Here is a 55,903-nt window from a genome sequence, read left to right as displayed (position 1 = left end):
CTGACGGCGTGCACCCAGGCGCGGGCGGTGTCGATGAGGGCCGTACGCAGGTCCTCGGCCTCGGCGAGTTCTTCGAGCGCGGCCGATGTGGCGTGACCGAGGGGCTCGTCCAGGGCGCTCGTGATGACCGCGGTGAACAGCGCTTCCTTTTTCCCGAAGTGGTTGTAGACGGTCACCTTGGACACGCCTGCCTCCGCGGCGATGGCGTCCATGCCGACACCGAAGCCGTCCCGCAGGAAGAGCTCGCGCGCCGCCCGGACGATGGCCTGCCGCTTCAGTTCGGCGCGAGGCCCGCTGGGGGGCTGCCTGACGCTGTCCACGCTCATGAGTCGATCCTAGCAATTCTCTGAACTGAACAGTTGAGTTCACATGTACTGAGCCGTACAGTTCAGTTAGCGGGCAGAGTGCGCGGGTGCGTCCGCCCCGTCCCGTACCGCTTCCACGCGCCCTCTTCCACCCCTCGCGACAAGGACACGCCATGACTCATTCCACGAGCACCGCACACCACGGACAGGACCATCACGGGCCACCGGTCGACCCTCGCCGCTGGGCGGCGCTGGCCCTCATCTGCGTCGCCCAGTTCATGCTGATCCTCGACGTCACCGTCGTGAACGTCGCGCTGCCCGACATGGCCGCCGACCTCCACCTCGACCGGGCGACGCTGACCTGGGCGGTCACCGCCTACACCCTGTGCTTCGGCGGCCTGATGCTGCTCGGCGGGCGGCTCGCCGACGCCCTCGGCGCCCGCCGCACCCTCCTCGCCGGGCTCGCCCTCTTCACCGCCGCCTCCCTCGTCACCGGGCTCTCCGGAAGCGCGGCCATGCTGCTCGGCGGGCGCATCGCCCAGGGCGTCGGAGCCGCCCTGCTCTCCCCCGCGGCACTCTCCATCGTCACCACCACCTTCCACGGCACCGAGCGCAACAAGGCACTCGGAGTGTGGGCCGCCATCGGCGGCTCGGGCGCGGCCGCCGGAGTCCTGATCGGCGGCGCGCTGACCGACGGGCCCGGCTGGCAGTGGGTCTTCTACATCAACGTGCCGGTCGGCCTCGCCGTCCTCGCGGCCCTGCCCGCGCTCGTCCCCGCCCGTGCCCCGCGGCCGGCCCGGCTCGACATACCCGGAGCACTGCTGGTCACCGCGGGCACCGGCCTGCTCATCTACGGCCTGGTCGAGGCGGGTGACGCCGGCTGGGGCGACGCGGCCACGCTGCTGCCGCTCGCCGCCGCGGTGGTGCTGTACGCGGGGTTCGCCGTGGTCGAACGGACGGGCCGCGCCCCTCTGATGGACCTGCGGATGTTCACCCGGCGGCCGGTGCTCGCGGGCGCCTTCCTGATGCTGATCGCCACCGCGCTGCTGATCGCGTACTTCTTCCTCGGCTCGGTCTACCTCCAGCACATCCGGGGCTTCAGCCCGCTGAAGACCGGTCTGCTGTTCCTGCCCGTGGCGGTGGCGACCGGCCTCGGCGCCCACCTCGCTTCCCGGCTCGTCGGCCGGATCGGCAGCCGCGCCGTCGCCGTGGGCGGCATGGCGATCGCCGCCGCCGGATCCGCGCCGCTGACCCAGCTGTCCGCCGACGGCAGCGTGTACGCGGGTCTGCTGCCCGGCTTCGTCGTGGCCTCCTTCGGCCTCGGCACGGTCTTCGTCACCGCCACCACCACCGCGCTGGGCCTGGTGGAACACCATGAGGCGGGTCTGGCCTCCGGAGTCGTCAACACCTTCCACGAGGTGGGCGGTTCGATCGGCGTGGCGGTCGTCTCCACCGTCGCCGCCTCGGGCATCGAATCCGGCTCCGCCGGCGGCTTCACCGATGCCTTCACCGTCTGCTCCGTCGCGGCGGCCGTGAGTGCCGCGGTGGCCCTGGGACTCGTGCCACGCGGCAAGCCGCAGATGACCGGGGGCCCACACGTGCACTGACCGCGACCGAGGCCTCCCTGTCACGCCACGAGGTGCGCCGAGACCGTGAGGCCCGGCGCGTTTGCGGCACCCCATCGTGGCTAGTCGCCAAGAGTCGGAGCGGGAAGAGGTGTGGCCGCCCGGCCCGCCGCCTCCGGCAATGAAGGGAGGAAACGGTCATGACCTCAGTCAAGGACATGCTCGCCACCTACCCGGCCGACCTCGGCGACGTCGACCGCGAGAAGCTCACCCGCTGCATCGAGGAATGCATCGCCTGCGCCCAGGCTTGTACGGCCTGCGCGGACGCCTGCCTGTCCGAGGGCATGGTGCGCGACCTGGCCAAGTGCATCCGCACCAGCATGGACTGCGCCGACATCTGCAACACCACCGCGTCGGTCCTGTCCCGCCACACCGGCTACGACGCCAACATCACCCGCGCGATCCTCCAGGCGTGCGCCACCGCCTGCAAGGCATGCGCCGACGAATGCGGCCAGCACTCCGGCATGGACCACTGCCGCCTCTGCGCCGAAGCCTGCCGATCCTGCGAGCAGGCATGCAACGAACTCATGCGGGCCCTCGGCTGACCCGCAGTGCGTGGCCGCCGCACTCTGGTGCGGCGGCCCTCATATGTCATCCACCGCCCCCGCACCATCCGCTGGGCTCCCAGTAACCCGCCCGCAACCCCCAACTCGAAGCCGGGTAGCGTCCTTTCACGTCAAACGGAAGCTCATAGGCAGCCGACTCGTGACCTTCGTGGCGGAGAGTGGGGCGGAGCGTCGACCGAGGGGAGACAGCCAGATGACGAAGCCGGCGACAGGCGACTTCGATGCCACCTCCGGTGGAGTTGGCGACAGAATCGGCCGGTACCGGCTGCTCAGAACCCTCGGAACCGGCGGCATGGGCCGGGTCTGTCTGGCGCGTTCGGAGGGCGGGCGCACGGTCGCGGTCAAGCTCATCAAGCCGGAGCTGGCCGCCGAACCCCAGTTCCGTGAGCGCTTCCGGCTGGAAGTGGAGGCGGCGCGCAGGGTGAGCGACCGCTGGACGGCGCCGGTCCTCGACGCGGACACCGAGGCCGAGACGCCGTGGGTGGCCACCGGCTACATCGCGGGGCCCTCGCTCGAACACATCGTCTCGCCCCGCGGACACGGCCCGCTGCCCGCCCTGTCCCTACGCACCCTCGCCCATGGGCTCGCCTGCGCCCTGCAGGACATTCACGGCGCCGGACTGGTCCACCGGGACCTCAAGCCCTCCAACATCCTGATCACCATCGACGGCCCTCGGGTCATCGACTTCGGCATCGCGCGGGCAATGGACGCGGTGCCCGGGTCGACCCTGACCAGCTCCGGCATGCTGGTCGGCTCACCCGGCTTCATGTCGCCCGAGCAGATCAGGGACGAGCCGGTGGGCCCGGCCGCCGATGTCTTCTGCATGGGAGCGGTGCTGGCGTTTGCGGCGACCGGGCAGACGCCGTTCGGCGTGGGCGGTTCCGGCGGCGTCCACGCCGTGATGTTCCGCATCGCGCATGAGGAGCCGGATCTGACCGGGATCGAGGAGCCGATGCGGGGACTGATCGCCGACTGCCTCGCGAAGGATCCTGCGGCCAGGCCGACTCCGGAGGACGTGATCGCACGGATGCAGCCGGTGGCGACCGGCACCTCGTCGCCGCCGTGGCTGCCCGCCCAGATCATCGCCGAACTGGGACGCAGTGCCGTCCAGTTACTCGATACGGATACGCCGCCGTATGCGAGCGCTCCGCCGGCACCGGCATCGGGCGCCTCCGCACCGGCCGCCTCCGCACCGTCACCCGCACCCGCACCCGCCGCTTCCGCACCGTCGCCCGCGGCCGTCCCCGTGACCTGGGAGGAACCCCACGTAACGGAGCACTCGGAGCGGTCGGAGTGGGGGACGCAGGTCGTGCCGAAGCCGGGCCTCAGGCCGACTGAGTCGGCTCCGTCGCCGCGACCTCGTCGCGCGGGCAGGGGCCGACGGGCCGCGATAGCGCTGGGGGCCGCCGCTGTGGTGGCAGGAGCCGCGTTCGCCGCGTCGGCCGCCGGTCTGCCACTGCCCTATGGGGGCACGGGCTCCGACTCCGACTCCGGTTCCGGCTCCGGTTCCGGCTCCACCTCCGGCGACGAAGTCGGCCCGACATCCGATGTGCCCAAGGGGTTCGTGGGCATCTGGGCGGGCGAGGTCGAGCGGGACGGGAAGCCCACCGGTCAGTACCGCCGGTTCGCCGTCTCGCCGGGGCAGTTGGGCGAGGTCGTCGCCACCAGCATCAGCCTCGGCCAGAACTACGAGTGCAAGAGCGACGGCACACTCGCCGCCAAGCCGTCCGGCGGCGGCGAGGGCGGGGGCGGGGGTACGTCACTGCGGCTGGACACCAAGGTCGTCAGCAGCGTCCCCAAGGGCACATGCTCGGCCCTCGGTGAACATGTCCTCTCCCGGACCGCCGGTGACTCCCTCCGCTGGGAAGCGGCGGGGCGTACCGCCGAACTGCACAGGATCGAGGAACCGGAGAGGCTCCCCGAAGAGCTGCTCGGCACCTGGCAGCGTCCCCTGGCCAACGGTGGCACCCAGCGAATGACCATCGAGCAGAAAGCGGTGGGCAGCCCGGCCGCCACGATGGTCTCGGACGGCGGCGGCGAGCACTGTGAGGCCGACATGAACCTGGTCTCCATGGGGGAGGCGGACAGTCCGGCACGGCTCGCCCCGCCCGCGGTCGACTGGGCCAAGTCCTCCGGCCTCTGCCGCAACGGCGGCTCCTCCACGGTGCGTACCGAGGGCGACGCACTCGTGCGTGAGCTGGCCAACGGCCAGCGGCTCACCTATACGCGGCTCTGAGGAGCCGCCCGGCCGAGGGAGCCGAGCGCAAGCGAGGGAGCGAGAGAGAGCGAGCCACCTGCGGCGGCCGCAGGTGGCTCGGTGCGGCCGAGGCCGGACGAGGATCAGTCCTCGTCACCGCCGCGGCCCTCGTCACCGTTCTCGCCCTCATGGTCCGCGATGCTGCTGAGCACCTTGAAGTCCTTGTTCAGGTGCACATCGGTCTGCTTGCCGTTGCCGAGGGTGACCTCGACCTCGTAGTAGCCCTCCTCGTCGCCGACCTCGGTGCCAGTGACCTTGCCGCCGTTGGTGTGGGCGAGCGCGGCGGTGCTCGCCTTCTTGAGCGCCGGGCCCGTGATGGGCTGTTCGCTGTCGTCGTCCCCGCCGCCCGTCGCCACGGCGATGCCGGTGCCGGTGCCCGCGCCGACGAGAGCCGCCGAGATCGCGGCCGCGACGATCCACTTGCCCCTGTGCTTCATGTCGACTCCTCTCCGCCACGGGCCACCGGTCGACCGTGCGGCCCACCTGCGCATTCAGCATGCGCCACACCCGCTGAACAGACGCTGAACAGACCTGACGACGGATTCAGCCTGGCTCCGAGGAGCACTCCGGCCGGGAGGTGGAAAGAGTCACGCTTCGGCTAACCGCCGGCTGAGACCCGCGCCAGCCGATCCTCAACACGCTTCGCCGCCGCGTGCATTTCAGGAGCCGCGCGCTGAATGAACCGCCCGACGATCGTGTCCGGGCCGTACCGCCGCACGATCTCGTCCAGCCGGTCCGCCGGCGTGGTCCGCGTCCCGTCGGGTGTCGTCGTCACGTCGCAGTACAGCAGGGCATCGACCAAGTCCGGACGCTCCGGCTCGAACTCCCCCTCCAGCTCCGGCCTCAGCCCGCGCTCCTCGGCTTCCAGCAGGGCGCAGGAGTGGTGAGCCACGAGCCGTACGACCCGTTCGTCCGCCCTCTCCCGGTCTCGCAGGAACCGCGCGCCGTCCAGCGGGTGAAAGCCGGTGAGGGCGATGGCCGGTGCGTACCCGATGTCATGCAGTACTGCCGCGGCTTCCAGCAACTCGGCATCGTCACCCATGATCGGGCCCAAGGAGCGAGCGCGCTGGGCGACCCCCTGCGAGTGCGCCCACCGGCGCGGGAATGGATCGGACAGCAACGATTCGGAGAGCGAGTACGCCCACGCAGTCAGTCCCATGGCGGCCAAGACTACGGCCGTCCCGTTCCAGCGGCGGCGCGCCGACCTCGGATTCCGGCAGGGTCAGCTGTGCTGAACGAAGGCGCTCTGGGAATGAAAGCAGAGTCGCACCGTACAGAGGGGACAAGGGCATGGACGGGGACAAGGGCATGGACATCGAGGTATTCCGCCGGGACACCCCGGGCACCGCGAACCGGATTCACCTCAACAACGCGGGGGCCGGCCTGCTGTCACGGCGGACCCTTGAGACCATGACCGCCCATCTGGAGCTGGAGGCCGCCATCGGCGGCTACGAGGCCGCGGACCAGGAGCGGGAACGGATCGACGCCACCTACGCGAACGTCGCCCAGCTCGTGGGCGGCCATCCCGACGAGGTCGCGCTGTTCGACAATTCCACGCACGCCTGGAACGCCGCGTTCTCCTCCATGACCTTCGAGCCGGGCGATCGCATCCTCACCGGCCGGGCCGAGTACGGCAGCAACGTCCTCGCCTATCTGCAGACGGCCCAGCGCACCGGCGCCGAGGTCGTCGTCGTCCCCAACGACGCGTCGGGACAGCTCGACACCGCCGCCCTGGCGCAGCTCATCGACGACCGAACCAAGCTGGTCGGCGTCAGTCACGTCCCCACCGGCGGCGGGCTGGTCAACCCGGCGGCCGAGATCGGCCGCATCACCCGAGCCGCGGGGGTGCCCTTCCTCCTCGACGCCACCCAGTCCGTCGGCCAGTTCCCGGTCTCCGTGGCCGAACTCGGGTGCGACATGCTCACCGCCACGGGCCGCAAGTTCCTGCGCGGGCCCCGCGGAACGGGCTTCCTTTGGGTGCGCCCCGAGGCACTGGAGTACCTGGAGCCGCGATCCATCGAGATCGCCACGGCCACCTGGGACGGAAAGCGAGGCTTCACCTGGCAGGACGGCGCCCGGCGCTTCGGGACCTGGGAGGCCGGCTACTCCAACGTGCTCGGCCTGAGCGCCGCCGTCCAGCAGGCCCTGGAGATCGGCATGGACTGGATCGGCCGACGTGCCATCGACCTCGGCGCCTACCTGCGCGACCGCCTGGACGCCGTGCCCGGCGTCACCACGTACGACCTCGGCCGGCAGCGGTGCGCGATCGTGACCGCCAAGGTCGACGCCATGCCCACCGCGGAAGTCGCCGCCGCGCTCGCCGAGCACCGCATCAACGTCACCACCACCGACCCGACACATGCCCAGTTCGACACCGAGGACCGGGGAGTCCACCCGCTGGTGCGACTCTCGCCCCACTACTACAACACCGAGGCCGAACTCGATCGCGCCGTCGAGGTCTTCGCCAAACTCGCCGCAGCACGCTAGGCCCTGTCGGCCCAGCCCACACGTCCCACTCGCACTCGCACTCGCACCCGCACCCGCACCCGCACCCGCACCCGCGTGACGAAGCCCCTACGCGACGAACGGCATCGGAGACACCCCGGGCGGCATGTTGTAGGGCGTGACCACCTGGATCGCCGAGGGCAGGGAAGGTCCTTCGTCGGGCAGGGCCTTGTGGGCGCGCATGACGGCCTGGCAGGCGCGGCGCATGTCCTGCCGCAGGTCGTGATGGAGAACAGCGGAGAGGCGGTGTTCGCGCAGGAGCCGGGTGTTGTCGTGGTCCAGGTCATGGGCGATGAACACCGCGCACTCGCGTCCGAGCGTGTCGAAGGCGTCGAGGGTCGCGGCATTGCCGCCGCCGATGGAGTAGACCGCGTTGATGTCCTCGTCGCGCTCGAGCGCCTCCAGTACGAGTTCACGCTGGGTGGCGTCCAGTCCGTCGCTGTCGGTGACCTCCACCAGGGACCGTTCGGGATTGGCGACCCGCATCGCGCTGCGAAAGCCCATCTCGCGTTCCTCCTCACCCCGGAAGGAGCCGCGACTGATGGTGGCCAGCACATGGCCGGGCCGACCGCCGAGCCACCGCTCGACGAGATAGGCGGCGGTGGCCCCGGCCGCGCGGTTGTCGATGCCGACGTACGTCATGCGGGCGCTGCTGGGCAGGTCGGTCACCAGGGTGACGACGGGGATGCCGACGGCGACCAGCCGGCCGACGGCGGCGCCGACCTCCGGGAGATCCGGGGCTTTGAGGATCACTCCCTGCGAACCCCGCTTGGCGATCTTGTCCATGGTCGCGATCAGTTCCGAGGCGGGGCCGGTCTCCCGGAAGTGGAAGCGCGAGCGGACCACGGCGGGATGCAGGGACGGGAGTTCGGCTTCCAGCGCGTCGCGTACGGCGGTCGAGAACCGCTCCGGCGTCTGCATCACGATGTCGATCATGAAGGTACGTCCGCCGATACGGACCTGGGTCCGCTGGCGGTCCAAGTCCTTGATCGCCTGACGCACCTCCATCACCGTGCTCTCCCGTACGCCGCCCCGGTCATTGAGGACCCGGTCGACGGTCGCCTCACTGAGTCCGGCCTGGCGAGCGATCTCCCTGATCGGATAGGGGTGTCGCATGACTGTTCCCGAAGATAGAGGAAGCTGATGATGGACTTTTGATGGGTATCTGCGGATTGAATGATGGGGGCGGGTTCATAAGACTGGCAGAAAGGAAAGCACTGCGAAAGGACCCTCTGGATGTCCCCCAAGGACGCGGGATCACGGACTTGGCTGAGTGAGCGCGACTGCGATCTCGATGAGTTCCGCTCGCTGGTCGGGCAGAGTACCGACCTCAGGGACCATCCCTCGGCCGATGGGGTGGAGCAGAACGTCCCGCTGTACGACAGTGACCGGCTCCGTGATCTGACCGCTTCCTCCGAGGGCCGCCGTGCCGTGCGGACCGAGCTGGTGAAGGCCATGCTCGACGGGCCCGGAGTCGTGGTCCTCAAGCGGGCGTTCCCGGATCCCGTCGTCGTGGACCGCGCCACCGAGGCCTTCACCGCGCTCATCGAGGACGAGCGTGCGACGGGCGCGGCGCGCGGCGACCACTTCGCCGAGCCCGGCGCCAACGACCGGGTGTGGAACGCCCTGGACAAGGTGGCCGTGCGCGCTCCGGAGGTGTTCGCCGACTACTACGCCAACGACATGCTGGCGCTGGTCTCCGAGGCCTGGCTGGGCCCCGCGTACCAGGTCACCTCGCAGATCAACGTGGTCAACCCGGGCGGCGCCGCGCAGCGCGTCCACCGCGACTACCACCTGGGCTTCCTCTCCCAGGAGCGGGCCGCCGCGTACCCGGCGCACGTCCACCGCCTCTCCCCCGTACTGACCCTGCAGGGCGCGGTGGCGCACTGCGACATGCCGGTCGAGTCCGGTCCGACGCTGTACCTGCCCCACTCGCAGAAGTACGAGCCGGGCTATCTGGCCTGGCGGCTCCCGGAGTTCAGGGCGTACTTCGAGGAGCACCACGTCCAACTCCCGCTGGAGAAGGGCGACGCGGTGTTCTTCAACCCCGCGCTCTTCCACGCCGCCGGCCACAACCGCACGGCGGACATCAAGCGCATGGCGAACCTGCTGCAGATCTCGTCCGCCTTCGGCCGCGCCATGGAAACGGTGGACCGGGAGGCGATGGTGATCGCGCTCTTCCCGGTGCTGCTGCGCCGCCGGGCCGAGGGAGCCTCGGACGACTGGTTGCGCCGCGTGGTCGCCGCCACGGCCGAGGGGTACCCCTTCCCCACCAATCTGGACCTCGACCCGCCGGTCGACGGTCTCGCTCCGCCGTCCCAGGCGGACACCGTCTGGCAGGCCATGACCGAGGGCTGGACCCCGGAACGGCTGCACCAGGAACTGCAGGCAGCCGCCAAGCGGCGCCACGGCTGAAGGGCACACAACACTGATGGGACTGCTGGAGGACAAGGTCGTCCTCGTCAATGGCGGCAGCCAGGGCGTGGGCGCGGGCATCGTGCGAGCGGCGATACGCGAAGGCGCGACCGTCGCCTTCACGGGACGCCGAGCCGAGATCGGCGAGGAACTCGCCAAGGACACGGGCGCGCACTTCGTCCGCGCGGACCTGGCGGACCCCGCCCAGGCACGCGGCAGCGTCGAGCAGGTGGTGGCCGCGCACGGCCGCGTCGACTGCCTGGTGAACGCGGCCGGACTGACCTCGCGCGGCTCGCTGCTGAACACCACGCCGGAGCTGTTCGACGCGCATATGGCGATCAATGTGCGGGCGCCGTTCTTCGCGATGCAGGGAGCGGTGGCCGACATGACGGCCCGTAAGGCACCGGGGACCATCGTCAACATCATCTCCAACTGTGCGCACGGCGGCCCGCCGCACCTGGCGCCGTACTCCACGGCGAAAGCGGGCCTCGCGGGTCTGACGCGCAACGCGGCCCACGCGCACCGCTGGGACCGCGTCCGGATCAACGGCCTGAACATCGGCTGGACCGACACCGAGGGCGAGGACGCGACCCAACGCGCCTTCCACGGCGCGGGTGACGACTGGCGGGAGAAGGCCGCCGAGGCGCAACCGATGGGCAAGCTCGGCCAGCCCGACGAGATCGCCGATTTCGTCGTCTTCCTGCTCTCCGACCGCAGCGGCGTGGTCACCGGATCCGTGATCGACTGGGACCAGATCGTCTTCGGCGGTACCGACTGAACCGCCCCCTTGGGCTGAAGGAGCAAGATTCATGCGTATAGGCATCATGGGGCTGGGCCGGATCGGCGCGTTCCACGCGGCAACCCTGGCCGGTCTCGACGCGGTGGACTCCCTGGTGGTCACCGACCCGGTGGCCGCGGCCGCCGCCTCCGCCGCCGAACGGTTCGGAGCGACCACGGTGGGCTCTCCCGCGGACGTGTTCGCCGCCGGTGTCGACGGCGTCGTGATCGCCGCCGCGACCGACGCGCACCCCGAGCTGATCCTCGCCGCCGTCAAGGCCGGCATCCCCGTCTTCTGCGAGAAGCCCGTGGCCCGCGGCGTCGAGGAGAGCCTGGAGGTGCTGCGCGCGGTGGAGGGCAGCGGCATCGAGGTGCACATCGGCTACAACCGGCGCTTCGACGCGGGCTGCGTCGCCGCCCGGCAGGCCGTGCTGAGTGGCGAGCTCGGCCCGCTGCACACCGTACGGTCCACCACCCTGGACCCCGCCCCTCCCCCGGCCGCCTATGTGGCCGTCTCCGGCGGCATCTTCCGCGACTGCAGCGTGCACGACTTCGACATCGTGCGCTGGGTCACCGGCCGCGAGGTCACCGAGGTGTACGCGACCGGCGGCAACCGGGGTGCGGACTACATCGCGGAGGCGGGCGACGTCGACACGGCGTCCGCGCTGCTCACCTTCGACGACGGCACCATCGCCGTCATCTCCAACTCCCGGCACAACGCCCGCGGTTACGACGTACGCCTTGAGCTGCACGGCATGAAGGACAGCATCGCCGTGGGCCTGGAGGACAGGCTGCCGCTGCGCTCCGTCGAGCCGGGGGCCACCTTCCCCGCGGGCACGCCGCACGACTTCTTCATGGACCGCTTCGCCGACGCCTACCGCGCCGAACTCACCGCGTTCACCGAGGTCGTGGCGGGTGGCCGCCCCTCCCCCTGCACGGTGGCGGATGCCATCGAGGCGAGCTGGATCGCCGAGGCGTGCACGCTGTCGCTGCACGAGCACCGGCCCGTACGTCTGGAAGAGGTACGCAAGGCATGACGGGCGAGCCGCTGCGGATCGGTGTGCTGGGCGCGGCCCGGATCGCCGAGCTCTCGATCGTCGGCCCGGCCCGTGCCGGTGGCCATCGCCTCGTTGCGGTGGCCGCCCGGGACCGCGACCGGGCCACTGCCTTCGCGCAGCGGCACGGCGTCGAGCGGGTCGTGGGCTCGTACGCCGATCTTGTCGCCGATCCGGAGGTCGAAGTCGTCTACAACCCGCTGGCGAACGGCCTGCACGGGCCGTGGAACCTGGCGGCGCTCGCCGCGGGCAAGCATGTGCTGACGGAGAAGCCGTCCGCGAGCAACGCGGAGGAGGCGGCCGAGATCCACGAGGCCGTCAGCAAGGCGGGCACCGTCTTCATGGAGGGCTTCCACTATCTGTTCCATCCGGTGACCCGGCGTCTGCACGAACTGCTGGACACCGGGGAGTTGGGTGAACTCCGGCACGTGGAGACCGTGATGGCCATGCCCGCGCCGGCGGACAGCGACCCCCGGTGGTCGTTCCCGCTGGCGGGCGGCGCCCTGATGGACCTGGGGTGCTACAGCCTGCACGCCCAGCGGATGCTCGCTCCCTGGGCGGGCGGCGCGCCCCGTCTGGTCGCCGCACGGGGTGGGGAACGGAGGGAGGAACCCGGGGTCGACGAATGGCTGGACGCCGACCTGGAGTTCCCGAGCGGTGCGACCGGTACCGCCCGCTGCCACATGGCCCACCCCGACCGGCAGTTCAGCTGCCGGATCGTGGGCAGCCGGGGCGAGGCCACGGCCGTGAACTTCGTCCAGCCGCACCGGGACGACCGGGTCGTGGTCCGTACGGCCTCCGGGGAACGCACCGAGGAACTCGGCCGCCGCTCCTCGTACACCTACCAACTCGACGCCTTCGCGGCGCATCTGCGCCAGGGCACACCCCTCGCCCTCGACGCCGGGGACGCGCTGACCACCATGCGCCTCATCGACGACTGCTACCGGGCGGCCGGGTTCCCGGTCCGGCCGCGAACGGTCCTTCCGACCGCGATGTAAAAGGCACATGTGAAAGGCAACGGGAGAGGGCGGTACCTGTCCGGTACCGCCCTCTCCCGTGTGGTGGACGACCCACCCGGTACAACGGTTACGCGACGCCGCGCAGCACCGCGCGCAGATGCTCGACGCTGGCCCATACGTCCTCGATCGGGCCCTTTTCCTTGGGTTCCTCGGTGAGGATGGTGTCCTGTTCCAGGACGTACCAGCCGTCGTACCCACGTGCGCCGAGGTGGGTGATGATGGCTTCGATGTCGACGTCGCCCGCGCCGAGCGGGCGGTACATGCCCTCGCGTACAGCCTCGGTGTAGGTGAGCCGGCCGGACTGCACCTTGGCGGCGAGGGAGGCGTCCACGTCCTTCATGTGGGTGTGGGCGATGCGTTCGGGTGCCTGGCGGGTGAGCTCGGCGGGGTCGGTGCCGCCGATGAGCAGGTGTCCGGTGTCGAGGCAGAGGGAGATCGCCGAGTGCTCCAGGACCCGCTGGACCTCCTCACCGTTCTCGATCATCGTGCCGACGTGCGGGTGCAGGACGGCGCGTACGCCGCGTTCGGCGGCCAGCGAGGTCAGCCGGTCGAGGTTGGACAGCAGCAGCTTCCAGCCGTCGGCGTCGAGTTCCGGGCGGGAGTCGTAGCCGTCCTGGCCGGTGACGGCCGACAGGACGAGGACGTCCGCCTGGGAGGCGGCGTAGCTCTCCAGGAGCTGTTCCACCTCCGGCAGCGGGTCGTGGCCGGGTACGTGCAGCAGGAGCGGGGTGAAGCCGCCGACGGCCTGGAGGTCGTGGTGTGCCAGGACCTGGGCCATGGCTTCGGGTGCGCCGGGCAGGAAGCCCTCGGGGCCGATCTCGGTGGCGGCCAGGCCGACCTCCCGCATCTCCTTCAGTACGCGTTCGGGCGTCAACTGGTGGCCCCAGCCGGGGACTTCGCACACACCCCAGGAGATGGGCGCGCCGGCGATCCGGTTCAGGGAGGGGGTGGTCATACCGTGGCCTTTCAGTGGTTCCAGTCCGGGTTGGCGACCGCGCCCGGGCGGGCCGCCGGCGAGGATGTCGGCGACAGCCAGAGCCGGCTGGACCGCTGCGACGGCCTGGCCGTTACGTGGGCGCAAGGTTAGGTGCGCTCCGGCGGATTACTGAAGAGGTGGGAGCCATCATTAACCCATCATTGAGTCCAACTTTTTCCCATCATCATCAGAGCAGCTGCTCGCCCAGGAGCATCTGCCAGCCCGGGCTGTAGTTGCCGTCGAGAACCAGCGACGCGGCCCCGACCGCGCCCACCGCCTCTCCGATGAGGCTCGACTCCACCGAGACGGTGCGCACCGCGCGGGCGATGGAGCGTCCGTTGACCACCGTGTCGACGGTGGCTCGGACGATCTCCTCGATGCCGCGCAGCGACTCCCCGCTGAGCACGATCCGGCTGACGTCGAGCAGGTTGACGGTGCTCAGCGAGGCGTGTCCGATGTGTTCGGCCGCTCGCTGAATCTCCTGAACCGCGCACTCGTCGTCGTTGGCGGCCGCGGCGCACAGTCTGCTCCAGTCGGTGCGGGTCTCCTCCCGGGTCAGCGTCAGACCCAGGCGTTCGGCCCCGGCGGGGCCGTGCCGTTCGGTGAAGCCCGCGAGGACCGAGTACGGCGCGGCGTAGGCCTCGAGGCAGCCGTGGGCCCCACAGTGGCAGGCGTTCCCGCCGGGTTCGACCAGGACGTGCCCGAACTCGCCCGCGTTGCCGGAGTCTCCGCGCAGCACCGCGTCCGCGAGCATGATGCCCCCGCCGATACCGGTGCCGAGATAGACGAAGAGGAAGCTGCCGGAGCGCTCGGCTCCGCCTGCCCACCGCTCCCCGATGGCGGCGGCCGTCGCGTCGTTGTCCATCACGACGGGGAGTCCGGTGGCCCGGCCGAGCAGGTCGACCAGGTGGACGCGGTGCCAGTCGGGCAGGTTGGGCGGATCCAGCACCATGCCGCGCCCGCCGTCGATCGGTCCTGGTACGGCAACGCCCACACCGAGCACCCGGTCCCGGTCCACATCGGCGCGCTTGATCAGGGAGTTGACCGTCCTGCCCAGTGTCCTCACCAGTTGACCGGGATCACTGCGCCCGGTGGTGCCCAGCCGGCGCCGGCGCAGGACCCGGCCGGCCAGGTCCAGCAGGACCGCGACCGTGGAGTCGGGGTCGAGGTGGACGCCGACGGCGTATGCCGCGTCCGCGCGCAGCGACAGGAGGGTGCGGGGCTTGCCGCCCTGCGAGGGAGCCTGGCCGGTCTCCTGGACCAGCCCTTCGTCCAGCAGCCGGCGCACCACGTTGGAGACCGTCTGGTTGGTCAGTCCGGTGCCCTTGGCCAGTTCGACCCGGCTGACGGGGGAGCGCCTGCGCACCGCGTCGAGGACTACGGCGCGGTTGTAGTCCCCCACCCGCGGGAGGTTGGTCCCGGTCCGCATGTCCCTTCCACGCCTCCTGTCCCCTGCGTGCCCCGCAGGCCGCTCGCGCCTCACCGAGGGTACGCACGCGCACGGTCTCTGATGAATTGAATAACCAATATGGTGCAGACCAGTTGACTTCATCAATCCAATGGATTTACTTTCAGCCGCACAGTTCGCGCCAAACTCCCTTGCCGGGCAAGGGCCTTCTCCTTGCGAGGAGCACATGAACGCGCACGTCAGAGCACTGTTCGCCGTCTCGCTGACCGGGGCGCTCGCCCTCGGACTCACCGCCTGCGGAGGCTCCTCCGGGAAGTCCGGCTCGGGCGACACCATCAAGGTCGCGTACTGGCGCCAGGTGGACAACAAGTCCCGGGTCATGGACAACTACCTGACTCTGGTGAAGAAACAGTTCGAGAAGGCCAACAAGGGCAAGAAGGTCGAGCTCGTCCCCATCCAGGCCTCGGAGAACGACTACTACTCGAAGATCCAGCTGATGATGCGCTCACCGCGCACCGCTCCCGACCTGGTCTACGAGGACACCTTCCTGATCAACGCCGACATCGCCAGCGGCTATCTGCTCCCGATCGACGACTACCTGAAGAAGTGGAAGGACTGGGGCCAGTTCGTCGACACCGCCAAGGCCGCCGCCAAGGGCCAGGACGGCAAGACGTACGGCGTCCCGGACGGCACCGACACCCGCGGCCTCTGGTACAACAAGCAACTCTTCGCGAAGGCCGGGCTGCCCACCGACTGGAAGCCGAAGAGCTGGGACGAGGTGCTGGACGCGGCCCGCACCATCAAGAAGAAGCTCCCCGGCGTCACCCCGATGAACATCTACACCGGGAAGGCCGCGGGCGAGGCCGCGACCATGCAGGGCTTCGAGATGCTGCTGTACGGCACCGGCGAGGAACCGTTGTACGACCCCTCGGCGAAGAAGTGGGTCGTGGGCAGCAAGGGCTTCAAGGACTCCCTCGGTTTCGTGGACACGGTGTTCAAGGAGAAGCTGGGCCCCGACGTCGAGGACGCCCTCGATGCCAACTTCGGCAGCACGGTGGCGACCGAGCTGCTGCCGGCGGGCAAGCTCGCCATCGACCTCGACGGGTCGTGGATGGGCAACAACTGGATCGAGACCGGCGCCAAGCCGTGGCCGGAGTGGAACAAGGTGCTCGGCACCACATCCATGCCCACCCAGACCGGCCAGTCCCCGGGCACGGTGACGTTGTCCGGCGGCTGGACCTGGGCGATCCCCGCCAAGTCGAAGAACCCCGATGTGGCCTTCGACTTCGTCAAGTCCATGCAGACCAAGGACAACGCTGTCGAGTACTGCGTCCGCAGCGCGGGCATCGCGGTCCGCAAGGACGTCGCCGCCGATCCGCGGTACCAGAAGTCCATGCCCGGGGTCGATTTCTTCACCGGTCTGGTCCAGTACACCCACTACCGCCCGGCGCTGCCGGTCTACCCCCAGGTGTCCACCGCCATTCAGGAGGCGATGGAAGCGGTGACGACCGGTCAGGCGAGCCCGGAGAAGGCCGCGTCCACCTACGACGAAGCGGTCAAGAGCGCCACGGACGGAGCAGTCGAAAGCCGTGGGTGACCTCACGGTGACGACGGCGGTGCCCGGCAAGGGCGCGGGAAGGCGGCGGGCCGCCGCCCGCCCCCCGCGCCCCTCCGGGCCCCCCTCCCCCGCCGCGAGGGCTCGCCGGTACCTGCTGCGCGGGCTGCCGGTGCTGCCCTCGGTGATCCTGCTGCTGCTCTTCCTGGCGGGTCCGATCGCGTACTGCGTCTACTACGCGTTCACCGACATGCGCCTCACGGGAGCCTCCGGAGCGCGCTTCGTCGGGTTCGACAACTTCACGAAGGCCTTCGGCGACCCCGACTTCTTCAACGCGGTCGTGCTCACGCTGGTCTTCACCGTCGTGTCGTCGATCATCGGCCAGAACACACTGGGCCTCGGGCTGGCCGCACTGCTGCAGAAGGCGTCGCGGGGAGTGCGCTCGGTCGCCTCGACCCTGGTCCTGGCGGCCTGGGTGATCCCCGAAGTGGTGGCCGCCTACCTGCTGTACGTGTTCTTCCGCAAGGAGGGAGAGCTCAACGCCATCCTCTCCTTCCTCCATCTGCCGCAGCAGAACTGGCTCTACACGCTGCCCATCATCGCCGTCTCCGTGGCCAACGTCTGGCGGGGGACGGCGTTCTCCATGCTCGTCTACTCCGCGGCGCTCAGGGAGATCCCCCAGGAGATCACCGAGGCCGCGGAGGTGGACGGCGCCGGACGGTGGCACCGGTTGTGGCACATCACCCTGCCGATGATCCGCCGCTCCATCGGCACCAACCTGATGCTCAACACCCTGCAGACGCTCTCGGTGTTCGGCCTGATCTTCGTGATGACCCGCGGCGGTCCCGGCAACAAGAGCCAGACGCTCCCGCTGTACATGTACGAACAGGCCTTCCAGAACAGCCTGATCGGCTACGGCACGGCCGTCGCGCTGATGCTCCTGGTGGTCGGGGCCCTGTTCTCGGTGCTGTATCTGCGTCTGCTGCGGACGGAGGTCTGAATGGCCGTCATCGCGAGTCCCAAGGCCGCGCCGCCACCCCGCACCCGACGGGGCGGTGCGGCGCTCGGAGCGCGGCACCGCTCCCGGCGCAGCACCGAACGCGCCCTGGTGAACGCGCTGCTGCTGCTGATCGCCCTGTGCTTCCTGGCACCGCTGCTGTGGCTTTTCCTGGCCTCGGTGAACGGCACGGCCGGCCTGAGGATCACTGCGCCGGACCCCATGACCCTCGACAACTTCCGCGCCGTACTCACCACGGACATCACCTATCTGCCCATGCTCAACGGCCTGGTCCTGTGCGGCGGGGCGACCGCCCTGTGCGTAACGGCCTCGGTCCTGGCGGCCTATCCGCTGTCCCGGTACGAGTCGCGGTTCAAGCGCCCGTTCCTGCTCACGATCCTGTTCGCCACCGGACTGCCGATCACCGCCGTGATGGTGCCGGTCTACGGCATGTTCGTCCAGGTCAACCTGATCGACACCATGTACGGCACCATCCTGTTCCTCGGCACGTCCTCGCTGCCGTTCGCGATCTGGCTGACCAAGAACTTCATGGACGGCGTGCCCCTGGTGCTGGAGGAGGCGGCCTGGACGGACGGCGCGTCGGGCATGCAGACCCTGCGCCGGGTGGTGCTCCCGCTGATGTGGCCGGGGGTGACGGTCGTGACGATCTTCACCTTCATCATGATGTGGGGGAACTTCTTCGTCCCCTTCTTCCTGCTCCTCTCCCCCGACCAGCAGCCCGCCTCGGTGAGCATCTTCACGTTCTTCGGTTCCCGCGGAACGGTGCAGTACGGCCAGCTCGCGGCCTTCTCGATGCTCTACTCGACGCCGGTGATCCTGCTGTACGTGGTGATGTCCCGGCTGATCGGCGGCAGTTCGGCACTCGGCGGGGCCCTGAAGGGCTGACGCGGGCGGCTCCTGCGCGGTACGCGGGTGGACCCTGCTCCGTGTCCCGGCGGGGGTGGCTCGGTGCCACCCCCGCCGGGCCCGGGGATTACTTGATGTAGACGAGGCCGTCGGTGGTGACGGTGGGGCGGCCGCTGGTGCCGACCACGACGATCTTGACCTTGTGCTGTGCGCTGCTGGACCAGGACTTGGTCCAGATCGCCTGCCGGTACTGGGTCGTGGAGGACTTCAGGTCGAGGGTCGTGACCTTGATGCCGTCGACGTAGACGTATGCCTGGCCGGAGGTGGAGGCGCGGGAGACCACCCAAGAGGCGGAGCGGCCGGTGAAGGTCCAGGTCAGACTGGCGCCCTTGGAACCGCTGGAGTAGGACTTGCCGCCGAGGTAGCTGGTGGAGGAACGGGTGGTCCAGCTGCCGGACTTGGTGGCGGCGCTCTCCTGCAGGATCGCGGGGGTGTAGGAGGGGGAGGACGTGCGGTAGTTGCCGGCGTAGTCGTAGGCCCGCATCGACCAGGTGGTGGCGGTGCCGGACGTGGCGGTGCGGTTCGAACCGGTGGTGGTCGGGCCGAAGGTGGCCGTGGTCGGGGCCAGCAGCTTCACTTCGCGCAGGGCCTTGTCGTCGGTGGCCTTCCAGCCGAGCGTGACCGGGACGGCACTGGTGCTGACGGTCCCGGTGCGCAGCGAGAGCTTCGGGGTGGTGGTGAAGGTCGGCGCGGTCGTCTCCGCGACGACGTTCAGCGCTGCGGTCGTCGTGGTCTTGCCGGACTGGTGCACGGCCCGTACGGCGACGGTGTGGCCGCCCAGAGGCAGGGTGGCGCCGGCGGAGGTGGCGGTCCGCGAAGCGGTGGCGACGGTCTTGCCGTCGACCAGCAGCTCGAACTTGGAGATGAGCGAGGACGGAGTGGTGGCCGTCCAGTGCACCGTGACGGCGCCCTTGGTGTAGTACGTCGAGCCCGAAAGGCCCGCGCCGCCGACGGAGGTGACCTTCAGGCCCTGCACCGGGCCGGCGGCCCAGGTACGGATGGTCGGCAGCTGGGCGTAGAGGGAGCCGCCGGGGCACTGGGTGTTGAAGCCGTCGCGGTGGCCGGAGATCCGGTGGAAGGTGTACTTGCTGCCCGCGGTGAAACTGGTGCCGAAGTAGTTCTTCTGCGTTGCGCCCGCGGTGAGCTGGACGGTCCCGGCCGGGTCGGCGCCGTACTGGCCGAGTTTCCAGGCCGCCACGCGGGCGACCGAGGTCAGCACGGCGTTCGTGGCACTGGTGGAGGTGTAGTCACCGAGCACCGCGATGCCCGCGGACTCCCGGTTCCAGCCGTAGGTGTGCGCGCCGAGCACCGGCAGGTCGACGCCGCCCTTGCGGCCTTCGAAGATGGTGCCGCACTTGTCGACCAGGAAGTTGTAGCCGATGTCGTTCCAGCCGTTGACCTTCGTGTGGTACGCGTAGATGCCCCGCACGACCGACGCCGATTCGGAGCAGGGCTCGTCGGTGCCGTCGGTGTGGTGGACGAACACGGCCTTCACGTCGGCGTTGTACTCCGACGGGTCGGGGCTGAGCGACTCGTCGGCGCCCCAGCCGGCGCGCGAGGTGATCGGCGGTTCGGGCACGGTCGAAGGCGGCGCGGAGGGCGCGGTGGCCGACGGGCTGGCGGAGGCACTCGTCGAGGGGGACGCGGATGCCGAGCCGGTCGGGGTCGCCTCGGGCGCGGTGCCCGTGGGGGTCACTTCGGGCGTGGTGCCGGTCGGGGTCGCCTCGGGCGTGGTGTCGGTCGGAGCCGGCGATGCGGTGGTCTGGCCGTCCGTCGGTGTGGCGGTGGTGCCGTCGGTCGGGGTGGCGGAGTCGGTGGTCGTGGGGCTGGGGCTCTCCTCGGCGACGTACGCGGCGGGCTCGGCCGCGGCGGTCGTGGACTTGGTCTCGGCGTCGGTCACGACGCCCGGGTCGACCAGGTTGACCTCAAGTCCCTTGGGCAGCGCACTGGTGGCGCCGTTCTTGCGGACGACCTGCACCTGGACGCCGTCGGAGGAGCCGACCCACAGCGGCTCGGACGCGCCGCGCACCTCGGGGCCGGGGTTGTCCAGCGGGTCGACGTTCACTTCGAGGTCCTGCCAGGCGCTCCACGCGCCGGTCGCACGGCTGCGGGTGCGCACCTGCGCCGTGCCGGGGAGCCGCTTGGCTCCACCCGTCCAGGAGACGCCGAGCATGGAGAACTGGTCGGTGCCCGTACGCGGCAGCTCCCGCCTGTCGCCCGCGGTGCCCTTCAGCGCGAGGTCGTAGACCTTCACCGGCCGCTTGGCCCGGCCCGCCGCGCCGGCATCCCCCGAGGGACTGGCGACGGCGTAGGTCACCACGCCCCCGCCACCCAGGATCACGGCACCGAGCGTCAGCCACGACCGCCGCTTCAGGCTCAAGGATCTATGCGCACGCGACGAACGACGACTCACGACGTCTTCCCCCCACAGAAGGCCGCGAATGGCGGCTGATGAAAGTCACCTGAGACACACCCGTCACAGGTGGTCCGAGATGTGCAGCGCATCCCGGCCGACGAACATCACGGGGAAACAGGCTACGGTGACACAGATCACTTCCTTATGTCCGACATCACCCAAGAGTGTGATTCCGGCGGCCCGCCGCGCCGGGCGCCACGGGAGGACGGGCGGACGTGGGCATCGTTGCGGAGTTCGTACGGGGCTGCGGAGCGGTGGTCCCGCAGAGCCGTTGGAGGGCGCGCATGCTCGGCACAGACTTCACCCATGGATCACCCTGCTGGATCGACCTCGGCAGTCCTGACACCGACGCGGCGACCGCCTTCTACGGCGGCGTCTTCGGCTGGCAGTACGTCTCTGCCGGGCCCGAGGCCGGTGGGTACGGCTTCTTCCAGAAGGACGGCAGCACCGTCGCCGCCATGGGCCGGCTCACCGAGGAGGGTGCGAGCAGCGCCTGGACGGTGTACTTCCGGACCGATGACATCCAGGCCACCGTCGACACCGTCGAGCGGGGCGGCGGCACGGTGCGGGTGGCGCCCACGGACGTCATGGGCGAGGGGCGGATGGCCCAGCTCACCGACCAGCAGGGCGCCCAGTTCGCGGTGTTGCAGCCGGGCGAGAGGCCGGGCGGGCTGGAGAAGACGTCCGAGGACGACACCCTGCTGTGGGTGGAGCTGCACGTACCCGACCCCGTGGCCGGGATCCGCTTCTACCGCGACCTCTTCGGCTGGCGTTCGGCGGAGATGCAGGCGCCCGGGATGACGTACCGGGTGCTCAGCCTCAGGGCCGGGGACCAGGAGGCCACGTCCTTCGGTGGAGTGGCCCCGCTCCAGGAGGGCGGCCGCCGCGCGGGCTGGGTGCCGTACTTCGCGGTCGCGGACACCGACGACATCGTGCGGAACACGCAGGAGAACGGCGGCTCGGTACTGATGCCGGCGACAGACGTGCCGGAGGTCGGCAGGATCGCTTGGCTGACGGACACCACGGGTGCGGTCTTCGCCGTACTCAAGCCGAACCCACGGCAGGGGTAAGCGGCAGGTTCACCGCCCGGAGGCATGCCTCACGAAGGCAGCCCACTCGGAGGGGCGGAAGGTGAGCTGGGCGCGGGCGGGTGCCTTGGAGTCGCGGATGAGGACGGCACCGGGAGCGGCGGCGACCTCCAAGCACTCGCCGCCCTCGTTGCCGCTGTAGCTGCTCTTGAACCAGGCAAGTCGCGCGGCGGGTTCCCCAGTACTCATCGTGCCCCCAGCAAGTCCTCGATCAGGGCGAGGGACTCCCCCATGGTGAGAGCCTGGGCCCTGATGCTGCCGTACCGTGCGGCCAGGATACGTACTTCTTCAGGGTCCGTGATCAATCGGCTGGAGTTCTGCGCCTCGGTGTATCCCAACTGGGCTTTCCCCTTCGGCGTGAGGAGCACGAACGAACCGCCCATCCCAGCATGCTCACTACGTTCCGTCGGCATCACCTGGAGCTCCACGTTCCGCATGCGTCCGAGCTTCAGCAGTTGTTCCAGCTGCTCCCTGTGGATCTCCCGCCCGCCAAGGGGGCGCCGCAACACCACCTCTTCGACGACGGCGGTAACCATGGGCGGAGGCCAACTGGGCAGAATCTCCTGACGAGCCATCCGAGAGGTCACCCGCTGCTCAATGGTCTCGTCGTCGAGCAGCGGCTTGCGCATCTCGTACAGCGCACGGGTCCGCCGCTCGGTCTGCAACAGGCCGGGAACGTCATGGTTGTTGTAGAAGTTGATCTCAACCGCTTCCCGCTCCAGCCGCGCATAATCCCTGAACCAAGCCGGGTGCCGAACCCTGCCCCTCGCCTTGGCCTTCTCCACGTCCTCGATCGTGGCCCTCAACAGCCCACCCGCACCGAGCAGTTCATCCGCCGCCTCCAGGAACTCCCGCTGCGGTGTCCGTCTCCCCCGTTCCAGCGACGAGATCAGATCCTCGCTGTATCCGAGCTGGTCGCCCAACTCCTTCTGGGTGAGCCCGGCCCGCTCCCGAAGTACCTTGACCTGCTTGCCGATCGCCCGGTTCAGGTCGCCGGCGTGCTCGCCCTCGTCGTACGTCTCCTGCGGCTCCGTCACCGTCATCCCCTCACCAAGTCACGGCCGACGCCCCGTACAGAGCACCGTCCGTACCGGTACACACACTCTGCGTACCGAGAGATTCCCTGGTCAGATTAGAGCCGGGCGGCCACGCTCAGTGACATGAAGTCAGAAATCTCCACCCGGCAGTTCACCCAACTCCTCAGCGCCACGCCTCGCGGCGCCCGCCTCGCCCGGCTGCTGGCCGCGCGGCAGCTCGATGAGTGGGGCTGGCCGCACGGGTGTGCGGTGAGTGAGTCCACGGCGCTGGTCGTCGCCGAGTTGGCGGCGAACGCCGTCACGCACGGGCATGTGAAGGGACGCGGGTTCCGGCTCACGCTCGCTGCCGAGACCTCGGACACGCTCCGTATCGAAGTGGCCGACCCAAGAGGTGACCGTCGGCCCCTGGTCCGTCGTACCGGGAGTCCCACCGAGGAGACGGGCCGCGGGCTGCTCCTCGTCGACGCGCTGACGGCCCGGTGGGGCAGCGAGCCATGGCCGCCGTCCGGCAAGGTCGTGTGGGCGGAGATCTCTACAGGGGCAGCACGCTGATGGCGCGGCCGGCGCTCACACACACCGCACCTATCGATCCATGGACCAGATCACCGTTGCCAGAGCCGCCACCGTGGCGGCCATCACGCTGATGACAGCGGTGAAGACCGCCATCCGGGCATCAGCGGAACGCGACTCGTGCTCTCTCCGCTCGGGATCCAGCGACTGATGAGACCGGTCTCCGTACCTGGCTTTGCTGAGAAGCGACGTCACAAATGCCAGCACCCCGGGGACAACCGCAAGGGCAGCGAAAATCAGCCTACTCAACAACATCACCGCCTTTCCCCTTGGCGCGCCAGGCAATTGATACGACTACCGTCAAGATCCCGGACACATAGAGAAACAGAGATGCCCCCATGATGGCACCGGAATCGAACCATGGGAACGGGGGACTGGACTCTGAAGCCGCCTTCGTCTGCTGGTGCCCCACGGCAAAATTAGCCGACGTGGCCACGAAGGACAAAATGCATGTCGAGGTGAGAATAAACGCACACCCGAACAGGAGATCACCGAGCACACCATCCCTGGTTTTGTTCACCTTGGAGATCAACGGCAACTCGCCTGCGAGCAGCGCTGCGGTGATGACGAAGAAGTCGCCACGCTCGCCGATCGACTCGATACTCCCGCCCTGCGACAATGTGACATAAGCCAACGGTATCGGGAGAGAGGAGATGAGTAAGTTGTAACAGATCCACGAGACGAAGGAAGAGCCAAATTCCTTATTCACCCCGCACTTGGCCAGAAACCCAGAAACTCTTGCCCAGGCTTTCATTCCACCTCGCGCAGCACACAGAGATCACAAAGAGGTTGTCCCCCTACGTAAGCGCAGCCCCCAGCACGGCGCGACGCGTTCTCGCATTTCCCTCCCGTGACCTTTCAGATCGTGGTAGGTGCTGTCAGACCACCGCGGCGACGGCGACGGCGCAAGGATTCGCGAGGATTCAGCCCTCCACGTTGCTGATGTGGTCCAGCAGTTGAGGTACGAGTCGCGCCAACTCGGCCAGGTCCTTCCGGTCCACCGCGGTCCGGAGCTCCGTCAGGTCCGTGCCCACGGGCGAACCCGCCTCCTGCTGACGCACCCGCTCCCACACCAACTCCAGCCCGGTCACGTCGCCGGCCACCGCCCCCGCGTCCCCGGCCTTCACGTCGATGACCAACTGCCGTGCCCACAGGGCGAGTCGGTCCTGGTCGACCGTCGGCACGGACTCGTACCGCAGCCGCAGATCCGTCACGTTCTGCGCGACCCGGAGAGCGGGCCCCACCGCTTCGGCACCGGTCCCGGCCTTCTCCAGCGCCACGACATCGCGCTCCATCTGCCGCTGCAGCAACTCCGGTACGGCATCCGAGGCACGGTACGCGTCCCAGGTGTCGCGGACCTCGCGGACGGTGGCGGTCCCGGGCGACTTCTGGGCGGCGACGGCCGCGCGGTTCAGGGCGACAAGCCGGTCGGGCAGAGCCCCGGGTGTCGCGTCGATGGGCACCGCGAGCGACACGGCCTCCTGGTCGCCGCCCTCGTTGCCGGTCGAGAACTCCCCGTACCCCGGTGCGAACACCTTGTCCTCGGTCGTCGCGTCCATGTGCAGCTCGTGCACCGTGATCGCCCCCCGCACCCTGCCGTACGGCCCGTCGACCGTCTGGTCCACCGCCCGCACGGTGACCTCCTCGAATACGGTCCCCGGCAGGTTCTCGGGCCGGTAGACGTCGCCCTTCCGCGGGTCCGCCGGCATGATCATGGCGCCCGGTGCGCCGTCGCGGCCGGCCTGCCAGGTGCCCTCGGTGTCGGCTACGACCCCGTCCTCGTAGTTGAAGACGTCCTCGCCGAGGTACCAGACGGAGCCGTCATCGGCCTGCGCGTACCAGTCGAGGGCGACCTCCTTGATCCGGCCGTCGGAGAAGGCGACGTACTGGCTGATGCGGGCCTCGATGGACTTGCCGTCCCACTCGATGGTCTTCGTGCCCGGCAGCAGGGTGACCTCGGTGCGGAAGGGCTTGTCGTCCTCCTGGCCGCCGTAGATCGTCTGGGTGACCTTGCTGGTCGGGTGGAGGGGGTTGGTGATGCTGGTCGGGTGGGTGAAGCGTGGCTCCGTGAGGTCGACCCGGTCCTTCGCGGATGCCGTGGGCAGGCACTCGGCGCCCGTTTGGCCCGTGTTCTCGTCGACGACATGGATGCACTCGCTCTGCTTCGCCCCGTCGCCCATGGCCTCCGCCGAACACGCCCCGGCCATCAGCACGGCGGCGGTCACGGGGGCTCCGGTCAGCAGGACGCGTCGGTGGGTGTTCATGACGGCCTCCTTCGTGTGGCCTGGGATGAGCGTCCCGCATGCCCGCTGAATGGACGCTGAACGCACCTGAACGCGCCGTCAGCCCGGGGCCCTGCGGAGGGTCACTCCCCAGCAGCAGGCAACGTCACCGTGAACCGCGCCCCGCCCAGCTCGGGCGCCCTCCCCACCGTCACCGTCCCCCCGTGTGCCGCCACCAGCTCGGCGACGATCGGCAGCCCCAGCCCGGCGCCGCCCTCTCCCCGCGCGCGGGCCTCGTCCAGCCGTACGAAACGCTCGAAGATCCGCCCGCGCTCCCCCTCCGGCACCCCGGGCCCGTCGTCGTCCACGTCCAGGCGTACGGCTCCACCGGCGCTCACGAGCGTCAGGGCGACCCGGGAGCGGGCGTGCCGGGCCGCGTTCTCGCCGAGGTTGCGGACCACGCGGCGCAGCGCGTCCTCGTCGCCCAGCACCCGGCCCGCCGACACCCCCGTGCTGTCGATCCGCGGGCCGTCACCCCGTTCCCGCAGCCGCCGGGCCTCCTCGAAGACCAGGTCGTCCAGGTCGAGGGGGCGCCGCCGCAGCCGGATCGCGTCCTCGTCGGCCCGGACCAGGAGAAGGAGATCGTCGACGAGGCGCTGCATCCGTACGGCCTCGTCGAGCACCGTCCCGGCCAGTGCCTCGGTGTCCGCGCGCCCGGGGTGTGCGAGGGCCACCTCGGCGTGCTGCCGGACCGTGGCGACGGGCGAGCGCAGTTCGTGGGAGGCGTCCGACACGAAGCGCCGCTGCGCGGCCTCGGCCCGCGCGGCCCTCCGCAGCGCCCTCCCCACGGCCGCCCAGGTCGCGACGGCCGCCAGGACCAGCAGCACCGGCAGGCCGATGAGCAGCAGCCGGGTGACCGTCGACGTGGCCTCGGCGACCCCGGCGGGCGTACGGCCGTCCAGGACCGTCAGCCGCCGGTCGCCGTCCCGCGCCCCGACCGCCACCACCAGGAACGGGTCCTCGTCGAGCGGGGTGTCGACCTCGGTGCTGCCGCCGGGCCGCAGCCGGGCCAGCGCCGGGAGGCCCTCGACGTTCGGGCTCGCCGCGACGACTCTTCCCTCCTCGTCGACGACCTGCAGGAACTCCTCGTCCGGATCGGTCACGGACACCTCGGGCACCCCTCGGCCCGCCTCGATCACCCGGGCCACCTCCCGGGCGCGGGTCCGCGCGGCGTCCCGTACGTCGTTGCTCAGCTCGGCGCGCAGCGCCAGCACCAGTGCCACGCCCCCGACGACCAGGGCGAGGGCGACGGCCAGTACGGCGATGAGGGTGGCCCGCACGCGCACGGCCCGCAACCGCGCCCCGGTCCCACGGCCGGCCCGCTCACCCGCCACCTCACCTGCCGTCTCACCCGCCGTCTCACCCGCCATCCGGCACCAGCCGATACCCGTGCCCCCGTACGGTCAGCAGCGACTCCCTCCCGAACGGCCGGTCCAGCTTGTTCCGCAGGCGCCGCACATACACCTCGACGATGTTCGGATCGCCCTCGAAGTCGTCGCCCCACACGTGGTCGAGGATCGTCCGCTTGGTCAGGGCTTCGCCCGTCCGCCGCATCAGAAACTCCAGTACGGCCAACTCCCTTGCCGTGAGCTCGACTTGGCGTCCGGCTCGGGTGACCGTATGTGCGGCCGGGTCCAGCCTCAGGTCGCCCACCGTGAGCACGGCGGGCCGCTCGCGCGCGTCGCGGCGCAGCAGTGCCCGCAGCCGGGCGAGCAGCACGGCGTACGAGACGGGCTTGGTGAGGTAGTCGTCGGCACCGGTGTCGAGGCCCTCCACCTCGTCCCACTCGCCCTCCTTGGCGGTGAGCATCAGGATCGGGGTCCAGTCGCCCTCGCCGCGCAGCGCCCGGCAGACCCGGTAGCCGTTGAGGCGCGGCAGCATGATGTCGAGGACGATCGCGTCGTACGCGTTCTCGCGGGCCATCCACAGTCCGTCGACCCCGTCGAGCGCGACGTCCACGGCGAAGCCCTCGGCCTCCAGCCCGTCCCTGAGCCCGGCCGCGAACCGTTCCTCGTCCTCGACGACCAGCACGCGCATACGGCTCACGCTACGGGAGCGCCCGGCGGTGACAAGCCGAAGCGGTCGTACGGGAGGAGCGCAGGGCTCCGGATGGCGTACCTCTTGACTTGACCCCGGTCCCCGCGTCACATTCCTGACTCTGTATCAGAAACGGGGCGCCCGGGCCCGTCGTGTCCCGGGCGGCACAGCACGGCCTCCCTTTCCCTGACCAGACTGGAGAGACCTGCCATGTCCACCCACGCGGATCCCGTCAGACGTACGTCCCTCTCCGCCCCCTCGCGCCGCCGGGTGCTCGGCGCCGCGGGAGCCGGGCTCGCCCTCACCACCGGGCTGCCGCAGTTCGCCGACGCCGCGCCCGCCGCGGACGCCGCCGCCGACCTGCCCCTCCTCGGCACGTACGACGTCGTGGTCATCGGCTCCGGAGCCGCCGGGATGACCGCCGCACTCACCGCCGCCAAGCGCGGTCTGAGCTGCGTCGTCGTGGAGAAGGCGGCCACCTTCGGCGGCTCGGCGGCCCGGTCCGGCGCCGGCATCTGGATCCCGAACAACTCCGTCATCCTGGCCGCCGGTGTGCCCGACACCCCGGCGAAGGCCGCCGCCTACCTCGCGGCCGTGGTCGGCGACGACGTCCCCGCCGACCGGCAGAAGGCCTTCCTCGACCACGGGCCCGCCATGCTCTCCTTCGTCATGGCCCACAGCCCGCTGCGCTTCCGCTGGATGGAGGGTTACAGCGACTACTACCCGGAGCTGTCCGGCGGTCTGCCGAACGGCCGCTCCATCGAGCCGGACCAGCTCGACGGGAACATCCTGGGCGCGGAGCTGGCCCGCCTGAACCCCTCGTACATGACGGTCCCGGCCGGCATGGTCGTCTTCAGCGCCGACTACAAGTGGCTGGTCCTGTCCGCGGTCAGCGCGAAGGGGCTCGCGGTGGCCACCGAGTGCCTGGCCCGGGGGACGAGGGCGGCGCTGCTGGGCCAGAAGCCGCTCACCATGGGGCAGTCGCTTGCGGCGGGGTTACGGGCAGGGCTGCTCGCGGCCGGCGTGCCGGTGTGGCTGAACACGCCGCTGACCGACCTGCACAGGGAGAACGGCGCCGTCACCGGCGCGGTCGTCACCAAGGACGGCGCCCCCGGACTGCTCCGCGCCCGCCGCGGCGTCATCGTCGGCTCCGGCGGCTTCGAGCACAACGCGGCGATGCGCGAGCGGTACCAGGAGAAGCCGATCGGCACGCAGTGGACGGTCGGCGCCAAGGAGAACACCGGCGACGGCATCCGGGCGGGCGAACGGGCGGGCGCCGCACTGGGGTTGATGGACGACGCCTGGTGGGGCCCGGCGATCCCGCTGCCCGGCCAGCCGTACTTCTGCCTCGCCGAACGCACCCTGCCCGGCGGACTCGTCGTCAACGCGGCCGGAGCGCGCTTCGTCAACGAGGCGGCGCCGTACAGCGATGTCGTCCACACCATGTACGACCGTGACACGCCGACCGCGCCGCACATCCCGGCCTGGCTGATCGTCGACCAGAACTACCGCAACCGCTACCTGTTCAAGGATGTCGCGCCGACCTTCGTGTTCCCCGACTCCTGGTACGACTCCGGCGCCGTCCACAAGGCGTGGACGCTGGACGGGCTGGCCGCCTCGATCGGGGTGCCCTCCGCCGCCCTCCGCACGACCGTCGACCGCTTCAACTCCCTTGCCAGGAAGGGCGAGGACACGGACTTCGGGCGCGGCGACAGCGCGTACGACCACTACTACACGGACCCGTCGGTCCGCCCCAACTCCTGCCTGGCGCCCCTGTGGGCGGCCCCCTACTACGCCTTCCGGCTCGTCCCGGGCGACCTCGGCACCAAGGGCGGCCTGCTCACCGACGCCCGCGCCCGGGTGCTCCGCCCGGACGGCTCGGTGATCCCCGGGCTGTACGCGGCGGGCAACGCCAGCGCCGCCGTCATGGGCCGCAGTTACGCGGGTGCGGGCTCGACGATCGGGCCCGCGATGACGTTCGGGTACATCGCGGCACGGGACATCGCGGCGCGGACGTGAACTGAACCGTGACGTGGGCCGTGACGTGGGGCGTGACGTGAGCCGTGACGTTCGCGGTCAGGACAGCCGCAGCGCGATCTCCGGGATCGTCAGCCCTGGCAGGACATAGCGCTCGACCTCGACGAACCCGTGCTTCAGCGCGAACCGCAGCCCGTCCTGGTTGGACTCCAGGACGAGCGTCTCGATCACTCCGGCGCCCGACTCCCGCGCCCGCTCCAGCCCGCGCGCGTACAACTGCTCGCCGAGCCCCTTCCGTCGGTGCTCGGCGAGCACCCGCGCGATCACCGTGACCACGGCCTCGTCGCCCTCGGGCGGGCGGACCGTCGAGCACCCCACGAGGACGTCGCCGACGTACGCGACCTCCATGTGATTGCGCACGGCGCGCTCACGGACGGCGTCGAGGGGCAGGTGGAACGGAGGGACGACCACGTTGTGGACGTGCTGCCAGTCCTTGAGGCCCTGGAGGTCGGCGTCGCCGTCCACGCGTTTGATGAGGAGATCCGTCACGACGGCAGCAAACCCGAGTCCCTGATGAGCCGTCAACCACGTTGTGAGACAGGCGAGATCACACCGCGAGGGGTACCGGCTCGCCCTCGACCGGGTGCTGGTAATGACTCCAGATCTGGTTCAGCTCGTGCTGGTAGTACAGCGGATACAGGCCGGCGATGATCAGGAGGATGAGCCCGATCCAGGGGTTGCAGGTGGGCTGCATCCCGGCCGACTGCTGCATTCTCGCAATGCGCTGGCCGGTGTTGTAGGCCGAGATGAACGGGGGAACGATCAGCACCCAGCCGAGAGTGATGGCCAGCAGGGCCATGACCGGGTTGACCTCGATGCGCGGGTCGAAGTCGCGGGCCTCGCGATTCACCTTGTAGTACCAGACGAGGTGGTAGATACCCAGCGTGATCAGGGGCCAGACCAACCACACGAGAAAGATGTTACGAGTCTTGCCGGCGTGACCAGACATGAAGCACCTCCCGTATCCGGTGAATGCTGGTGCTGTCCACTCGCATGGAAACGCCGATTCCCACCCATACAGTCCAGCACGACCAGCAGGAATACGCACGCCAGCGGATTAGGAGTGACCCCGGCGGCGCCATTCTTCCGCGAGCAGTTCGTAGGAGCGGATCCGGTCCGCGTGGTCGTGGGTGATCGTCGTGATGAGCAGCTCGTCGGCGCCCGTGGCCTCCTGGAGCTGTTCCAGCCGGCCGGCCACGCGGGCCGGGGAGCCGACGAACTGGGTGTCGAGGCGGTCCTGGACCAGGGCCCGGTCCCCATCCGTCCACGGGTGAGCGCGTGCCTCCTCCGGCGTCGGGAACTCGATGGCGCCCTCGGCGGTGCGGATGCTGCGGACCCACGGGCCGTAGCCGGTGGCCAGTTCGCGGGCGGTGGCGTCGTCCTCGGCGACGACGACGTCCGCCGACACGCTGACATACGGCTTGTCGAGGAACTCGGAGGGCTGGAAGAAGGCCCGGTAGCCCTCCACCGCCTCCAGGACCGTGGCCGGGCTGACGTGGTAGTTCGCGGCGAAGCGCAGGCCCCGGGCGCCCGCGACCTCGGCACTCAGGCCGCCGCTGCTGCCCAGGATCCAGACCTCCACGTCGGCGCCCTCGCCCGGGACGACATGCGCCTCGACGCCCTCCGGGGAGCGGTAGGTGCCCTCCAGAAGGGCGAGGATGTCGTCGATCTGCTCGCCGTAGTCCTGCGACTCGGCGCCCGGCTGCTGGAGCAGCTTGCGCTGCAGGGCGATCCGTGGCGAACCGAGCAGGTGCTCGGAGGAGAAGCGGGGCGGGATGAGCAGGCCGTTCGGGGTGCGGCCGTCGACGACCGGCGTCGCGGTCGGCGGCGGGGCCGCCGGTTGTCCCGGCGGGCGGCCGCCCGAGCGGCCCAGGCCCAGATCGAGGCGGCCCGGGTGCAGTGCGTCGAGCAGGCCGAACTCCTCCACGGTGGACAGCGCCGTGCGGTGTCCGAGCTGTACGGCCCCGGAGCCGAGCCGGATCGTGGAGGTGGCGGAGGCGGTCAGGGCCAGGACGACGGCGGGGGACGTACCGACCACGCCCGGGTTGAGGTGGTGCTCGGCGAACCAGTAGCGGGCGTATCCAAGGCGTTCGGCTCGCTGCGCGAGGTCGGCGGAGTTGCGCAGGGCATCGGCCGCGGTCGAGCCGGACGGGACCGGGATCAGGTCGAGGACGCCGAGGGGGATGTCAGACATGGGAGGACTCCTGAGTAATCGGTGACGGCGGAAGGACGGGACCCGTCAACCCACTGGCGTCCGCGTGCAGACGCAGCGCCATCTCGAACCCCGACTTCACGACGCCACCCGCTCGCTCCGTACTTCGTTCCGTACGTCGTCACGGACGTCGTCCGGGTGGGTGAGTCCGAGGTCGTCGCGCAGGGTCGGGCCCTCGTACTCCGTGCGGTAGACGTCCTGGTTTCAGCGGGGACGGGCATGCGGTGATCTCCCGTGTGTCATGGCCGTGCGGACAGCCGTGGGAGGCGAGGAAGAGTTCAGGAGGATGCGAGAGAAGCGCGAGGAAGCGCGGAAAGCGCACCCACAGAGCGCGCGGAGCGCCCACAAGCGCGGCGTTGACCGCGAACGGTGTGCGGGCAGCCGGAGTCGTCAGGCGTGACAGAGAGCGCTGGAGACACGTCGCAGATCGACGTGGAGACGCACGGCCAGGCGCGAGGAGCGGAAGGGAACCAGGGCCGCGTCGTCCGCGGACACCGGCCGGCGGCGCTGCATCGCGACTCCCCTCAGTTCTCCACGGATGACTCTGCCGTTTCGTCGAGCGTTCCTTCCGAAGCCGATGTTCCGTGTATCGGGCACGGTGCGTCAACAGCGCTGTGTTGCGGTCCCGTTGCAACCATGTGCACTGGATGCGCCGCGAGGATGAGGGGTTCCGGCTTCCCGAAAATTCGATAAACCTGCACACCGTTCACCGCGAGGTCGTACGGAACCTGAATAGGCGTCACTTCCGCGCTCACGGTTCACGGTTTTGGCGTGGAAGTGTCCGTATTGAGATCCGATGCCGCCAGTCGTGGGTGCAGCCGGGCGGCAGGCAATGTGAAGGAGTCGGAGTGTTCGGTCATCACGCAGTCACACCGACGCGGTCGGCTTTAGCATTGCGTCCCGTTTTGGACGTCGGATCGGCTGGCTGTCCCCTCGACGGCATGCTTTGATCCTGCGCATGGCGCAAGTCGCCGGGAATGGTTCCCAGTTCGGGAATCAGGCGGGGACTCTGCCATTCAAAAGTGCTTATTCGAAGGGAAACCGCACCTCATGAACCTCACCCCCCAGGTTGAAACGGCCGAGATGTCCGACGCCGAGCTGGACAACATCTCCGGCGGCATCGGGGGCAGCGCCTCCGGCGGCCTCCTCGTCGAGACGCCGCTCGGCGAGCTCGCGGCCGGCCTCTTCTCCGCCGCCTCGGCCGAGGGCGTCACGGCGGGCGGGAACCTGACCGCCACTCGCTGAACCACCACACGTGCCCGCCCACGGGCCCCGGGTCACCCTGATCCGCGGCCCGTGGGCGGTCACGGCGCCGTCACCGCGCACGTCACGGCACCCGTCACGGCACCCGTCACGGCGCCCGTCACGGCGCCCGTCACGACGGCGGGAACACCTGGCCCCGGCATGGAAACCAACCCCCCGCAGCAACAGCCCGACCACCAGGCCACATCGCTTCCCAGGAGCAGTCCTTGCCCTGGAGCAAGTAGTCGGCCGTCGGCAAGGAAATCCCTGCTCGCGCATTCAAGCGACATGCAGAATACGTGCCCAAATTTTGGACGTTTCGTGGGCGTGTAACGCGGCGGCGCAGTGTGGCGCAGAGCTACACGGGTCCGCGCGACGGCCCCTGTGCGTGAAGCAGCGGATTGCACAGCGATGCGTCAGATTGGATTCCAGTGAGCAATACCGACCCGATGCCCGGACAGCATTCCTACAACCATCCCACGGGCGGCCCGCACCGCCGTGAGCGGAACCAGGCCACTGCCCGGCGGACAGCTCTGACGGTCCACACGATCGCTGACATCGCCGCCGGTTTCCTGGGGCTGTGGATCCTCCTCTACCTGCTCGAAGCCAACTCGGCCAATGTCTTCGTCGAGTTCGTGCACGGGACGGCCGACTTGCTGGCCTGGTGGTCACAGGACATCTTCACCATGGACACGGAGGGCCTTCGTGTTCTCCTCAATTACGGTCTGCCGGCCGTGCTTTACCTGCTGGTCGGTCATGGGATCGCCGCGCGGGTCAGCCGCGCCTGATCGCAATCCTTGAACGACACCCAGAAAGACCAACGCCGTGACACCCAACTCATCCGGAACCGATCAACTGCCGATCTACGAGAGCCTCATACGTGAACGCGGCGATGTCGTGGCGGAAGCTCGCGTGGTGGCCGAAGAGACGCAGCACCAGGCAAAGGAAGCACTGCACAGGCCCGTCGGCGGCGCTCAGCGGGAGCCCCGCCCTCAGTGAGCCCGTAGAGCAGCCGAGGCGTCAGCGTCATCGTCGGCGCCATCGGCCCGCTGCGAGACCTTCGTCCTGGCCGTCTGCGCCGAGGTAGTCGACAAGCTCGACCAGTTCCGGCTCGGCGCCCGCTCCCTCGCCCGACCGGAGAAGACCGTCCCCGCCCCAAGCGGCGGCGGCGCTCGCCCGGGCCCGTTCCAGCACGGGCGCCGACAGGTCGATGCCCAGGGCGTACGCGGCGCGACCGGCGGCGAGGCGGGTGACGCGGCCGTTGCCACAGCCGATGTCGAGGACGCGGGCGCTCGGCGCGAGGGCCGCCGCGTCGAGGAGCGGGGTGTTGGCCCCGTCGTTGATGCCGTCGTAGCGGTCCTGGTGGTCCGCCCAGTACCGGCCCTCGTAGCCGCTCCAGGCCGCGGCCTGGTGGGAGTTCACCAGCACGCGGGCTGCCGCCCCGACGCGCCCGGTCCCCACTACCGCTGAGGGCGACGCAGCAGGAAGTTCATCGCGGTCATCGTGAGCACGGGCTCGCCGCGCTGGTTGAGCACCTCGATGCCGGTGTGGACGAGTCCGCGATCCGGCTTCGAGCGGGAGACACGGGCCTGTCGCACCGTCGTACGGATCGACAGACTGTCGCCCGGGCGGACCGGCCGCACCCAGCGCAACTCGTCGACGCCGGGGGAGCCGAGGCTCGCGACCTTGCTGACGTAGTGGTCGGCGTACATCCGCATCATGAGGGCCGTGGTGTGCCAGCCGCTGGCGATCAGCCCCTTGAATGGGCCGTTCTCGGCGGTCTCGGGGTCGGTGTGGATGCTCTGCGGGTCGAAGTCCCCGGCGAACCGGAGGACGTCCTCCTCGCTCACCGTGATGCTGCCGTAGACGTACACCGAACCCGGGACGTAGTCCTCGAAGTACCGATGCTCGATGGGGGTGTCGAAATCCGCGTCGCTCAGTGGGGTGGTGGCGGAGGTCGTCATGGGCGGCACGATAACCGCCGCGTCGGTCCTGCCGCACAAGGCTTTTCGAGAACGCCGCGTACCGCGGCCGGGTGCCGCCTGCGTTCGCAGGTCACCGTGGCCGGTGACAGACTTACGACGTGGCCGTCTGCCTGCCAGTAAGCCTGGCACGACGAGGAGGCCGGATGTCGCCATGCGCAATCGCCGGGGTCGGTTCAAGGCCGTCCGCGCGCCGTCCGCCGAGGCCCGCGGCTCGCAAGATCCAGATCCGCGTGATCCAGGTCCGCAAGATCCAGGTCCGCGCTCCTTGATCTTCGTGATCCAGGTCCGGCCCGGCCGTGCCCACCGTGCGGCCGGCAGGTGTGGAGTCAGACCCTTCCCCGAGGGACTCTGATCGCGCCTCGCCCCGGCAGAAGGACGAAGGAGGTCTTTCACCATGAAGACCTGTATCCGGGACGCTGCCCTGGCCGTGGCCACGGTGTCGACGGCCGTCGCTCTCGCGGCCTGCGGACAGAACGGCGGGGGCGGCGACGGCGCGGAGGGAGCCGCGCAGATCGGCCTGTTGTTGCCGGACGACACCACGGCTCGCTGGGAGACGCAGGACGCGCCCCTGCTGGAGAAGAAGATCAAGGAGCTCTGCGGCGACTGCACGGTCGAGCACGCCAATGCCAAGGGCGATGTGGCCACCCAGCAGAACCAGGTGGAATCCATGATCATCAAGGGGGTTGACGCGATGGTGCTCGTGGCCGTGGACGCCACATCGCTCGGCGGCGCGGTCACGAGGGCGGACCAGGCCGACATCCCGGTGATCGCCTACGACCGACTCGCCGAGGGCCCGATCTCGGGATACGTCTCCTTCGACGGTGAGGCGGTCGGCGAGCTCCAGGGCAGGGCACTCCTCCAGGCCATGGGCCCGAGGGCGGACGGCGGCCAGATCGTCATGATGAACGGTGACCCCACCGACCCCAACGCGGTCTCGTTCAAGAAGGGCGCGCTGTCCGTACTCCAGGACCGGGTGAAGATCGGCAAGTTGTACGACACACCTGTGTGGAGGGCGGAGACGGCCAACATGAACATGTCCAGCTCCCTCTCGGCCCTGGGCGCCGACAACATCCACGGCGTCTACGCCGCCAACGACGGCCTGGCCGCCGGCAGTATCTCCGCCCTCAAGGCGAACAAGGTCAGCCCGCTGCCCCCTGTCACCGGCCAGGACGCCGAGCTCGGAGCCCTGCGGCGCATCGTCGCCGGCGAGCAGTACATGACCGTCTACAAGCCCTTCGGCCCCGAGGCTTCCGCCGGCGCCGCCATGGCCGTGGCCGCGGCCCGCGGTGAGAGTCTCGACGACGTCGCTACGGGACAGGTGCGCGCCAGCACCGGGAAGCTGGTTCCGGCCGTCCTGCTCACCCCGGTCTCCGTGACGGTCGGCAACATCGACGACACCTTGGTGAAGGACGGTGTGTACACGGTCCAGCAGATCTGCACCCCGCAACTCAGGGCGGCCTGCGACAGGGCCGGCCTCACCGGATAGGCCGGTTTCCGGTTTCCGGCTTCCCACCACGGCCGGGCCCCGGGAAGGAGGTGGTTTTCCGTGCCGACTCCGCCCCTGCTGGCGCTGCGCGGTGTGTGCAAGCGCTTCGGCGTCGTCCAGGTCCTCAAGGACGTCGAACTGGAGATTCGTGCCGGCGAGGTCGTGGCGCTGCTGGGTGACAACGGAGCCGGCAAGTCCACCCTGGTGAAGGTGATCTCCGGCGTCGCCCCCGCGGACAGGGGTGTCATCGAGTGGGAGGGCCGAGCGGTCCAGATCAGGCGCCCCCACGACGCCCGGGATCTCGGCATCGCCACCGTCTACCAGGACTTCGCGCTGTGCGGGAATCTCGACATCGTCGGCAACCTGTTCCTCGGACGGGAGGTCCGCAATTACGGGTTCCTCGACGAGGTGGAGATGGAGCGCCGCACCCGGGACCTGCTGGAGCACCTGACGACGGGCGTCCCCGATCTGAGGGCCCCCGTCGTCTCCCTGTCCAGCGGTCAGCGGCAGACGGTCGCCATCGCCCGCTCGATCCTCGGCGACCCGCGGATCCTCCTCCTGGACGAACCGACCGCGTCCCTGGGCTTCGAACAGACCACCCTCGTCCTGGACCTCGTCGACCGGTTGCGCGACCGAGGCCTCGGGGTACTGCTCATCAGCCACAACATGGGCGATGTCAAAGCACTCGCGGACCGGGCGGCGGTGCTGCGGCTCGGTCGCAACAACGGCTTCTTCGATGTGAACACCGTGTCCCAGGAACAGATCATCTCCTCCATCACCGGCGCCACGGAGAACGTGCCCCGCCGCATGGCCCCCCGGGAGGAAGCGTGGTGAAAGGGATACGCAGAACGGCGGACCACACTCGTGCCGACTCCGCCCCTTCCACCGCCGAGCCAGGGCCGCCGCACCGGGGGCGGGACCTCGCCCGTGCTGTGGAGGCCCTGGCCGCCACGTTCCGGCACAGGCTGAGCGCCGGCGAACTGGGCTCGCTCCCGGTCGTCCTCGTCCTGCTCGCGGTCTGGATCGTCTTCCAGATCCTCAACGAGAACTTCCTCTCACCACGGAACCTGTCCAATCTCAGCGTGGACATCGTCGGTACCGGCCTGATCGCGGTCGGTATCGTCTTCGTGCTGCTGATCGGCGAGATCGACCTGTCGGTCGGCTCGATCAGCGGTCTGTCGGCGGCTGTCTTCGCCGTGCTGAACGTGAATCACGGCGTGCCGGAATGGCTCGCCGTCATGGTCGGGGTGCTCGTGGGGACCGCGGCGGGGACCGTTCAGGGCCTGTCCTTCGCGAGGACCCGAGTGCCCGCGTTCGTCGTCACGCTCGCGGGGCTGCTGGCCTGGAACGGCCTCATGCTCTACATCCTCGGTACCAGTGGCACCATCAACATCGACGAGAACGGTTTCGTCGCCAAGCTGACAAGTCACTACTTCTCCAACGACGCCGCCGCCTACGGTCTGGCGGCGGTCGGTGCGGGCCTGGTCTTCCTCGCGTCCTACTGGGACAGGCGCCGCCGCAGGGCTGTCGGCATGCCGCACCGCTCGCTCCTGGAGATCGGAGTACGTACGGGAGTGCTCGCGGTGATCGCGTTCGCCGCCGCCTATGTGCTCAACCGGTTCCAGGGCCTGCCGCTGGCTCTCCTGGTCTTCCTCGTCCTGGTGGCCGGCCTGGACGTCATCCTCCGCCGTACGCACTACGGGCGGCAGGTCTACGCACTCGGCGGCGGTGTCGAGGCGGCCCTCCGTGCCAGCCTCAGGGTGGTGCGCGTGCAGACGGCGGTACTCGCTGTCTCCGGCACGATGGCCGCGATCGGCGGCCTGTTCCTCGCCTCACGGATCACCTCGGTGAGCCAGACCTCGGGCTCGGGCGTCCTGCTGCTGAACGCCATCGCGGCAGCGGTCATCGGAGGCACCAGCCTGTTCGGGGGACGCGGGAGGACGTGGTCCGCGGTGCTCGGCATCCTGGTCATCGAGTCGGTCGCCTCGGGCATGGCGATCACGGACACCCCCATCGCCGTCCAGTTCATGATCACCGGAGGGGTGCTGTTCGCCGCCGTGGTCATCGACTCGCTGTCGCGGCGCACCCAGGAGGCACACGGCCGGGCCTGACGAGTCCGTGATCAGCGATGCGGTGCGGGATCGGGGGCGAAAGGCCGGGCCCGGGCGATGAGCAGAGCGACGTCGTCGTGGTCGTCGGGGTGCCGGAGGTCGTGCAGGAGCCGGTCGCAGGTTTCCTCCAGGGGGGAGTCGCCGGCGGCGAGCAGGTGCACGAGCGTGTCGAGGCGGTCGTCGATGGCGTGCTCGCGGGTTTCGACGAGTCCGTCGGTGTACAGGACCAGTTGGTCGCCGGGCGTGAGGCTGAGGGTGGTGGTTTCGAAGGGGACGCCGCCGACGCCGAGGGGGGTGCCGGTGGGCAGGTCGAGCAGTTGGGGGTACCTGCCGTCGCGGACGAGGACCGGGGGCAGATGGCCGGCGTTGGCGATGTGGCACTCGGCGCGGTGGGGATCGTAGGCGGCGTAGACGCAGGTGGCGATGTACTGCTCCAGCCTGGAGGTGATCGTGTCGAGGTGCTCGAGGACCCGGGCGGGGTCGAGGTCGAGTTCGGCGAAGGCGGCGGTGGCGGTGCGCAGGCGGCCCATGGCGGCGGCGGCGTCGATGCCGCTGCCCATGACGTCGCCCACGACCAGTGCGGTCCTGTCTCCCTTGAGCGGGAGGACGTCGTACCAGTCGCCGCCGACCTCGTAGGCGGCCTGTGCCGGCTGGTACCGGGAAGCGACCAGCAGGCCGGGAAGGTGGGGCGGGTGGTCCGGAAGCAGGCTGCGTTGCAGGGTCTCGGCGGCGTTGCGCACGCTCTGGTGCGTACGGGCGTTGTCGATGCACACCGCGGTGCGGGAGGCCAGCTCGGCGGCGATGGCGAGGTCGTCCTCGTCGAAGGGCCGCGGATCGCGGGCGCGGGCGAGACCGACGAAGCCGAGGATCGTGCCGCGGGCGGTGAGCGGAACGGCCAGGTAGGAGTGCACTCCGGCGCGGGCCAGGCGGGTGGCGGACCGCTCGTCGGGGGCGATGAGCGTCAGGTCGTTTCCGTCGGCGTGCCGGATCAGGACGGGCCGGCCGGTCCGCACGCAGCGAGTGGCCAGACGGTCGGCGTCGTACGAGGCGACCTGGCCCGGCGGACCCGCGGCGTGGACGGCTTCGGTGGGGTAGGCGGCCCGCACCGCGAGGGCGCGGAAGAACGCGGGGCCGCTGCGGGCGGTGGGGCGGTGCTCATCGAGGACGGACTCGAGTACGTCGACGACCGCTACGTCGGAGAAGTCGGCGATGGTGACCTCGGCCAGCTCCCGGGCTGTCTGTTCGACCTCCAGGGTGGTGCCGATGCGGGCGGAGCCGTCGGCGATCAGGGCCAGACGCCGTCGGGTCTCGGTGGCCTCCATGGCCGACTGATGCCGCTCGGTGACGTCCACCACCAGCTCGGCCACCCCGAGCACCCGCCCCTGGGCGTCCTCCAGCCGGTACACCGAGAGCGACCAGGCATGCTGGTGCTCCGGGTCGGCCCTGGTGCGGGCGACGATGGTGTTCTGCTCGACCGTAGGGTTCCCGGTCTTGAGGACCTGCCGCATCGCGGCCTCGGCCTCATCGAACTCCGGGGCGCTCATGATCTCGCGGTAGTAGTGGCCGAGGTGGTCCTCCGCGGGGATGCCGTGGATCCGCTCCAGGGCGGGGTTGACGGCCGCATACCGCAGATCGGTGTCGAGGATCGCGATCCCGATCGGGGACTGGGAGATCAGCCGCGTGGACAGGGCGACGTCCCGCTCCACCTCGCGCAGCGTGGGCGAGTCGGTGCCGAGCCCGAGGGCGTAGAAGTCGCCGCGGTCGTCCAGCAGCCGCATGTTGCGCCACTCCACCATCCGCGTGCTGCCGTCCTTGCACCGGACGGGGAACGAGCCGCCCCAGCTCTGACCGGTCTTCATGACGTCGGTGAACTTCTCGATCACCCAGTCCCAGTGCTCTTCGTGCACGAGCAGCCGCGCGGCGTACTGGCCGAGCGCCTCCTCGGCGGTATGGCCGTACAGCTTCTCGGCCTGCGGACTCCACAGGACGATCCGTCCTTGGGCGTCCAGCAGGACCGCCGAGACGGCGAGGAGGTCCATCAGCCCGCTCGGCCGCGGTGGTTCACCCTCCGGCGGGCGGGCGTCCGCCCGGCCGATGTCCGCCGGAGACCTATCGGATTCGCTCATCGCAGGCACTTCTTCCGCCGCCTGGGGGCGCCCGGGCGGGCCGTTGCGCCGGCCCGGACCTGGAGCACGGCCAGTCTGCGTCAGCAGGCGCTTCGCTTCCATGGTCTCTCGGACCACCGGACAGCACATCCCGTTCACCCGGGCACTTCGGCCGCGTACGGGTTCAGCCCCCGTGGGCCGGGTCTGTACGGGGGCGGGGGCAGTGCGGTGCTCGGGGCCGACCCCGACCACACGAGGGGCGCGGACCTTGCGGCAACATCGGACAGACTTCCAGAGTCGAGCGGGTCAGTGTCCTGGTTCAACCCTTGACGGAGTCCTGCGCGGCGAAGGTGCGGAGAAGCGTGCTGAGGGCCTCGCGGAGCACGCGGCGGTCCGCCTCACCGCGGGGCCAGGCCCGCCGGTGCAGGGCGAAGCCGTCCAGCATGGCGACCACCATCGGGGCGCGCCGAGTGGCGTGACTGATCCCGAGGGCGCGCAGTGACGCCTCCGCGGCCCGCTCGATGCTGGCCATGATCTGGTGGGCCGTGGCCTGTAGTTGGGGCCGGCGGGCGCACTCCAGGTAGATCTCGAACTGCGCCGTCAACTCGCTCTGCGGCGTACTGAGCAGCTGCTCCAGGAACGGTTCGATCGACTCCTCCGGCCCCAGAGCGGCTTCGTCGATCATCCTGAGCGCTTCCTCGACGCGTGCCGAGATGCGGTCGGCGACGACCTGCAGGGCCGCGGCGATCAGGTCGTCGAGGGAGGAGAAGAAATAGCTGGTGGTCGACAGCGGCATACCCGCCCGGGCCGCGATCGACCGATGCGTCGCCTTGCCCACGCCGCCCTCGGCGATGACCTCGATGGCCGCCTCCAGGAGTGCGGTGCGACGCGCTTGACCGCTGGCTCGGTGCGTCGCGGGGCGAATGGGCATGGGCAAAACCCTATCGCGGAGTTGTCGCGGAGTCTGGACATGCGTCCACACTTGCTGAACACTCTGGACGCGTGTCCGAACATGCTCATAGTCGGATGTAGTGAACAGGGGCGCGCTCAGCGTCCTCGCCCCATGTGTTCCGCATGTGTTCCGCCCGACATCAACAGCAGGGAGCGCGATCATGGCCCACGCCGTACTCGTCCGGTCGGCTGCCACGGCGGCCCCCGTATGAGCGGCCACCACGACGTCCGGGAACAGATCGCGGATGCCTGCCGACGGCTGGCGGCCCGCGGACTGGTCATCGAGGGGGCCGGAAACATCAGCGTACGAGTGGGTGACGAGGTCGTGGTCACCGCCACCGAGGCCCGGTTCGCGGAGATGACAGCCGAACAGGTCGTCGTCGTCGATCTCGACGGCAAGGCGGTCCTCGGCGATCTCGAACCGACCTCGGAGCTGGCACTGCACCTCGGTGTCTACCGACGCTTCGGCGCCGCGGCCGTCGTGCACACCCATGCTCCGATGGCGACGGCGGTCGGCCTCGTCGTGGACGAACTGCCGTGCGTGCACTACTACATGCTGAAGCTCGGCGGTGCCGTGCGCGTCGCACCGTATGCCACATGGGGCACACCCGAGCTGGCCGACCACGTGCTCACCGCCCTGGACGGCAAGTCGGCCGCGCTGATGGCCAACCACGGCGCGGTCACCCACGCGGCCTCCCTCGAAGCGGCGGTCGAGCGGAGTCTTCTGCTCGAGTGGGCGTGCGAGCTCTACTGGCACGCGGCGTCGATGGGCACTCCGCGGGCTCTCGACGAGGAACAGCAGCAGGCCGTCATCGCGGCGGCGCTGGCGCGCATGAACGGCAAGCCCACCGGAACACCCGAGGAGAAGTCATGACCGCGGCCCCCGACATGACCGTGATCGCACTGGGTGCGCATGTCCTGGACACCCTCGTGAGTCCGGTCGAGCAGATTCCCGAAGGCCAGGGCGGACAGCTCGTCGAGCAGATCAAGGTGACGGCGGCCGGCCCCGCCGGCGGCACCGCGCTCGTTCTCGCCAAGCTCGGTGCCACCGTGCGCAGCGCGGGAGCCGTCGGCACCGACACGATCGGCGACCAGCTGCTCGCGCTGCTCGCCCGCGACGGCGTGGACACCTCGCTTCTGCTGCGCCGCGACGGAACGCAGACCTCGGCCAGCGTGGTAGCCGTCCGGCCGGACGGATCGCACCCCACCCTCCACGTCATCGGGGCCAACGGCGGCTACGGGCCGGACGACGCGCCCTGGGACGCCATCACCGCGGCCACGCACCTGCATCTCGGGGCGCCGGAACTCATGGGCGGTGAAGCCGCGGCGAAGGTCCTGTCGTTCGCGCGCGACCACGGGGTGACCACCTCCGTCGACTGCATCGTCCCCGGCGAGGCCGCCTGGCTGGACTGGATCGCGGCCTGCCTGCCGTACGTGGACTATCTGCTGCCCAACGACGACCAGGTCCTCGGCTGGACCGGCACCACCGACCTGGTGACGGGCTGCCGCGCACTGCTCGACCGCGGTGCCGGATGCGTCGTCGCCACCGCGGGAGCGGCCGGCGCCGTGATCGTCACGGCCGACGGTGAGCACACCGTTCCCGCGTTCGCCGTCGATGTCGTCGACACCACCGGGTGCGGAGACTCGTTCTCCGCCGGCTTCCTGCGTGGGCTCTCGCTGGGACACGACGCGCCCGAGGCAGCCGTACTCGGCTGTGCCACGGCCGCCCAGGTGGCCGGCGGGCTCGGCACCGACCACGGCGACTACGACCTCGCCGCCATACAGGCCTTCGCCGCCGGCGCACCGACCATCGACAGGTGATGCGGGATGCCGTCCTCCACGTCTTCCACGTCCTCCACGTCCTCCACCCGGAACGCCGATGTCGTGGTGGTCGGCGCGGGGCTCGCGGGGCTGACCGCCGCCCGCCGGCTCGTCGCCGCCGGACACAGTGTCACGGTCCTCGAAGCACGTGACCGCGTCGGCGGGCGCACCCTCAACCACGACCTCGGCGACGGACAGGTCGTCGAGGCCGGCGGCCAGTTCGTGGGCCCGACCCAGAACCATGTGCTCGCCCTCGCCGACGAACTCGGCATCGACACGTTTCCCGCGTACGACGAGGGCGCGGCGGTGTACGTACGCGGCGGACGCGGCACGCGGTACACCGGCGACATCCCACCGGACCTGCTCGCGCTCCCGGACATCGGCGTCACCATGGCCCGGATCGCCCGCCTCACCCGGCAGGTTCCGCTGCACGCGCCCTGGGAGGCCCGGCACGCACGCCGCCTGGACGCGCTCACCCTCGACAGCTGGATCCGCCGCACCACCCTGGGCACGGGCGGACTGGACCTGATGAACGCCTTCCTCGGCTCCGCGTACGGCGCGACCGCCGCGGACGCCTCGCTGCTGTTCAGCCTCCACTACGTCGCCGGCATGGGCTCCGAAGGAGTACCGGGCACGCTGGAGCGCGGCATCGGAACGAAGGACGGCGCACAGGAACGCCGGTTCGTCGGAGGCTCGCAGCGCCTGTCGACCACCATGGCCGAGCGGCTCGACGGGCGTGTGGTCCTCGGCTCGCCCGTCCGCGCCGTCGAACAGGACGGCCGCGGCGTCACGGTGCGCACCGACAGCGGCGCCTGGACCTGCCGCCGGGTCGTCGTCGCCGTACCGCCCGCGCTGGCCGCCCGGATCCACTGGTCCCCACTGCTTCCGCCCGAGCAGGACGCGCTCTTCAGCCGGCTGACCTTCGGTCGGCTGATGAAGTGCGAGGCCGTCTACGACGAGCCGTTCTGGCGCGGGGACGGGCTGTCCGGCCAGGGCGTCTTCCGCGCCGGCTCGACGGTGTGCTCGATGTTCGACAACTCGCCGCCCAGCGGCAAGCCGGGTGTCCTGATGGGCTTCCTCGGCGGCCGCCAGTGGCGTGCCTGGGCGCACCGTCCCGCACACGAACGACGCGGCGCGGTGCTGCGGGCCTTCGCCCAGGTCGTGGGGCGGGGCGCGCTGCGGCCCGCCGACTACTTCGAGCAGGACTGGACCACCGAGGAGTGGACCCGGGGCGGGCCCACCGCGATCGCCGCCCCCGGTGTGCTCACCGACCTGGGCGCGTGGCGGGACAGGCCGTTCGGCCGCGTCCACTGGGCCGGGGCCGAGCACTCCGACTACTGGAACGGCTACATGGACGGGGCCGTCCGCTCCGGCAGGGACACCGCACGCGCCGTCATCGAACAGGAGAGCTGACATGGCCGCCGTCACCGAAGTGACCGAACGCGCCGTACTCGCCGTGCCCCTCCGCCGCGTCTGGGAGGTCACCTCCGCGACCGACCGCTACGCGGAGTGGGTGGACGGCGTCCTGGAAGTCACCGCCCACCACGGCACCGCCGAAGTGGGCAGGACCTACTCCGAACGCAACCGGACCGTCGGCCCCCTGACCACCCGCTCCACGTGGACCGTTCGCGAGATCGACCCCCTGCGGCGACGGGTCGACACCGGAACGGGCTTCGAGCCCATGCACGGCATGACCAACATCTTCGAGTTCCGCCGCCTCACCTTCGACGACGGCACCGAGGGCACCGAGATGACGTACAGCGTCCGCTACCGGCCCGGCCTCGGCGTGGTCGGCCGCACCATCGACAGACTCCAGCAGCCCGGCCTGCGCAAGGCCTTCCAGACGTCGATGCGCAACCTGGAGGACCTCATCGTGGCCGAGGGCGACACCGGGACGACGACGCCATAGCGGCCACCGCGCCCTTCAGGGGCGCGGGGAACTGCGCGACCAGCCACAACGCACCCGCACCGACCCACAAGGTGACCTCGCCGGTCGCCCGGAGGCGCCCCCACTCGCCCCGGCATGGCCCCCGGCGCCCGGGCGGATAGCATCGGGGTTTCGGCGTGGTTCCGAGCAAGAGGCGACGATCATGGATCCGGGCGCGGTTTCACCGCCCACAGCGAGCATCAGCCTGCGTCAGTTGCTGATGGCGCTGGGTGACTCGCTGGTGGAGGTACAGGCCGCTCCCGCCGGACTCGACGTCGAGATCCGCGGCGTCACCCTGCTCGACCCCGTGGACCCGCCGTCCGCCCATCCTGGCGAGCTGGTCCTCGTCATCGGTGCCCGTGGCCGCGCCGCCTTTCCCGCGCTGCGGGCCGCCGGGCGCGACCAGGCCGCCGCCGTCGTGGTCAAACTGGACGGTCCCGGCCAGGCGGCGGCCGTGAGCGCGACCGCCGCCGAGGCCGGCGTCGCCCTGCTCTCCCTGCGCAGCGAAGCACGCTGGGAGCAGGTGATCTCGCTGGCCCGCGCAGCCCTCGACGACGCGCCGCCGGGCCACCCCGGCGAAGGGGCCGAGGAGGGCGACCTGTTCTCGCTCGCCCAGACCACCGCCATCCTCACCAGCGGCATCGTCAGCATCGAGGACGCCGCCCACCGGGTGCTGGCCTACTCCCGCTCCACCGACTCCGACGAGATCGACGACCTGCGGCGGCGCTCCATCCTCGGCTGGCAGGGACCGGAGGCGTATCTGGCGAAGCTGCGTGAGTGGGGCGTGTTCCAGCACCTGCACTCCAGCGACGACGTGATCGGCATCGACAGCCACCCCGAGCTGGGGATCCGCCGCCGGCTCGCGGTGGCCATCCGGTCCGGTGACCGGCAACTGGGCACCATCTGGGTGCAGGAGGGTTCGACGCCGCTGTCCGAACGCTCGGACCAGGCACTGCTGGGCGCCGCCCGGGTCGCCGCGCACCATCTGGTACGCCGCCGCCGGGAGCTCTCGGAGGACCTGACGCTCACCCGGACCCTGCTGGCCGGGCTGCTGGAGGGGAGCACCGGGCCGCAGCCGCTGGCCACCCACCTGGGATTCGACGTGACCCGCCCGGCCGCCGTCCTGGGCTTCTCGTACGGAACCTCGGAGGCGGTCACTGCACCGGAGCTGACCCACACCGAGGTCACCAACCTCGTCTCCGTGCACATCGCCGCCCGGCACCGCAGCGCGCTGGTCACTCAGGTCGATCCCCGTATCTACGTGCTTCTGCCCCAGCTGCCCCGCAGCATCGACACCGACACCCTGCGCGGCTGGGCCCAGGAGATCACCGAGGCCGCACACCGCCATCTGGGACTGCCGCTGCGCGGCTCGGTCGGTTGCCTGGTACCCGGGCTCGGCACCGCACCCGAGTCACGTCGCGAGGCCGACCGGATCCTCGACGCCATGGTGAGCGCCGGCGTGTCCGCCGCGGTCGCCGCGCTGCCGGACATCCAGGCGGAAGTGCTGGTCAGCGAAGTGCTGACGCTGCTCTCCGACCACGCCGAGATACGGGATCCCCGACTGACGGCCCTGGTGGCGCACGACAGCCGGCACCAGGGACAGCTCGCCGAGTCCCTGCTGGCCTACCTGAATTCCTTCGGTGACGTACGGGCGGCCGCCGCCCAGCTGCATGTGCACCCCAACACGCTGCGCTACCGCATTCGCCGGGCCGAGGAGCTGACCGGTCTCGATCTGAGCCGTCCGGACCAGCGTCTGCTCGCCATGCTCCAGCTGCGGCTGCCGCCCGCCACCTGACCCGGCCCCTCGTACGACGACGCCCTTCCGCATTGGCCGATCGGACAGCCATCGAGGACTAGTTTGTCGTCTTCCACAAACACCTCGGCCCCTGGCCCTCCATAAGCTTGCGCAAATCCATTTCCGCAGGTGATGCGGTCCGCCTCCCACGAGGAGACGGAGCAAGGCGCGGACGTGCTGTGACGACCATGTCACCAGTACGGCATCCGGATACCGCGCCCCGTGCCGTGAACGCTTTCGGAAATCGTCAGGACCATGACCGCCCCGCCCCGCCCTGCGTAAGTCCGGCCTGCTCGTCCCCGCCATCGAAGCGATCCGGCGATCCGACTGTCCGGCTGACCGGTCGGATCTCGGGCAGCCACTCCCCACCATGGCCCTCCCAACCACTCAATGGATGTCCACATGACTACACGTCCCCCTGAGTCACTGGCCCCCGACACTGCATCGCCAACAGGTGGTCAGTCCCCGGAGCAGCCCGGTCTTCAGGCCGGCCTCAAGAATCGCCATCTGTCCATGATCGCCATCGGCGGGGTCATCGGCGCCGGTCTCTTCGTCGGCTCCGCCTCCGGTATCGCCGCCGCCGGGCCCGGCATCCTGCTGTCGTACGCGCTGGTCGGCGCCCTGGTCGTCTTCGTCATGCGGATGCTCGGCGAGATGGCCGCGGCCAACCCGACCTCCGGCTCCTTCTCCGCCTACGCGGACCGGGCGCTGGGCCGCTGGGCCGGGTTCTCGATCGGCTGGCTGTACTGGTTCTTCTGGGTCGTCGTGCTCGCCGTGGAGGCGACGGCGGGTGCCGTGATCCTGGAAGGGTGGGTTCCGGCCGTACCCCAGTGGGCCTGGGCGCTGATCGTGATGGTGGTCCTCACCGCCACGAACCTGATCTCCGTCGGTTCCTTCGGCGAGTTCGAGTTCTGGTTCGCCGGCATCAAGGTCGTCGCCATCTCGGGCTTCATCCTCATCGGCGGCCTGGCGATCTTCGGTGTGCTGCCCGGCGCCGAGGGCGCCGCGACAGGCTTCGGCAACCTCACCGAGCACGGCGGCTTCCTGCCGAACGGGCCCGGCGCGATCCTCACCGGCATCCTGCTGGTCGTGTTCTCCTTCATGGGCAGCGAGATCGTCACCCTCGCCGCCGGTGAGTCCGCGGACGCGGAGCGGGCGGTCGCCAAGGCGACCCGGAGCGTGATCTGGCGGGTCGGCGTCTTCTACGTCGGCTCGATCCTCGTCGTGGTCTCCCTGCTGCCGTGGAACGACCCCGCGATCGAGAAGAAGGGCTCGTACGTCGCGGCCCTCGACACGATCGGCATCCCGCACGCCGGCGAGATCATGAACTTCATCGTGCTGACCGCCGTGCTGTCCTGTCTCAACTCCGGCCTCTACACCGCCTCCCGGATGGCCTTCTCCCTCGGGCAGCGCGGCGACGCCCCGCAGGCCTTCACACGGACGAACACCGGGGGTGTCCCGCAGACCGCGATCCTGGCCTCCGTGGCCTTCGGCTTCGTGGCGGTCGCCTTCAACTACCTGTGGCCGGACACGGTCTTCCAGTTCCTGCTGAACTCCTCGGGCGCGGTCGCGCTCTTCGTGTGGCTGGTCATCTGCTTCTCGCAACTGAAGATGCGCGGGATCATCCTGCGCGAGAGCCCGGAGAAGCTGGTCGTCCGGATGTGGCTGTTCCCGTACCTGACGTGGGCGACGATCGCGATGATCTCGTTCGTGCTCGTCTACATGCTCACCGACGACAGCGAGGGCGGCGGACGGATCCAGGTACTGCTCTCGGTGCTCGTCGCCGCGCTGGTGGTCGCGATCTCGCTGGTCCGCGAGCGGACCCGCCGCCAGAACACCCCGGAGACGGCCGGGTCCCGATAACCACCACCGCGCGACTCCCGCACGACCTCCCCGACAGGGCCCCCACGGCCCCGACAAGCCACCCCCCACGGCCCCGGCTCCCCGCCTTCCACGGCGGGGAGCCGCGTCGGTTCCGGGCACGGGGCCATTCCGGGGCGCGGGGCGTCGGCGGAGCGGGATCGCCCGGTGGCCGGCTGCCGGCCACCGGGCCCGCGTCGGCCGCCACCACCAGCGGGCCGCGCGGGGTCATCTTCGGGCTCGCGGAGAGCCCCGTGGCACGGGACCACGGCCGCGACTTCCACCCGCTCGCCGAACGGCTGACGCGGCACTGCTCCTGCTCCGCGAACCGGCCGCTCGCGAACCGCTCCTCTGCGAACCGCCTGTCCCCGAACCGGCCGTCCCGCGGACCGCCTGTCCCCGAACCGGCCGCCCCCGAACCAGCCGTCCCCCCAGACCGCGTGTCCCCAACCGGCCGTCCCCGAGTCGGCCGTCCCGAGTCGGCGTGAGACGCCAGGCGCGGCAGCGGGCAGGAGGCTTCTGTCCCACCATCCAGCCCAGCAGCCGACGAGTAGCCGCCGTGCCGCGGCCGGCGTAGACCGCGCCGCGACGGGGCCGCCGGCTGACCGCCCGGTCGGCGGAGCGCTGCCCCGGCCCCGTGGCGCGATCCCTCGTATCGTGGAACCACATCCGATGACGGTCGGCGCCGAGGCAGGCAGCACATGAGGGAACCGCAGATCGACTACGAGGCGGTCTTCCGGGCCCTGCCCGGCATGGTGGCGCTGCTGACTCCCGACCTGGTGTACGCTGACGCCAACGAGGACTTCCTGCACCTGGCCGGGCGCACCCGCGCGCAGCTGGTGGGCCGCTACATCTTCGACGTCTTCCCCGAGAACCCGAACGACCCCGCCGCGGCCGGCATGCGCGACGTCCGGGCGTCGATGCTGCGCGTGGTGGCCACCGGCAACCGCGACACCATGGCGCTGCAGCGCTACGACGTCCAGGATCCCGAGCGGCAGAACCAGTGGGTCGAACGCTACTGGAGCCCGGTCAACGCACCCGTCCACGGCCCCGACGGGCGCGTGGTGCTGATCCTGCACCGGGTGGAGGAGGTCACCGAACTCCTCCGTGCCCGGGGCAGGACAGGGAGCAGCCAAGCCCGCGTGCTGGAAGCCGAGCTCTACACCCGCGCCCGTGAACTGCAGGAGCTCAACGAAAGCCTGCGGCAGGCGCACGCCCGCGACCGTGAGGTCGCCCTTGCCCTGCAGGCGGCCATGCTGCCCGTCGCGAGCCCGGACATCGGGCACAACGGAGCGACCGTACGCTACCGGCCCGCCGCCGGCGCGCTGAACGTGTGCGGCGACTGGTACGACATGATCGACCTGCCCGGCGACCGCATCGCCGTCGCCGTCGGCGACGTCGTCGGACACGGCCTCTCGGCCGCATGCGTCATGGGACAGCTGCGCAGCGCACTCAGCGCGGCGGCCCGCGTCGCCGAGGGCCCGGCCCAGGCCCTGGATGTCCTCGGCCTGTACGCCCGCTCGGTGGAGGGCGCCGAGTCGACCACCGTGGTGAAGGCCTTCATCGACTGGGACCGCCACACCATCACCTACAGCAGTGCCGGCCACCCTCCGCCCGCCCTGCTGCACGCCGACGGCACCGTGGCCTTCCTCAACCAGGCCACCGACCCACCGCTGGGCGCCCGCCCAAAACACATCCCCCGCCCTCAGGCCCAGGTGTCCTTCGCCGAGGGCGCCACCCTGGTCCTGTACACCGACGGCCTGATCGAGCGCCGCGACGAGGACATCGACACCGGTCTGGCCCGCCTCGCCGACTGCCTGACCCGCCATCGGCAGGCCGACCCGGAGTCCCTGGCCGACACCCTGCTGGGCGACCTTCTCCCCGCCACCGGCGACACGGACGACACCGCTTTGGTCGTCATCCGCCTCTGACCGGCTTTTCGGCGACGGCCGGCCCGCGGCCCGGGGTGGGCCGAGTGGCCCGGATGAGGGTCTTCCAGCCCTTGGCGACTGGGCACAGCCCACCGGACGCTGGCCATATGCAGGAGAACGACGGCTTTCGCGCGCTCGATCGACAGGAGTGCCTGCGCCTTCTGACGAAGGTGCCGGTCGGCCGTGTCGTGTACACCCGGCAGGCGCTGCCCACGGTGCTCCCGGTCAACTTCTCGCTGGACACGGACTCTTCCGTGCTGCTGTGCACCTCGGCGGCCTCGGACCTCGTCCGCGCGATCGGCGGTGCCGTGGTGGCCTTCGAGGCGGACGAATTCAACGCCGTTGAGCAGTCGGGCTGGAGTGTCATCGTCACGGGCAGGGCGACCGTGGTGACCGACCCCACCGAACACGCCCGGCTGACGCGGACCGGCCCCCGCCCGTGGGCGGCCACGCACGACGGGATCTTCGTACGCATCGAACCCGAGATGGTCACGGGGCGACAACTTGTCGGCGGGCGCACCCTGTACGGAGTGGACGCCTCCTGATCAGCCGTGTGCGCGCAGTTCCAGCAGTTCCGGGGCGAGGATGACGACGGTGCCGCGCTCGACCTCGATCAGGACATCGCGACGCAGCCGGGCCAGGGCGCGGTTCACGGTTACGCGCGTGACCCCGAGCAGATCGGCGAGAGCCTGCTGGCTGCCGGGCAGGGGCACTCGGCGGCTTCGCGTGTCCGCGGCGCGGTCCAGCAGCCAGGCCGCCAGCCGCGCTTCGGCCGGCAGCGTCGCCGTTGCCGTCAGCCTCTCCTGCTGTCGCCGAGCGTGCCCGGCGAGCACGCGCAGCACGTGGGCCCGTACCGATGACACGTCGTCGACCAGAGCCAGGAAGTGGTCGCGCGGCAGGGTCCGTACCCCGCACGGAGTGAGTGCGGTGAGGGTCGCGGTGTGTCCTCCGCCGTCGATCACGGCGATCTTGTCCAGCGCGCAGGGTGCCGCCCATTCCCCGAAACGCAGCACACGCCCCGTTCCTGTCACCGTGCCGGCGGCCACTCGACCGCGCAGCAGCAGGATGAGGTGAGCCGCGGGATCGCCCACGGTGCGCAGCACCTGCCCGGCGGGGACCGTACGAGGTGAGGAGACTGCCCACAGGTGCCGCAGTGAGGTGTCGGGGAGCGAAGCCAGCAACGGTATTCCGCTCAACGATCGCCACCGCGGGGGTGTATCGGGCGATACAGACCTGGTCACCCCGCGACAGTACCGTCAGCCGCATGCTGATCCTCGAACTCGCCTTCACCAGCTCTCCGGAACGCCTCGCCGCACGCCCTGCGCACCGTCAGCGGCTGGCGCGTCTGCAGGCTGACGGCCACCTCGTGGCCGCGGGGCCGTGGGCGGACGACAGTGGCGCCGTGCTGATCTTCGACGTGGACCGCTCGCGACTCGACGCGATCATCAACGCCGATCCGTACTACGGCACTTCGGGCGTCCGGGTGGCAGGGGTGCGGGAGTGGACCCCCATCATCGGCCTCGACGCGCCGGGGCACCCGAACCAGCACCGGTGACGAGGAGTTGGGTTCGAGAAGGAAAAGGGCCCCGTGCTCAGGATCTTTGGCCAATCCGCTCCCCACACGGGCGGCGGACTTGGCACGGTAGGAGCATGACAAGCACCGACCAGGATGCCCCGGACACTCCGGACGGCTCCAACACCCCCCGCACAGCAGGCAATTCGACCGCCAGTTCCGGCCGCGTGACGGCGCCCCAGGCCATGCGTGGCGCGGCGTCCCAGCTCGGCGAACTGCTCGGCACCGCCCCGGAGTCCGTCTCCGCGCTCCGGCCGGCGCCGGACGGCTGGACGGCCGATGTGGAGGTGGTGGAGCTGGAACGGGTCCCCGACACCATGACCGTCATGGCGACCTACCGGGTCAGCCTGGACGCCCAGGGCCAACTCCTCGGCTACGAGCGGGCGCGCCGCTATGCCCGCGGCCAACTCGACCGTGGGCGTTGACAGTTCAGTTCAAGTAAGGCGCTGTTTTCGGTCTTCGCCGTGAACACCTCCGCCGCCGCCCCCGTACGTACAAGTGGCGCGGCACCCGGCCGGGTGCCGTACCGACGTGTATACCGGGGCAATCGGGCCGCCTGGTGTCACGCCGAGAACGGAGCACAGCGAAGGGAACCGAAAACGTGACCGTCATGACGCAGACCGGCGGGGTGCAACCCGCCGCCACCTCCAGCGGTTCGGGGACCGCCGGCCTCTACGACATCCTCGAACTCATCCTGGACCGCGGGCTCGTCATCGACGTGTTCGTTCGTGTCTCGCTGGTCGGTATCGAGATCCTCAAGATCGACATACGGATCGTCATCGCCAGCGTGGACACATATCTCCGCTTCGCCGAGGCCTGCAACCGCCTCGACCTGGAGTCGGGCCGCAAGGCCCCGGCCAGGCTCACCGACCTCGTCGGCGACATGGTCGAGAGCGGCGCCCGGGGCAAGACCGGCGGCGCGATCAGCGGCGCCATCGACGCGATCAGCGATGTCTTCGACCGCGACGACAAGGAGGAGCGGTGAGCAGCGCTCCGACGAGCGAATCCGCGGCGGAACCGACCCCGGGGCAGGCACCGGGGCCGGCACCGGGGACGCCACAGGAACCGACACCGGAGCCGGCACCGGAAGCGCCCCGGTACGTCTACGCCGTCACCGGCTCCGACCACCCCCTGAGGCTCGACGGCCTGCGGACCGTCGGCGGCGACGCGGGCGGCTCCCTGAGCACGGTGGTCCACGGCGGTCTCGCCGCCGTAGTCAGCCCCGCTCCCCCGGACCTTCGCCCCAAACGCCGTGACCTCGCCGCCCACCAGGAGCTGCAGGAAAGGCTGATGGCCGACGGAGCGGTCCTCCCCATGCGGTTCGGTCTGCTCGCCCCCGACGACGACGCCGTCAAAAGGGCCTTGGAGGAGAAGGGCGAGGAGTTCACCCGCAAGCTCGTCGAACTGCACGGCACCACCGAGTTCAACCTCAAGGCCGCGCGCTCCCAGGAGGACCTGCTGCGCGAGGTGCTCACCGAGTCCGACGAGGCCCGCCGTCTCAACGAGCGCACCCGTGACGGCAACGGCACCTACGAGGACCGCGTCGCCCTCGGCGAGCTGGTGGCCCGACAGGTCGACGCCCGGCAGCGGCTGCTGGCCGAGCGGGTCGTCCAGCAGCTGTCCGGTCTGGCCCGGGCCCGGGTCCAGGCGGCCCCGGCGAAGGACGACTTCCTCAACGTCTCGTTCCTCGTCTCACGCTCCCGCGCCCACGAGTTCACCGAAGCGGGAGAGCGGCTGGCGCGCGACTACGGCGAGGGGTACGAATTCCGGCTGCGCGGTCCCCTGCCCCCGTACAGCTTCGCCGCCTGACCCATGGGCCTGCTGACCGGCATCCTCACCTTCCCGTTCGCGCCCCTGCGCACCACCCTCTGGGCCGCCGAGCAGGTACTGAACGCCGCCGAAGCGGAGTACTACGACCCGGCGCCGGTCAGGCAGGCCCTCGTCGAACTGGAACGCGCCCTGCTGGACGGACGTATCGACGAGGACGAGTACGACCGCCGCGAGGACGAACTGCTGGACCGACTCGACGAAATCACCACGCGGAGACGAGCCCCCCGACCATGACACAACCGGTAGCAGGCGGACTCGGCGGAGCGCCCCGTTTTCCGTCCCCGTACGACCAGGCGCCCGGCGGCCAGGGCGCCTCCCTGGCCGACATCCTCGAACGGGTTCTCGACAAGGGTGTGGTGATCGCGGGCGACATCCGGATCAACCTGCTCGACATCGAGTTGCTCACCATCAAGCTGCGACTCGTCGTCGCCTCCGTCGACAAGGCGAAGGAGATGGGCATCGACTGGTGGGAGTCCGACCCCTCCCTCTCCTCCCGGGCCGGCCGTCCGGACCGGTCTCTCACCGAGGAGAACGAACGCCTGCGCGCGGAGATCGCCGCGCTGCGGGCGACCGACAGGAGCCAGGCCCCGTGACCAACACGACTGACACGACTGATGCAATGGACGCGGTCGGCACGACCCGCACGACCGGCACGACTGGCACGACTGGCACGGACATCGTCTACGCCTACGCGGTCCTGCGCCGTACGTCGGAGGCGGCCGAGGCGGTGGCCGGCCTGCGCGGCGTTGCCGGAGAGCGGATACGCCTGCTGGGGTCCGCTGACCCCAGCTCGGAGCTGGCCGCGGCCGTCGGCCCCGTCCCGGCCGCGGACTTCGACGAGCAACCCCTCAAAGCCCATCTGGAGGACCTGCGCTGGCTGGAATCCACGGCCCGCGCCCATCACGCCGTCGTCGCGGCCCTCGCCGGGCTCGGCGCCACCGTCCTGCCGCTGCGCCTGGCCACCGTCTATCTCGACGAGGACCGCGTCCGGCAGACGCTCGACGACCGTCGCGACGACTTCCTGCCCCTGCTGGACCGTCTGACGGGCCATGTGGAACTCGGCGTCAAAGTCTACGCCGCCCCTGACGCCGCGTCACCCGATCCCCGCCCCGGCCCGGACCCGGCCGCCGCCCCGGCCGCGGACCTCAACCCCGGCCGCGCCTACCTCGCCGGACGGCGCCGGATGCGCCGCACCGCCGAGGACGCCTGGCAGGCGGCCG

The 55,903-nt window shown here is 70.2% G+C and carries 56 protein-coding genes (1 of these 56 cut by a window edge); 35 read left to right on the top strand and 21 right to left on the bottom strand.

The features are described 5' to 3' along the window. On the bottom strand, positions 1-326 hold the 5' portion of the coding sequence (locus tag FE633_RS29290) for a TetR/AcrR family transcriptional regulator (RefSeq protein WP_138048193.1). Its footprint begins 322 nt before the window's first position; 326 of the gene's 648 nt are visible here — the first part of the coding sequence; the start codon lies at positions 324-326; its stop codon lies beyond the left edge, outside the window. A gap of 152 nt (positions 327-478) precedes the next feature. Between FE633_RS29290 and FE633_RS29285 the strand changes: the two genes are divergently transcribed. From FE633_RS29285 to FE633_RS29275, 3 genes are all read left to right on the top strand, one after another. Continuing rightward, complete coding sequence (locus FE633_RS29285; RefSeq protein ID WP_138048192.1) at positions 479-1,912, top strand: MFS transporter; 1,434 nt, start codon at positions 479-481, stop codon at positions 1,910-1,912. A 158-nt stretch (positions 1,913-2,070) separates the two neighbouring features. After that, positions 2,071-2,475 carry a four-helix bundle copper-binding protein gene (locus FE633_RS29280; protein ID WP_138048191.1) on the top strand — a complete coding sequence of 135 codons (405 nt, stop codon included), beginning with the start codon at positions 2,071-2,073 and terminating at the stop codon, positions 2,473-2,475. 214 nt (positions 2,476-2,689) lie between these two features. After that, complete coding sequence (locus FE633_RS29275; protein WP_138048190.1) at positions 2,690-4,732, top strand: serine/threonine-protein kinase; 2,043 nt, start codon at positions 2,690-2,692, stop codon at positions 4,730-4,732. Between the two features lie 104 nt (positions 4,733-4,836). On the opposite strand, the gene FE633_RS29270 is transcribed toward FE633_RS29275, so the two are convergent. Together FE633_RS29270 and FE633_RS29265 are read right to left on the bottom strand one after the other, a co-directional pair. Next, complete coding sequence (locus FE633_RS29270) at positions 4,837-5,190, bottom strand: PepSY domain-containing protein (protein WP_138048189.1); 354 nt, start codon at positions 5,188-5,190, stop codon at positions 4,837-4,839. Positions 5,191-5,351: 161 nt separating this feature from the next. Continuing rightward, positions 5,352-5,912: an HD domain-containing protein gene (locus FE633_RS29265; protein ID WP_171060164.1), complete on the bottom strand. Its 561-nt coding sequence runs from the start codon at positions 5,910-5,912 to the stop codon at positions 5,352-5,354. Positions 5,913-6,043: 131 nt separating this feature from the next. Here FE633_RS29265 and FE633_RS29260 point away from each other — a divergent pair, with 131 nt between their 5' ends. After that, positions 6,044-7,240 (top strand): aminotransferase class V-fold PLP-dependent enzyme, encoded by a 1,197-nt coding sequence (locus tag FE633_RS29260; RefSeq protein WP_246113877.1) that lies wholly within the window; start codon positions 6,044-6,046, stop codon positions 7,238-7,240. An 87-nt stretch (positions 7,241-7,327) separates the two neighbouring features. Here the strand turns inward: FE633_RS29260 and FE633_RS29255 are convergent, their stop codons facing one another. Further along, complete coding sequence (locus FE633_RS29255) at positions 7,328-8,374, bottom strand: LacI family DNA-binding transcriptional regulator (protein WP_138048187.1); 1,047 nt, start codon at positions 8,372-8,374, stop codon at positions 7,328-7,330. Between the two features lie 120 nt (positions 8,375-8,494). Here FE633_RS29255 and FE633_RS29250 point away from each other — a divergent pair, with 120 nt between their 5' ends. From FE633_RS29250 to FE633_RS29235, 4 genes are read left to right on the top strand one after another with little or no spacing between them, the layout of a single operon-like run. Then, a complete protein-coding gene (locus FE633_RS29250) occupies positions 8,495-9,673 on the top strand; it encodes a phytanoyl-CoA dioxygenase family protein (protein WP_138048186.1) in 1,179 nt (392 codons plus the stop codon). Positions 9,674-9,689: 16 nt separating this feature from the next. Next, entirely contained in the window at positions 9,690-10,451 is a 762-nt protein-coding gene (locus tag FE633_RS29245) for an SDR family oxidoreductase (RefSeq protein ID WP_138048185.1), read from the top strand. Positions 10,452-10,482: 31 nt separating this feature from the next. Continuing rightward, complete coding sequence (locus FE633_RS29240) at positions 10,483-11,487, top strand: Gfo/Idh/MocA family protein (protein ID WP_138048184.1); 1,005 nt, start codon at positions 10,483-10,485, stop codon at positions 11,485-11,487. Beyond that, positions 11,484-12,503 (top strand): Gfo/Idh/MocA family protein, encoded by a 1,020-nt coding sequence (locus FE633_RS29235; protein WP_138048183.1) that lies wholly within the window; start codon positions 11,484-11,486, stop codon positions 12,501-12,503. The genes FE633_RS29240 and FE633_RS29235 overlap by 4 nt, the downstream gene beginning before the upstream one ends. An 88-nt stretch (positions 12,504-12,591) precedes the next feature. On the opposite strand, the gene FE633_RS29230 is transcribed toward FE633_RS29235, so the two are convergent. Beyond that, entirely contained in the window at positions 12,592-13,479 is an 888-nt protein-coding gene (locus FE633_RS29230) for a sugar phosphate isomerase/epimerase family protein (RefSeq protein ID WP_138048182.1), read from the bottom strand. A 208-nt stretch (positions 13,480-13,687) separates the two neighbouring features. Further along, on the bottom strand, positions 13,688-14,929 hold the full coding sequence (locus tag FE633_RS29225) for an ROK family transcriptional regulator (protein WP_138048181.1): 1,242 nt from the start codon (positions 14,927-14,929) through the stop codon (positions 13,688-13,690). 205 nt (positions 14,930-15,134) lie between these two features. Between FE633_RS29225 and FE633_RS29220 the strand changes: the two genes are divergently transcribed. Genes FE633_RS29220 through FE633_RS29210 form a run of 3 tightly spaced genes read left to right on the top strand, consistent with a single transcriptional unit; the run spans position 15,135 to position 18,366 of the window. Further along, positions 15,135-16,505, top strand: a complete 1,371-nt coding sequence (locus FE633_RS29220) for an ABC transporter substrate-binding protein (protein ID WP_138048180.1) — start codon at positions 15,135-15,137, stop codon at positions 16,503-16,505. 7 nt (positions 16,506-16,512) lie between these two features. Further along, positions 16,513-17,463 carry a carbohydrate ABC transporter permease gene (locus tag FE633_RS29215; protein ID WP_425473242.1) on the top strand — a complete coding sequence of 317 codons (951 nt, stop codon included), beginning with the start codon at positions 16,513-16,515 and terminating at the stop codon, positions 17,461-17,463. Next, positions 17,464-18,366: a carbohydrate ABC transporter permease gene (locus FE633_RS29210; protein ID WP_138048179.1), complete on the top strand. Its 903-nt coding sequence runs from the start codon at positions 17,464-17,466 to the stop codon at positions 18,364-18,366. It abuts the gene before it with no gap. A gap of 88 nt (positions 18,367-18,454) precedes the next feature. On the opposite strand, the gene FE633_RS29205 is transcribed toward FE633_RS29210, so the two are convergent. Then, positions 18,455-20,761 (bottom strand): peptidoglycan recognition protein family protein, encoded by a 2,307-nt coding sequence (locus FE633_RS29205; protein ID WP_171060167.1) that lies wholly within the window; start codon positions 20,759-20,761, stop codon positions 18,455-18,457. A gap of 326 nt (positions 20,762-21,087) precedes the next feature. On the opposite strand from FE633_RS29205, the gene FE633_RS29200 reads away from it, so the two are divergent. Further along, on the top strand, positions 21,088-21,873 hold the full coding sequence (locus FE633_RS29200; RefSeq protein ID WP_138048221.1) for a VOC family protein: 786 nt from the start codon (positions 21,088-21,090) through the stop codon (positions 21,871-21,873). A 9-nt stretch (positions 21,874-21,882) separates the two neighbouring features. Here the strand turns inward: FE633_RS29200 and FE633_RS29195 are convergent, their stop codons facing one another. Beyond that, entirely contained in the window at positions 21,883-22,080 is a 198-nt protein-coding gene (locus tag FE633_RS29195) for a DUF397 domain-containing protein (RefSeq protein ID WP_138048177.1), read from the bottom strand. Continuing rightward, positions 22,077-22,934, bottom strand: a complete 858-nt coding sequence (locus FE633_RS29190; RefSeq protein ID WP_138048176.1) for a helix-turn-helix domain-containing protein — start codon at positions 22,932-22,934, stop codon at positions 22,077-22,079. Before FE633_RS29190 ends, FE633_RS29195 begins: the two co-directional genes overlap by 4 nt. 117 nt (positions 22,935-23,051) lie before the next feature. Here FE633_RS29190 and FE633_RS29185 point away from each other — a divergent pair, with 117 nt between their 5' ends. Then, positions 23,052-23,480, top strand: a complete 429-nt coding sequence (locus FE633_RS29185; RefSeq protein ID WP_138048175.1) for an ATP-binding protein — start codon at positions 23,052-23,054, stop codon at positions 23,478-23,480. Positions 23,481-23,520: 40 nt separating this feature from the next. Next, entirely contained in the window at positions 23,521-23,649 is a 129-nt protein-coding gene (locus tag FE633_RS49320) for a hypothetical protein (protein WP_281291285.1), read from the top strand. Positions 23,650-23,739: 90 nt separating this feature from the next. Here the strand turns inward: FE633_RS49320 and FE633_RS29180 are convergent, their stop codons facing one another. The 4 genes from FE633_RS29180 to FE633_RS29165 all read right to left on the bottom strand — a co-directional run bounded on the left by FE633_RS29180 (position 23,740) and on the right by FE633_RS29165 (position 27,817). Further along, positions 23,740-24,252, bottom strand: a complete 513-nt coding sequence (locus FE633_RS29180) for a hypothetical protein (RefSeq protein WP_138048174.1) — start codon at positions 24,250-24,252, stop codon at positions 23,740-23,742. A gap of 169 nt (positions 24,253-24,421) precedes the next feature. Next, positions 24,422-25,762, bottom strand: coding sequence for a hypothetical protein (locus FE633_RS29175; RefSeq protein ID WP_212747293.1), 1,341 nt, complete (start codon positions 25,760-25,762; stop codon positions 24,422-24,424). A gap of 101 nt (positions 25,763-25,863) precedes the next feature. Further along, the gene (locus tag FE633_RS29170; RefSeq protein WP_138048173.1) at positions 25,864-27,150 is read right to left on the bottom strand and encodes a sensor histidine kinase; all 1,287 of its coding nucleotides are present in this window, start codon (positions 27,148-27,150) and stop codon (positions 25,864-25,866) included. After that, positions 27,140-27,817 carry a response regulator transcription factor gene (locus FE633_RS29165; RefSeq protein ID WP_138048172.1) on the bottom strand — a complete coding sequence of 226 codons (678 nt, stop codon included), beginning with the start codon at positions 27,815-27,817 and terminating at the stop codon, positions 27,140-27,142. Before FE633_RS29165 ends, FE633_RS29170 begins: the two co-directional genes overlap by 11 nt. A gap of 210 nt (positions 27,818-28,027) precedes the next feature. On the opposite strand from FE633_RS29165, the gene kstD reads away from it, so the two are divergent. Then, a complete protein-coding gene (gene kstD / locus FE633_RS29160) occupies positions 28,028-29,836 on the top strand; it encodes a 3-oxosteroid 1-dehydrogenase (protein ID WP_138048171.1) in 1,809 nt (602 codons plus the stop codon). A gap of 57 nt (positions 29,837-29,893) precedes the next feature. On the opposite strand, the gene FE633_RS29155 is transcribed toward kstD, so the two are convergent. From FE633_RS29155 to FE633_RS29145, 3 genes are all read right to left on the bottom strand, one after another. Then, positions 29,894-30,343 (bottom strand): GNAT family N-acetyltransferase, encoded by a 450-nt coding sequence (locus tag FE633_RS29155; RefSeq protein ID WP_138048170.1) that lies wholly within the window; start codon positions 30,341-30,343, stop codon positions 29,894-29,896. Between the two features lie 58 nt (positions 30,344-30,401). Beyond that, positions 30,402-30,764, bottom strand: coding sequence for a DUF4234 domain-containing protein (locus FE633_RS29150; RefSeq protein WP_212747292.1), 363 nt, complete (start codon positions 30,762-30,764; stop codon positions 30,402-30,404). A gap of 147 nt (positions 30,765-30,911) precedes the next feature. Then, positions 30,912-32,048 (bottom strand): LLM class flavin-dependent oxidoreductase, encoded by a 1,137-nt coding sequence (locus FE633_RS29145; RefSeq protein ID WP_138048168.1) that lies wholly within the window; start codon positions 32,046-32,048, stop codon positions 30,912-30,914. A gap of 1,068 nt (positions 32,049-33,116) precedes the next feature. Between FE633_RS29145 and FE633_RS29140 the strand changes: the two genes are divergently transcribed. After that, positions 33,117-33,311 (top strand): hypothetical protein, encoded by a 195-nt coding sequence (locus FE633_RS29140; RefSeq protein WP_138048167.1) that lies wholly within the window; start codon positions 33,117-33,119, stop codon positions 33,309-33,311. Between the two features lie 446 nt (positions 33,312-33,757). Further along, the gene (locus FE633_RS29135; RefSeq protein WP_138048220.1) at positions 33,758-34,096 is read left to right on the top strand and encodes a hypothetical protein; all 339 of its coding nucleotides are present in this window, start codon (positions 33,758-33,760) and stop codon (positions 34,094-34,096) included. 238 nt (positions 34,097-34,334) lie between these two features. On the opposite strand, the gene FE633_RS49855 is transcribed toward FE633_RS29135, so the two are convergent. Continuing rightward, positions 34,335-34,736 (bottom strand): class I SAM-dependent methyltransferase, encoded by a 402-nt coding sequence (locus tag FE633_RS49855; RefSeq protein ID WP_138048166.1) that lies wholly within the window; start codon positions 34,734-34,736, stop codon positions 34,335-34,337. 32 nt (positions 34,737-34,768) lie between these two features. Beyond that, positions 34,769-35,272 (bottom strand): MaoC family dehydratase, encoded by a 504-nt coding sequence (locus tag FE633_RS29125; RefSeq protein ID WP_138048165.1) that lies wholly within the window; start codon positions 35,270-35,272, stop codon positions 34,769-34,771. A gap of 415 nt (positions 35,273-35,687) precedes the next feature. Between FE633_RS29125 and FE633_RS29120 the strand changes: the two genes are divergently transcribed. The 3 genes from FE633_RS29120 to FE633_RS29110 are packed head-to-tail and all read left to right on the top strand — an operon-like array spanning position 35,688 to position 38,890. Next, positions 35,688-36,779 (top strand): sugar ABC transporter substrate-binding protein, encoded by a 1,092-nt coding sequence (locus tag FE633_RS29120; RefSeq protein ID WP_138048164.1) that lies wholly within the window; start codon positions 35,688-35,690, stop codon positions 36,777-36,779. 60 nt (positions 36,780-36,839) lie between these two features. After that, positions 36,840-37,613, top strand: a complete 774-nt coding sequence (locus FE633_RS29115; protein ID WP_138048163.1) for an ATP-binding cassette domain-containing protein — start codon at positions 36,840-36,842, stop codon at positions 37,611-37,613. Continuing rightward, positions 37,607-38,890, top strand: coding sequence for a sugar ABC transporter permease (locus FE633_RS29110; protein ID WP_138048162.1), 1,284 nt, complete (start codon positions 37,607-37,609; stop codon positions 38,888-38,890). Before FE633_RS29115 ends, FE633_RS29110 begins: the two co-directional genes overlap by 7 nt. Before the next feature lie 11 nt (positions 38,891-38,901). On the opposite strand, the gene FE633_RS29105 is transcribed toward FE633_RS29110, so the two are convergent. Together FE633_RS29105 and FE633_RS29100 are read right to left on the bottom strand one after the other, a co-directional pair. Continuing rightward, a complete protein-coding gene (locus FE633_RS29105; protein ID WP_138048161.1) occupies positions 38,902-41,016 on the bottom strand; it encodes a SpoIIE family protein phosphatase in 2,115 nt (704 codons plus the stop codon). Positions 41,017-41,314: 298 nt separating this feature from the next. After that, on the bottom strand, positions 41,315-41,926 hold the full coding sequence (locus FE633_RS29100) for a TetR/AcrR family transcriptional regulator (RefSeq protein WP_171060163.1): 612 nt from the start codon (positions 41,924-41,926) through the stop codon (positions 41,315-41,317). Between the two features lie 228 nt (positions 41,927-42,154). On the opposite strand from FE633_RS29100, the gene FE633_RS29095 reads away from it, so the two are divergent. From FE633_RS29095 to FE633_RS29060, 8 genes are all read left to right on the top strand, one after another. Next, the gene (locus FE633_RS29095) at positions 42,155-42,820 is read left to right on the top strand and encodes a class II aldolase/adducin family protein (protein ID WP_138048159.1); all 666 of its coding nucleotides are present in this window, start codon (positions 42,155-42,157) and stop codon (positions 42,818-42,820) included. Beyond that, a complete protein-coding gene (locus tag FE633_RS29090; RefSeq protein ID WP_138048158.1) occupies positions 42,817-43,767 on the top strand; it encodes a carbohydrate kinase family protein in 951 nt (316 codons plus the stop codon). The genes FE633_RS29095 and FE633_RS29090 overlap by 4 nt, the downstream gene beginning before the upstream one ends. 6 nt (positions 43,768-43,773) lie before the next feature. After that, positions 43,774-45,180, top strand: a complete 1,407-nt coding sequence (locus FE633_RS29085) for a flavin monoamine oxidase family protein (RefSeq protein WP_138048157.1) — start codon at positions 43,774-43,776, stop codon at positions 45,178-45,180. A gap of 1 nt (position 45,181) precedes the next feature. Further along, the gene (locus FE633_RS29080) at positions 45,182-45,676 is read left to right on the top strand and encodes an SRPBCC family protein (protein WP_138048156.1); all 495 of its coding nucleotides are present in this window, start codon (positions 45,182-45,184) and stop codon (positions 45,674-45,676) included. Between the two features lie 181 nt (positions 45,677-45,857). Beyond that, on the top strand, positions 45,858-47,489 hold the full coding sequence (locus FE633_RS29075; RefSeq protein WP_246113876.1) for a PucR family transcriptional regulator: 1,632 nt from the start codon (positions 45,858-45,860) through the stop codon (positions 47,487-47,489). 402 nt (positions 47,490-47,891) lie between these two features. Then, entirely contained in the window at positions 47,892-49,352 is a 1,461-nt protein-coding gene (locus tag FE633_RS29070) for an amino acid permease (RefSeq protein ID WP_138048155.1), read from the top strand. Between the two features lie 698 nt (positions 49,353-50,050). Then, positions 50,051-51,280: a PP2C family protein-serine/threonine phosphatase gene (locus FE633_RS29065; RefSeq protein WP_138048154.1), complete on the top strand. Its 1,230-nt coding sequence runs from the start codon at positions 50,051-50,053 to the stop codon at positions 51,278-51,280. A gap of 107 nt (positions 51,281-51,387) precedes the next feature. Then, positions 51,388-51,825 (top strand): pyridoxamine 5'-phosphate oxidase family protein, encoded by a 438-nt coding sequence (locus tag FE633_RS29060; RefSeq protein WP_138048153.1) that lies wholly within the window; start codon positions 51,388-51,390, stop codon positions 51,823-51,825. Here the strand turns inward: FE633_RS29060 and FE633_RS29055 are convergent, their stop codons facing one another. After that, the gene (locus tag FE633_RS29055; RefSeq protein WP_246113875.1) at positions 51,826-52,461 is read right to left on the bottom strand and encodes a Crp/Fnr family transcriptional regulator; all 636 of its coding nucleotides are present in this window, start codon (positions 52,459-52,461) and stop codon (positions 51,826-51,828) included. Between the two features lie 83 nt (positions 52,462-52,544). Here FE633_RS29055 and FE633_RS29050 point away from each other — a divergent pair, with 83 nt between their 5' ends. From FE633_RS29050 to FE633_RS29020, 7 genes are all read left to right on the top strand, one after another. Continuing rightward, on the top strand, positions 52,545-52,835 hold the full coding sequence (locus FE633_RS29050; RefSeq protein ID WP_138048152.1) for a YciI family protein: 291 nt from the start codon (positions 52,545-52,547) through the stop codon (positions 52,833-52,835). A gap of 95 nt (positions 52,836-52,930) precedes the next feature. Next, positions 52,931-53,278: a gas vesicle protein GvpO gene (locus FE633_RS29045; protein ID WP_138048151.1), complete on the top strand. Its 348-nt coding sequence runs from the start codon at positions 52,931-52,933 to the stop codon at positions 53,276-53,278. Positions 53,279-53,463: 185 nt separating this feature from the next. Beyond that, a complete protein-coding gene (gene gvpJ / locus FE633_RS29040; RefSeq protein WP_119106611.1) occupies positions 53,464-53,838 on the top strand; it encodes a gas vesicle protein GvpJ in 375 nt (124 codons plus the stop codon). Further along, entirely contained in the window at positions 53,835-54,662 is an 828-nt protein-coding gene (locus FE633_RS29035) for a GvpL/GvpF family gas vesicle protein (protein WP_138048150.1), read from the top strand. Before gvpJ (FE633_RS29040) ends, FE633_RS29035 begins: the two co-directional genes overlap by 4 nt. A 3-nt stretch (positions 54,663-54,665) precedes the next feature. Then, positions 54,666-54,917: a gas vesicle protein GvpG gene (locus FE633_RS29030; protein WP_138048149.1), complete on the top strand. Its 252-nt coding sequence runs from the start codon at positions 54,666-54,668 to the stop codon at positions 54,915-54,917. Continuing rightward, positions 54,914-55,276: a gas vesicle protein gene (gvpJ, locus tag FE633_RS29025; protein ID WP_138048148.1), complete on the top strand. Its 363-nt coding sequence runs from the start codon at positions 54,914-54,916 to the stop codon at positions 55,274-55,276. Before FE633_RS29030 ends, gvpJ (FE633_RS29025) begins: the two co-directional genes overlap by 4 nt. Next, positions 55,273-55,903, top strand: a 631-nt coding sequence (locus FE633_RS29020; RefSeq protein ID WP_246113874.1) for a GvpL/GvpF family gas vesicle protein, incomplete at its 3' end; no start/stop codon positions are given. The genes gvpJ (FE633_RS29025) and FE633_RS29020, both read left to right, overlap by 4 nt.

The sequence above is a fragment of the Streptomyces montanus genome (genome assembly GCF_005786655.1).
Taxonomy (GTDB): Bacteria; Actinomycetota; Actinomycetes; order Streptomycetales; family Streptomycetaceae; genus Streptomyces; species Streptomyces sporangiiformans.
The sequence above is the reverse complement of the archived record's forward strand: the minus strand, read 5'-3'. Positions and strand labels throughout refer to the sequence as shown.

Excerpts from the sequence above, each read along its gene's own strand:
- FE633_RS29285 (WP_138048192.1), top strand. The coding sequence starts at position 479 with ATGACTCATTCCACGAGCACCGCACACCACGGACAGGACCATCACGGG.
- FE633_RS29280 (WP_138048191.1), top strand. The coding sequence starts at position 2,071 with ATGACCTCAGTCAAGGACATGCTCGCCACCTACCCGGCCGACCTCGGC.
- FE633_RS29275 (WP_138048190.1), top strand. The coding sequence starts at position 2,690 with ATGACGAAGCCGGCGACAGGCGACTTCGATGCCACCTCCGGTGGAGTT.
- FE633_RS29270 (WP_138048189.1), bottom strand. The coding sequence starts at position 5,190 with ATGAAGCACAGGGGCAAGTGGATCGTCGCGGCCGCGATCTCGGCGGCT.
- FE633_RS29265 (WP_171060164.1), bottom strand. The coding sequence starts at position 5,912 with ATGGGACTGACTGCGTGGGCGTACTCGCTCTCCGAATCGTTGCTGTCC.
- FE633_RS29260 (WP_246113877.1), top strand. The coding sequence starts at position 6,044 with ATGGACGGGGACAAGGGCATGGACATCGAGGTATTCCGCCGGGACACC.
- FE633_RS29255 (WP_138048187.1), bottom strand. The coding sequence starts at position 8,374 with ATGCGACACCCCTATCCGATCAGGGAGATCGCTCGCCAGGCCGGACTC.
- FE633_RS29250 (WP_138048186.1), top strand. The coding sequence starts at position 8,495 with ATGTCCCCCAAGGACGCGGGATCACGGACTTGGCTGAGTGAGCGCGAC.
- FE633_RS29245 (WP_138048185.1), top strand. The coding sequence starts at position 9,690 with ATGGGACTGCTGGAGGACAAGGTCGTCCTCGTCAATGGCGGCAGCCAG.
- FE633_RS29240 (WP_138048184.1), top strand. The coding sequence starts at position 10,483 with ATGCGTATAGGCATCATGGGGCTGGGCCGGATCGGCGCGTTCCACGCG.
- FE633_RS29235 (WP_138048183.1), top strand. The coding sequence starts at position 11,484 with ATGACGGGCGAGCCGCTGCGGATCGGTGTGCTGGGCGCGGCCCGGATC.
- FE633_RS29230 (WP_138048182.1), bottom strand. The coding sequence starts at position 13,479 with ATGACCACCCCCTCCCTGAACCGGATCGCCGGCGCGCCCATCTCCTGG.
- FE633_RS29225 (WP_138048181.1), bottom strand. The coding sequence starts at position 14,929 with ATGCGGACCGGGACCAACCTCCCGCGGGTGGGGGACTACAACCGCGCC.
- FE633_RS29220 (WP_138048180.1), top strand. The coding sequence starts at position 15,135 with ATGAACGCGCACGTCAGAGCACTGTTCGCCGTCTCGCTGACCGGGGCG.
- FE633_RS29210 (WP_138048179.1), top strand. The coding sequence starts at position 17,464 with ATGGCCGTCATCGCGAGTCCCAAGGCCGCGCCGCCACCCCGCACCCGA.
- FE633_RS29200 (WP_138048221.1), top strand. The coding sequence starts at position 21,088 with ATGCTCGGCACAGACTTCACCCATGGATCACCCTGCTGGATCGACCTC.
- FE633_RS29195 (WP_138048177.1), bottom strand. The coding sequence starts at position 22,080 with ATGAGTACTGGGGAACCCGCCGCGCGACTTGCCTGGTTCAAGAGCAGC.
- FE633_RS29190 (WP_138048176.1), bottom strand. The coding sequence starts at position 22,934 with ATGACGGTGACGGAGCCGCAGGAGACGTACGACGAGGGCGAGCACGCC.
- FE633_RS29185 (WP_138048175.1), top strand. The coding sequence starts at position 23,052 with ATGAAGTCAGAAATCTCCACCCGGCAGTTCACCCAACTCCTCAGCGCC.
- FE633_RS49320 (WP_281291285.1), top strand. The coding sequence starts at position 23,521 with ATGGACCAGATCACCGTTGCCAGAGCCGCCACCGTGGCGGCCATCACG.
- FE633_RS29180 (WP_138048174.1), bottom strand. The coding sequence starts at position 24,252 with ATGAAAGCCTGGGCAAGAGTTTCTGGGTTTCTGGCCAAGTGCGGGGTG.
- FE633_RS29175 (WP_212747293.1), bottom strand. The coding sequence starts at position 25,762 with ATGAACACCCACCGACGCGTCCTGCTGACCGGAGCCCCCGTGACCGCC.
- FE633_RS29170 (WP_138048173.1), bottom strand. The coding sequence starts at position 27,150 with ATGGCGGGTGAGACGGCGGGTGAGACGGCAGGTGAGGTGGCGGGTGAG.
- FE633_RS29165 (WP_138048172.1), bottom strand. The coding sequence starts at position 27,817 with ATGCGCGTGCTGGTCGTCGAGGACGAGGAACGGTTCGCGGCCGGGCTC.
- kstD (WP_138048171.1), top strand. The coding sequence starts at position 28,028 with ATGTCCACCCACGCGGATCCCGTCAGACGTACGTCCCTCTCCGCCCCC.
- FE633_RS29145 (WP_138048168.1), bottom strand. The coding sequence starts at position 32,048 with ATGTCTGACATCCCCCTCGGCGTCCTCGACCTGATCCCGGTCCCGTCC.
- FE633_RS29140 (WP_138048167.1), top strand. The coding sequence starts at position 33,117 with ATGAACCTCACCCCCCAGGTTGAAACGGCCGAGATGTCCGACGCCGAG.
- FE633_RS29135 (WP_138048220.1), top strand. The coding sequence starts at position 33,758 with ATGCCCGGACAGCATTCCTACAACCATCCCACGGGCGGCCCGCACCGC.
- FE633_RS29125 (WP_138048165.1), bottom strand. The coding sequence starts at position 35,272 with ATGACGACCTCCGCCACCACCCCACTGAGCGACGCGGATTTCGACACC.
- FE633_RS29120 (WP_138048164.1), top strand. The coding sequence starts at position 35,688 with ATGAAGACCTGTATCCGGGACGCTGCCCTGGCCGTGGCCACGGTGTCG.
- FE633_RS29105 (WP_138048161.1), bottom strand. The coding sequence starts at position 41,016 with ATGAGCGAATCCGATAGGTCTCCGGCGGACATCGGCCGGGCGGACGCC.
- FE633_RS29100 (WP_171060163.1), bottom strand. The coding sequence starts at position 41,926 with ATGCCCATTCGCCCCGCGACGCACCGAGCCAGCGGTCAAGCGCGTCGC.
- FE633_RS29095 (WP_138048159.1), top strand. The coding sequence starts at position 42,155 with ATGAGCGGCCACCACGACGTCCGGGAACAGATCGCGGATGCCTGCCGA.
- FE633_RS29090 (WP_138048158.1), top strand. The coding sequence starts at position 42,817 with ATGACCGCGGCCCCCGACATGACCGTGATCGCACTGGGTGCGCATGTC.
- FE633_RS29085 (WP_138048157.1), top strand. The coding sequence starts at position 43,774 with ATGCCGTCCTCCACGTCTTCCACGTCCTCCACGTCCTCCACCCGGAAC.
- FE633_RS29080 (WP_138048156.1), top strand. The coding sequence starts at position 45,182 with ATGGCCGCCGTCACCGAAGTGACCGAACGCGCCGTACTCGCCGTGCCC.
- FE633_RS29075 (WP_246113876.1), top strand. The coding sequence starts at position 45,858 with ATGGATCCGGGCGCGGTTTCACCGCCCACAGCGAGCATCAGCCTGCGT.
- FE633_RS29070 (WP_138048155.1), top strand. The coding sequence starts at position 47,892 with ATGACTACACGTCCCCCTGAGTCACTGGCCCCCGACACTGCATCGCCA.
- FE633_RS29065 (WP_138048154.1), top strand. The coding sequence starts at position 50,051 with ATGAGGGAACCGCAGATCGACTACGAGGCGGTCTTCCGGGCCCTGCCC.
- FE633_RS29060 (WP_138048153.1), top strand. The coding sequence starts at position 51,388 with ATGCAGGAGAACGACGGCTTTCGCGCGCTCGATCGACAGGAGTGCCTG.
- FE633_RS29050 (WP_138048152.1), top strand. The coding sequence starts at position 52,545 with ATGCTGATCCTCGAACTCGCCTTCACCAGCTCTCCGGAACGCCTCGCC.
- FE633_RS29045 (WP_138048151.1), top strand. The coding sequence starts at position 52,931 with ATGACAAGCACCGACCAGGATGCCCCGGACACTCCGGACGGCTCCAAC.
- gvpJ (WP_119106611.1), top strand. The coding sequence starts at position 53,464 with ATGACGCAGACCGGCGGGGTGCAACCCGCCGCCACCTCCAGCGGTTCG.
- FE633_RS29030 (WP_138048149.1), top strand. The coding sequence starts at position 54,666 with ATGGGCCTGCTGACCGGCATCCTCACCTTCCCGTTCGCGCCCCTGCGC.
- gvpJ (WP_138048148.1), top strand. The coding sequence starts at position 54,914 with ATGACACAACCGGTAGCAGGCGGACTCGGCGGAGCGCCCCGTTTTCCG.